The sequence below is a fragment of the Streptomyces sp. NPDC031497 genome, from assembly GCF_055580905.1.
Genome location: NZ_JBVIKO010000003.1, coordinates 1 through 56,717, shown reverse-complemented (window position 1 = coordinate 56,717; position 56,717 = coordinate 1). Strand labels below are relative to the sequence as shown.

The 56,717-nt window shown below is 70.7% G+C and carries 46 protein-coding genes and 1 pseudogene (1 of these 47 running past the window's edge); 21 read left to right on the top strand and 26 right to left on the bottom strand.

Annotated features, from left to right (window positions below; all coding sequences use genetic code 11):
* Both ACZ5K7_RS06280 and ACZ5K7_RS06275 read right to left on the bottom strand, forming a co-directional pair.
* Nucleotides 1-54, bottom strand: the start of a protein-coding gene (locus ACZ5K7_RS06280; protein WP_351692651.1) for an ABC transporter permease. It extends 780 nt beyond the left edge of the window; 54 of the gene's 834 nt are visible here — the first part of the coding sequence; its start codon is at nt 52-54; its stop codon lies beyond the left edge, outside the window.
* Entirely contained in the window at nt 51-1,058 is a 1,008-nt protein-coding gene (locus ACZ5K7_RS06275; RefSeq protein ID WP_468911087.1) for an ATP-binding cassette domain-containing protein, read from the bottom strand. The genes ACZ5K7_RS06280 and ACZ5K7_RS06275 overlap by 4 nt, the downstream gene beginning before the upstream one ends.
* Before the next feature lie 117 nt (nt 1,059-1,175).
* Between ACZ5K7_RS06275 and ACZ5K7_RS06270 the strand changes: the two genes are divergently transcribed.
* A complete protein-coding gene (locus ACZ5K7_RS06270) occupies nt 1,176-1,691 on the top strand; it encodes a GNAT family N-acetyltransferase (protein ID WP_468911084.1) in 516 nt (171 codons plus the stop codon).
* Between the two features lie 172 nt (nt 1,692-1,863).
* Here ACZ5K7_RS06270 and panB read toward each other — a convergent pair whose 3' ends face one another.
* A complete protein-coding gene (gene panB / locus ACZ5K7_RS06265) occupies nt 1,864-2,739 on the bottom strand; it encodes a 3-methyl-2-oxobutanoate hydroxymethyltransferase (protein WP_384486914.1) in 876 nt (291 codons plus the stop codon).
* Nucleotides 2,740-2,931: 192 nt separating this feature from the next.
* Between panB and ACZ5K7_RS06260 the strand changes: the two genes are divergently transcribed.
* From ACZ5K7_RS06260 to ACZ5K7_RS06235, 6 genes and pseudogenes are all read left to right on the top strand, one after another.
* The gene (locus ACZ5K7_RS06260; protein WP_351692663.1) at nt 2,932-4,530 is read left to right on the top strand and encodes an MFS transporter; all 1,599 of its coding nucleotides are present in this window, start codon (nt 2,932-2,934) and stop codon (nt 4,528-4,530) included.
* Between the two features lie 84 nt (nt 4,531-4,614).
* Nucleotides 4,615-5,304 carry a TetR/AcrR family transcriptional regulator gene (locus tag ACZ5K7_RS06255; protein ID WP_468911079.1) on the top strand — a complete coding sequence of 230 codons (690 nt, stop codon included), beginning with the start codon at nt 4,615-4,617 and terminating at the stop codon, nt 5,302-5,304.
* A gap of 202 nt (nt 5,305-5,506) precedes the next feature.
* Nucleotides 5,507-6,556, top strand: a complete 1,050-nt coding sequence (locus ACZ5K7_RS06250; RefSeq protein ID WP_351692669.1) for an endonuclease/exonuclease/phosphatase family protein — start codon at nt 5,507-5,509, stop codon at nt 6,554-6,556.
* Nucleotides 6,557-6,713: 157 nt separating this feature from the next.
* Nucleotides 6,714-7,934 carry an MFS transporter gene (locus ACZ5K7_RS06245; RefSeq protein ID WP_468911074.1) on the top strand — a complete coding sequence of 407 codons (1,221 nt, stop codon included), beginning with the start codon at nt 6,714-6,716 and terminating at the stop codon, nt 7,932-7,934.
* A gap of 506 nt (nt 7,935-8,440) precedes the next feature.
* A pseudogene (locus tag ACZ5K7_RS06240) lies at nt 8,441-8,716 on the top strand (Scr1 family TA system antitoxin-like transcriptional regulator); the annotation flags it as partial.
* Nucleotides 8,688-8,894 (top strand): DUF397 domain-containing protein, encoded by a 207-nt coding sequence (locus ACZ5K7_RS06235; protein ID WP_468911071.1) that lies wholly within the window; start codon nt 8,688-8,690, stop codon nt 8,892-8,894. The pseudogene ACZ5K7_RS06240 and the gene ACZ5K7_RS06235, both read left to right, overlap by 29 nt.
* A gap of 66 nt (nt 8,895-8,960) precedes the next feature.
* On the opposite strand, the gene ACZ5K7_RS06230 is transcribed toward ACZ5K7_RS06235, so the two are convergent.
* From ACZ5K7_RS06230 to ACZ5K7_RS06220, 3 genes are all read right to left on the bottom strand, one after another.
* On the bottom strand, nt 8,961-10,877 hold the full coding sequence (locus ACZ5K7_RS06230; RefSeq protein ID WP_351692886.1) for a S53 family peptidase: 1,917 nt from the start codon (nt 10,875-10,877) through the stop codon (nt 8,961-8,963).
* 324 nt (nt 10,878-11,201) lie between these two features.
* Nucleotides 11,202-11,825 (bottom strand): DUF305 domain-containing protein, encoded by a 624-nt coding sequence (locus ACZ5K7_RS06225; RefSeq protein WP_450971749.1) that lies wholly within the window; start codon nt 11,823-11,825, stop codon nt 11,202-11,204.
* On the bottom strand, nt 11,825-12,487 hold the full coding sequence (locus ACZ5K7_RS06220) for a DUF3105 domain-containing protein (protein WP_468911068.1): 663 nt from the start codon (nt 12,485-12,487) through the stop codon (nt 11,825-11,827). The genes ACZ5K7_RS06225 and ACZ5K7_RS06220 overlap by 1 nt, the downstream gene beginning before the upstream one ends.
* A gap of 457 nt (nt 12,488-12,944) precedes the next feature.
* On the opposite strand from ACZ5K7_RS06220, the gene ACZ5K7_RS06215 reads away from it, so the two are divergent.
* Both ACZ5K7_RS06215 and ACZ5K7_RS06210 read left to right on the top strand, forming a co-directional pair.
* On the top strand, nt 12,945-14,306 hold the full coding sequence (locus ACZ5K7_RS06215) for a glutamine synthetase family protein (protein WP_351692693.1): 1,362 nt from the start codon (nt 12,945-12,947) through the stop codon (nt 14,304-14,306).
* 235 nt (nt 14,307-14,541) lie between these two features.
* Nucleotides 14,542-15,975, top strand: coding sequence for a gluzincin family metallopeptidase (locus ACZ5K7_RS06210; RefSeq protein WP_468911064.1), 1,434 nt, complete (start codon nt 14,542-14,544; stop codon nt 15,973-15,975).
* Between the two features lie 21 nt (nt 15,976-15,996).
* Here ACZ5K7_RS06210 and ACZ5K7_RS06205 read toward each other — a convergent pair whose 3' ends face one another.
* From ACZ5K7_RS06205 to ACZ5K7_RS06185, 5 genes are all read right to left on the bottom strand, one after another.
* Nucleotides 15,997-16,821 carry an HAD family hydrolase gene (locus ACZ5K7_RS06205; protein ID WP_351692699.1) on the bottom strand — a complete coding sequence of 275 codons (825 nt, stop codon included), beginning with the start codon at nt 16,819-16,821 and terminating at the stop codon, nt 15,997-15,999.
* 74 nt (nt 16,822-16,895) lie between these two features.
* Nucleotides 16,896-17,918, bottom strand: coding sequence for a TolB family protein (locus tag ACZ5K7_RS06200; RefSeq protein WP_468911060.1), 1,023 nt, complete (start codon nt 17,916-17,918; stop codon nt 16,896-16,898).
* Nucleotides 17,915-19,183, bottom strand: a complete 1,269-nt coding sequence (locus tag ACZ5K7_RS06195) for an MFS transporter (RefSeq protein ID WP_351692704.1) — start codon at nt 19,181-19,183, stop codon at nt 17,915-17,917. The genes ACZ5K7_RS06200 and ACZ5K7_RS06195 overlap by 4 nt, the downstream gene beginning before the upstream one ends.
* Nucleotide 19,184: 1 nt before the next feature.
* Entirely contained in the window at nt 19,185-20,057 is an 873-nt protein-coding gene (locus tag ACZ5K7_RS06190) for an alkaline phosphatase family protein (RefSeq protein WP_351692889.1), read from the bottom strand.
* A gap of 311 nt (nt 20,058-20,368) precedes the next feature.
* Nucleotides 20,369-20,878: a pyridoxamine 5'-phosphate oxidase family protein gene (locus ACZ5K7_RS06185; protein ID WP_351692707.1), complete on the bottom strand. Its 510-nt coding sequence runs from the start codon at nt 20,876-20,878 to the stop codon at nt 20,369-20,371.
* A gap of 145 nt (nt 20,879-21,023) precedes the next feature.
* Between ACZ5K7_RS06185 and ACZ5K7_RS06180 the strand changes: the two genes are divergently transcribed.
* The gene (locus ACZ5K7_RS06180; RefSeq protein WP_468911056.1) at nt 21,024-24,038 is read left to right on the top strand and encodes a bifunctional [glutamine synthetase] adenylyltransferase/[glutamine synthetase]-adenylyl-L-tyrosine phosphorylase; all 3,015 of its coding nucleotides are present in this window, start codon (nt 21,024-21,026) and stop codon (nt 24,036-24,038) included.
* A gap of 154 nt (nt 24,039-24,192) precedes the next feature.
* Here ACZ5K7_RS06180 and ACZ5K7_RS06175 read toward each other — a convergent pair whose 3' ends face one another.
* Nucleotides 24,193-25,014, bottom strand: coding sequence for a phosphatase PAP2 family protein (locus ACZ5K7_RS06175; protein WP_351692713.1), 822 nt, complete (start codon nt 25,012-25,014; stop codon nt 24,193-24,195).
* Between the two features lie 82 nt (nt 25,015-25,096).
* Entirely contained in the window at nt 25,097-26,119 is a 1,023-nt protein-coding gene (locus tag ACZ5K7_RS06170; protein WP_468911052.1) for a LacI family DNA-binding transcriptional regulator, read from the bottom strand.
* A 394-nt stretch (nt 26,120-26,513) separates the two neighbouring features.
* Here ACZ5K7_RS06170 and ACZ5K7_RS06165 point away from each other — a divergent pair, with 394 nt between their 5' ends.
* The 5 genes from ACZ5K7_RS06165 to ACZ5K7_RS06145 all read left to right on the top strand — a co-directional run bounded on the left by ACZ5K7_RS06165 (nt 26,514) and on the right by ACZ5K7_RS06145 (nt 33,199).
* Nucleotides 26,514-27,788 carry an extracellular solute-binding protein gene (locus ACZ5K7_RS06165; protein WP_351692719.1) on the top strand — a complete coding sequence of 425 codons (1,275 nt, stop codon included), beginning with the start codon at nt 26,514-26,516 and terminating at the stop codon, nt 27,786-27,788.
* A gap of 103 nt (nt 27,789-27,891) precedes the next feature.
* Nucleotides 27,892-28,896, top strand: a complete 1,005-nt coding sequence (locus ACZ5K7_RS06160) for a carbohydrate ABC transporter permease (RefSeq protein ID WP_351692722.1) — start codon at nt 27,892-27,894, stop codon at nt 28,894-28,896.
* A gap of 13 nt (nt 28,897-28,909) precedes the next feature.
* Nucleotides 28,910-29,821, top strand: coding sequence for a sugar ABC transporter permease (locus ACZ5K7_RS06155; RefSeq protein WP_351692725.1), 912 nt, complete (start codon nt 28,910-28,912; stop codon nt 29,819-29,821).
* Nucleotides 29,822-30,013: 192 nt separating this feature from the next.
* On the top strand, nt 30,014-31,675 hold the full coding sequence (locus ACZ5K7_RS06150; protein ID WP_468911981.1) for a glycoside hydrolase family 13 protein: 1,662 nt from the start codon (nt 30,014-30,016) through the stop codon (nt 31,673-31,675).
* Nucleotides 31,676-31,825: 150 nt separating this feature from the next.
* Nucleotides 31,826-33,199, top strand: coding sequence for an alpha-amylase (locus ACZ5K7_RS06145; RefSeq protein WP_468911046.1), 1,374 nt, complete (start codon nt 31,826-31,828; stop codon nt 33,197-33,199).
* A 141-nt stretch (nt 33,200-33,340) separates the two neighbouring features.
* Here the strand turns inward: ACZ5K7_RS06145 and ACZ5K7_RS06140 are convergent, their stop codons facing one another.
* Complete coding sequence (locus tag ACZ5K7_RS06140; RefSeq protein WP_351692731.1) at nt 33,341-33,988, bottom strand: DUF4232 domain-containing protein; 648 nt, start codon at nt 33,986-33,988, stop codon at nt 33,341-33,343.
* Between the two features lie 260 nt (nt 33,989-34,248).
* A complete protein-coding gene (locus ACZ5K7_RS06135) occupies nt 34,249-34,827 on the bottom strand; it encodes a TetR/AcrR family transcriptional regulator (protein WP_468911042.1) in 579 nt (192 codons plus the stop codon).
* 119 nt (nt 34,828-34,946) lie between these two features.
* On the opposite strand from ACZ5K7_RS06135, the gene ACZ5K7_RS06130 reads away from it, so the two are divergent.
* Nucleotides 34,947-35,930, top strand: coding sequence for an aldo/keto reductase (locus ACZ5K7_RS06130; protein WP_468911978.1), 984 nt, complete (start codon nt 34,947-34,949; stop codon nt 35,928-35,930).
* A 117-nt stretch (nt 35,931-36,047) separates the two neighbouring features.
* Nucleotides 36,048-36,449, top strand: coding sequence for a VOC family protein (locus tag ACZ5K7_RS06125; protein ID WP_468911039.1), 402 nt, complete (start codon nt 36,048-36,050; stop codon nt 36,447-36,449).
* 44 nt (nt 36,450-36,493) lie between these two features.
* Here ACZ5K7_RS06125 and ACZ5K7_RS06120 read toward each other — a convergent pair whose 3' ends face one another.
* Nucleotides 36,494-36,643 carry a hypothetical protein gene (locus tag ACZ5K7_RS06120; RefSeq protein ID WP_468911036.1) on the bottom strand — a complete coding sequence of 50 codons (150 nt, stop codon included), beginning with the start codon at nt 36,641-36,643 and terminating at the stop codon, nt 36,494-36,496.
* Between the two features lie 199 nt (nt 36,644-36,842).
* Here ACZ5K7_RS06120 and pulA point away from each other — a divergent pair, with 199 nt between their 5' ends.
* The 3 genes from pulA to ACZ5K7_RS06105 all read left to right on the top strand — a co-directional run bounded on the left by pulA (nt 36,843) and on the right by ACZ5K7_RS06105 (nt 44,304).
* Entirely contained in the window at nt 36,843-42,209 is a 5,367-nt protein-coding gene (pulA, locus tag ACZ5K7_RS06115; RefSeq protein ID WP_468911033.1) for a pullulanase-type alpha-1,6-glucosidase, read from the top strand.
* A gap of 72 nt (nt 42,210-42,281) precedes the next feature.
* The gene (locus ACZ5K7_RS06110; RefSeq protein ID WP_351692737.1) at nt 42,282-43,904 is read left to right on the top strand and encodes a fused response regulator/phosphatase; all 1,623 of its coding nucleotides are present in this window, start codon (nt 42,282-42,284) and stop codon (nt 43,902-43,904) included.
* A 34-nt stretch (nt 43,905-43,938) separates the two neighbouring features.
* Nucleotides 43,939-44,304: a 5-carboxymethyl-2-hydroxymuconate Delta-isomerase gene (locus tag ACZ5K7_RS06105; RefSeq protein WP_351692740.1), complete on the top strand. Its 366-nt coding sequence runs from the start codon at nt 43,939-43,941 to the stop codon at nt 44,302-44,304.
* 116 nt (nt 44,305-44,420) lie between these two features.
* Here the strand turns inward: ACZ5K7_RS06105 and ACZ5K7_RS06100 are convergent, their stop codons facing one another.
* The 4 genes from ACZ5K7_RS06100 to ACZ5K7_RS06085 form a co-directional block, all read right to left on the bottom strand.
* Nucleotides 44,421-45,110 carry a TetR/AcrR family transcriptional regulator gene (locus ACZ5K7_RS06100; RefSeq protein WP_351692743.1) on the bottom strand — a complete coding sequence of 230 codons (690 nt, stop codon included), beginning with the start codon at nt 45,108-45,110 and terminating at the stop codon, nt 44,421-44,423.
* Nucleotides 45,111-45,166: 56 nt separating this feature from the next.
* On the bottom strand, nt 45,167-46,195 hold the full coding sequence (locus tag ACZ5K7_RS06095) for a PDR/VanB family oxidoreductase (RefSeq protein WP_468911028.1): 1,029 nt from the start codon (nt 46,193-46,195) through the stop codon (nt 45,167-45,169).
* On the bottom strand, nt 46,195-47,100 hold the full coding sequence (locus ACZ5K7_RS06090) for a metal-dependent hydrolase (protein ID WP_351692749.1): 906 nt from the start codon (nt 47,098-47,100) through the stop codon (nt 46,195-46,197). The genes ACZ5K7_RS06095 and ACZ5K7_RS06090 overlap by 1 nt, the downstream gene beginning before the upstream one ends.
* Nucleotides 47,101-47,192: 92 nt before the next feature.
* Complete coding sequence (locus ACZ5K7_RS06085) at nt 47,193-49,121, bottom strand: hypothetical protein (RefSeq protein ID WP_468911025.1); 1,929 nt, start codon at nt 49,119-49,121, stop codon at nt 47,193-47,195.
* Nucleotides 49,122-49,283: 162 nt separating this feature from the next.
* On the opposite strand from ACZ5K7_RS06085, the gene ACZ5K7_RS06080 reads away from it, so the two are divergent.
* Nucleotides 49,284-49,691: a hypothetical protein gene (locus ACZ5K7_RS06080; RefSeq protein ID WP_468911023.1), complete on the top strand. Its 408-nt coding sequence runs from the start codon at nt 49,284-49,286 to the stop codon at nt 49,689-49,691.
* A gap of 78 nt (nt 49,692-49,769) precedes the next feature.
* On the opposite strand, the gene ACZ5K7_RS06075 is transcribed toward ACZ5K7_RS06080, so the two are convergent.
* The 6 genes from ACZ5K7_RS06075 to ACZ5K7_RS06050 all read right to left on the bottom strand — a co-directional run bounded on the left by ACZ5K7_RS06075 (nt 49,770) and on the right by ACZ5K7_RS06050 (nt 56,502).
* Nucleotides 49,770-51,320, bottom strand: a complete 1,551-nt coding sequence (locus ACZ5K7_RS06075; protein WP_468911020.1) for a DUF1996 domain-containing protein — start codon at nt 51,318-51,320, stop codon at nt 49,770-49,772.
* 173 nt (nt 51,321-51,493) lie between these two features.
* Nucleotides 51,494-52,144, bottom strand: coding sequence for a response regulator transcription factor (locus ACZ5K7_RS06070; RefSeq protein WP_351692761.1), 651 nt, complete (start codon nt 52,142-52,144; stop codon nt 51,494-51,496).
* Nucleotides 52,129-53,394, bottom strand: a complete 1,266-nt coding sequence (locus ACZ5K7_RS06065; RefSeq protein WP_468911016.1) for a sensor histidine kinase — start codon at nt 53,392-53,394, stop codon at nt 52,129-52,131. Before ACZ5K7_RS06065 ends, ACZ5K7_RS06070 begins: the two co-directional genes overlap by 16 nt.
* A gap of 173 nt (nt 53,395-53,567) precedes the next feature.
* On the bottom strand, nt 53,568-54,578 hold the full coding sequence (locus ACZ5K7_RS06060) for an NAD-dependent epimerase/dehydratase family protein (RefSeq protein ID WP_468911013.1): 1,011 nt from the start codon (nt 54,576-54,578) through the stop codon (nt 53,568-53,570).
* 65 nt (nt 54,579-54,643) lie between these two features.
* Nucleotides 54,644-55,234 carry a winged helix-turn-helix domain-containing protein gene (locus ACZ5K7_RS06055; RefSeq protein WP_351692770.1) on the bottom strand — a complete coding sequence of 197 codons (591 nt, stop codon included), beginning with the start codon at nt 55,232-55,234 and terminating at the stop codon, nt 54,644-54,646.
* Between the two features lie 329 nt (nt 55,235-55,563).
* On the bottom strand, nt 55,564-56,502 hold the full coding sequence (locus tag ACZ5K7_RS06050; protein ID WP_468911009.1) for a DUF6891 domain-containing protein: 939 nt from the start codon (nt 56,500-56,502) through the stop codon (nt 55,564-55,566).
* Nucleotides 56,503-56,717 lie beyond the last annotated feature (215 nt).

Here is a 56,717-nt window from a genome sequence, read left to right as displayed (position 1 = left end):
GTCGGCGGCGGCCGGGGCGGTGGTGACGGCCGGGGTGGTGGTGACGGCGCTCATACGGTGACCTCCTCGCGGTCGTCGGCGGGCGTGGGGTCCTGCGGGGCACTGGCGCGGTGGCCGGTGAGGGACAGGAAGACCTCGTCCAGGCTGGGCAGTTCGGTGACGATGGAGCTGATGGTGATACCGCGGGCGGTGACGGCGCCGACCACGGCGGTCAGCTGCTCGTCGCTGAGGATCGGCACCAGCAGGGTGCCCCGCTCGGCGTCCACGGTCGTGTTGGCGAGCCCGGTGATCCCCAGCTCGTCGATCATGGCGGCGAGCGGCCGCACCTGCAGCGGGTCGACCGGCTTCACCCGCAGCGTCCGTCCGCCGACCTTGGCCTTCAGCTCCTCCACCTTGCCGCCGGCGATGACCTTCCCGCGGTCCACGACGGTCAGCTCGGAGGCGAGCTGCTCGGCCTCCTCCATGTACTGGGTGGTCAGCAGCACGGTCACGCCCTCGCCGACCATCGCCTTGACCTCCTCCCACACCTCGTTGCGGGTGCGCGGGTCGAGACCGGTGGTCGGCTCGTCCAGGAACAGCACCTGGGGGTGCCCGATCATCGAGGCGGCGAGGTCCAGCCGACGGCGCATGCCGCCGGAGTAGGTGCCTGCCGGGCGCTTGGCGGCGTCGGTCAGCGAGAACCGCTCCAGCAGCTGGTCGGCGCGGGCCCGGGCGTCCTTGCGGGACAGGTCGAGCAGCCGCCCGATCATGTAGAGGTTCTCCCAGCCCGGCAGCTTCTCGTCGACCGAGGCGTACTGCCCCGTCAGTCCGATCACCCGGCGCAGCTGGCGGGGCTGGCGCAGGACGTCGTAGCCGGCGACGGTCGCCTGCCCGGCGTCGGGCTTCAGCAGGGTGGACAGAATCCGGACGATGGTCGTCTTGCCGGCCCCGTTCGGCCCGAGGACACCCATCACGGTGCCCTCGCGGACGTCCAGATCAACCCCGTCGAGAGCCTTGGTGTCGCCGTAGTGCTTCACCAGCCCCCGTACGGTCACGGCAGTGTTGTCGATTCGCGTCATGGGAAGAACCGTGCCAGGCCCCACCGACAAACCGCCGACAGGCCGCCGACACCGGCGTACGTCCTGCCGACAATCCGCCTACGAGCCGCCGACACGGGGTGGCGTACCGTGCACGCCATGACCGCCCTCGCCGCGCGGAGCATCGGCACCGACCGCCTGGAGCTGCAGCCGCTGAGCGTCGGGCACGCCGGGGAGATGGCCGCGGTGCTGTCCGACCCTGCCCTGCACACCTTCACCGGCGGCACCCCGGACACCCCCGAGGCCCTGCGCTCGCGCTACCGGCGCCTCACCGCGGGCTCCCCCGACCCGGCCGTCTCCTGGCTGAACTGGGTGATCCGGCTCCGTGCCGAGTCGTGTCTGACGGGCACGGTGCAGGCGACGGTCGCCGGCCCGGTCGCCGAGATCGCGTGGGTGGTGGGGACCCCGTGGCAGGGCCGCGGCATCGCCACCGAGGCGGCCCGCGCCCTGGTCGCCTGGCTCACCCGGCAGCCCGTACACACCGTCATCGCCCACATTCACCCCGACCACAGCGCGTCCGCCGCGGTCGCCAGGGCCGCCGGCCTCACCCCCACCGACCTATTGCACGACGGCGAGATCCGCTGGCACCGGGAAACAACCCCGTCCCCCTGCTGACGACGCCCGACCGCAACCACGAACCCTCCCCGGCCGCCGCAACCATCGATGGAGCAACCACGACGGCGAGCAACCACCTCCGCGAGAGCGCGTGCCGGTTCAGGCGCAAAGGCCGGCCGGCCCGCCGACGGGGGAAGATCGGCGGGCCGGCCGTGGTGTTTCCGCAGTGGCTCTAGTGGACGGAGTGCTCCTCCAGCGGGAACGTTCCGCCGACGACGTCCTCGGCGTAGGCGCGGGCCGCGTCGCCCATGACCGCGCGCAGGTCCGCGTACTTCTTCACGAACTTCGGGACCCGGCCCGAGGTCAGGCCCAGCATGTCCGTCCAGACCAGGACCTGTGCGTCGGTCTCGGGACCGGCGCCGATGCCCACCGTCGGGATGTGCAGTACCCGGGTCACCTCGGCCGCCAGCTCCGCCGGGACCAGTTCGAGTACGACCGCGAACGCGCCCGCGTCCTGGACCGACTTGGCGTCGCGCAGCAGCTGCTGGGCCGCCTCCTCGCCGCGGCCCTGCACGCGGTAGCCCATGGCGTTGACGGACTGCGGGGTCAGGCCGATGTGCGCCATCACCGGGATGCCGGACTCGACGAGCAGCCGGATCTGGTCGTGCGAGCGCTCGCCGCCCTCCAGCTTGACCGCGCCGACACCGGCCTCCTTCACCAGCCGGGTCGCCGAGCGCAGCGCCTGCACCGGGCCCTCCTGGTAGGAGCCGAAGGGCAGGTCGCCGACGATGAGGGCGCGCTGGGTGCCGCGGACCACGGCCGCCGACAGCATCGTCATCTCGTCCAGGGTGACGGGCACCGTCGACTCGTACCCGAGGTGGCAGTTGCCCGCCGAGTCGCCGACCAGGAGCACCGGGATCCCGGACTCGTCGAAGACGGAGGCGGTCATCGCGTCGTACGCGGTGAGCATGGGCCACTTCTCGCCGCGCTCCTTGGCGAGGGCGATGTCGCGGACCGTGATGCGGCGCGTGCCCTTCCCCCCGTACAGCGTCCTGCTGCCGTCGGAGGGGCTGTTCTGCACAGGCTGGGCAGCCGAGAGCTGCGTCATGGCAACGGCTCCTTCAAATCATCTCGAGGCACCCTGACGGTGTCCCCGGATCGCATCCATGGTGGCACTTCGTGCCGTCCTCGGCCAGAGGACCGCCGTGTGATCCGTCGGTCACCCGCCTTGCGTAAGGCCTAGGTAAAGGAATTCAGATACGAGACGGGGCCGTATTGAAATGGGCCTAGGCTCGTCGTCATGACAACTCCTGCCGACCACGCTCCAACCGGTCCGCGCATACCCGAGGAGGTGCACCGGCGCCGCTGGGCGATCCTCGGCGTGCTCATGTTGAGCCTGCTGATCGTGGTGCTCGACAACTCGATCCTGAACGTCGCCGTCAAGACCATCTCCACCCCGGCCCCGACCGGCCTCGGCGCCACCCAGAGCCAGCTGGAGTGGGCGATCAACGCCTACACCCTGGTCTTCGCGGGCCTGCTGTTCACCGCCGGCCTCATCGGCGACCGGCTCGGCCGCAAGAAGGTGCTGATCGGCGGCCTCGTCGTGTTCGGCATCGGCTCCGCCCTGGCCGCCGAGTCCGGCTCCCCGGGCGAGCTGATCACCTACCGCGCCCTGATGGCCCTCGGCGCCGCCTTCGTGATGCCCGCCACCCTCGCCGTCCTGATGAACGTCTTCGAACGCCAGGAACAGCCCAAGGCCATCGGCATCTGGGCCGGCGGCGTCGGCCTCGCCATCGCGATCGGCCCGATCACCGGCGGTGTGCTGCTCGACCACTTCTGGTGGGGCTCGGTCTTCCTCGTGAACGTACCGATCGTGATCGTCGCGCTCGCGCTGATGGTGTGGCTGGTGCCCGACTCGCGCGACCCGCGTCCGGGCCGCCTCGACCCCGTCGGCGTGGTGCTCTCCGTCGTCGGTCTGGTCCTGCTGGTCTACGGCATCATCAAGGGCGGCGAGCTGGCCGACTTCACCGATGCCAAGGTGCTCGCCACCATCGCCGCAGGCGTCGTGGTCCTCGCCGGCTTCGTGATCTTCGAGATGCGCAGCGACCATCCGTCCCTGGACGTCACCTACTTCAAGAACAAGGTCTTCTCGGCCGCCATGGCCGCCATCGCGCTGGTCTTCTTCGCGCTGATGGGCGTGACCTTCTTCTCCGTCTTCTACACCCAGAGCGTGCGCGGCTACTCGCCGCTGCAGTCCGGTCTGCTGCTGCTCCCGCTGGCCGTCGCCCAGCTGATCTTCGCGCCGCGGGCCCGGCTGGTCGTGGAGCGGATCGGCAACAGGGCCACCACCACCGGAGGCCTGGTACTGATCGCGGCGATGCTGGGCATGTTCGCCACCTTCGAAGCCGACACCCCGATCTGGCTCCTCGAGGTCGTCTTCTTCCTGATGGGCACCGGCATGGCGCACATCATGACGCCGACGTCGGTCGTCATCATGCAGGCGCTGCCCCGGGAGAAGGCCGGTTCCGCCTCCGCGCTCAGCAACACCTTCCGCCAGGTCGGCGGCGCCCTCGGTATCGCCGTCCTCGGCTCGGTGCTGTCGACGTCGTACCGCAACAGCATCGAGGGCAAGCTCGGCGCACTGCCGCCCGGGCTGCGCGGGACCGCCGGCGAGTCCATCGAGGCCACGCTGGGTGTCGCCCAGAAGCTCGGGGCGCAGGGCAAGGCCCTGGTCACGCCCGCCAACGACGCCTTCCTGCACGCCATGCACATGACTGCCCTGTGCGGTGTGGGAGTAGCGTTGCTCGGCGCCGTGGTCACGGCCCTCTTCCTGCCGGGCAAGCCCCCGGCCGGTCAGCAGGGCGAGCGGGAACAGGAGTTGGTCGCCGCCGCGGAGTGAGCGGACGCACGATAAAGCGCGGATTCACGGGGGGAGGCTTGGGCTGCGGGAGAATTCCCGCAGCCAGTGAGAGGACGGTATGACGTGAGGCTTGCCGACAGTCGGCCGCGGTCCGTGGTTCCCGCCCGGGGCCGGCCCCGCAGTGAGGCGGTGGAGAGCGCCATCCTGGAAGGGGTCATGAAGCTCCTGGAGGACGGTGTTCCGCTCGCCGAGCTGTCCATCGAGCGGATCGCCCGGACCGCCGGCGTCGGCAAGGCCACCATCTACCGCCGGTGGAACGGCAAGGAGGAGCTCTTCGTCGACGTCATGCGCGCCGCCGAGCCCCCCGACCCCGAACTCCCCGGCACCTCCATGCGCGACGACCTCGTCGTCCTGCTCGAATCGCTGCGCCGACGCGGTCTGATGAACCGTTCGTCGGCGATCCTGCACAACGTCTACGCCCAGATGAAGAGCAGCCCGCGCATCTGGAACGCCTATCACGTCAACGTCGTCAACCCGCGGCGCGAACTCGGCAAGGAAGTGCTGCGCCGCGGCCAGCGCAACGGCGAACTCCGCGCCGACATCGACGTCGACCTGGCCAACGACATGTTCACCGGCCCGATGCTGCTCAGGGCCATCCTGCGCCCCGACGCGGAGCTCCCCGAGGGCCTGGCCGAACAGATCGTCGACTCGGTGCTGGCCGGCCTACGGCCCGTCAGTTCGCCCGACCCGGCCCCGGACCGGGAGTCGCAGCCGCAGCCGCAGCCGCAGCCTCAGCCTCAGCCGCAGCCGTAAGGGGCTGTCGTCGCCGTCGGCGGAATGTCCTCGTTTCGTCACAGTCCACCCTGACCCGGCGGTAACCGGAACCCCTTCGGCCGGTGTGTTCGTCCTCGTCTTCCGTACGGCCGTCATGTGACGGCGGGATCGGAGCCGATCATCCCCTAGGGTCGTATCCCGGGGGACGACGGTGTGCACGGCAGGTTGTGAGGCAGGCGGTATGGCGCAGCAGGCGTACATGACGGAGACGGACAACGGCGGCTCGGGACCCGAGCGTCGGGGAGACCGGTTCCGGCGCCTGGTGAACCGCCTGCTGGCCGGCTGGCGCGACGATCCACGCATCTGGCGCCGGGGCATCGTCCTCGCCGTCATCGCCCTGCTGCTCGCCGGCGTGATGCTGATGCACTCCCGCATCCCCAACGCCATCGGCAACCTCGGCAGCCTCACAGAGACGTTCCTGCCCTGGCTGGGTCTGCTGATCCCGGTGCTGGTGCTGCTCGGCTTCCTGCGCAAGTCGGCGACCGCGCTCATCGCCGTCCTGCTCCCGGCGATCGTCTGGCTGAACCTGTTCGGCGGGCTGCTCACCGACAAGTCCGGTACCGGCGGCGACTTCACGGTCGCCACGCACAACGTGAACGCCGAGAACCCCGACCCGACCGGCACCGCCGAGCGACTCGCCGCGTCCGGCGCCGACGTGGTGGCCCTGGAGGAGCTGAAGGCCTCGGCCGTACCGGCGTACGAGAAGGCGCTGGCGTCGACGTACAAATACCACGCGGTGGAGGGCACCGTGGGGCTGTGGAGCAAGTACCGGCTGACCGGCGTGAAGGCCGTCGACATCAAGCTCGGCTGGACGCGCGCGATGCGTGCCACGGTCGCCACGCCGGAGGGGGCCCTCGCGGTCTACGTCGCCCATCTCCCCTCGGTGCGGGTCAAGATGAACGCCGGGTTCACCGCCCGGCAGCGGGACACGAGCGCGGACGCGCTGGGCGAGGCCATCGCCGACGAGAGCCTGCCGCGGGTGATCCTCCTGGGCGACCTCAACGGCACGATGAACGACCGTTCCCTCAACGGCGTGACCTCGCAGATGCGCTCCACGCAGGGCGCCGCGGGCAGCGGGTTCGGGTTCAGCTGGCCGGCCGCGTTCCCGATGGCCCGTATCGACCAGATCATGGTCAAGGGCGTGGAACCGGAGAGCTCCTGGGCCCTGCCGAGGACCGGCAGCGACCACCTCCCGATCGCGGCCCGTGTGAACCTGACCACATCGGATTAGTAGAAGCCCCTGGTCAGGCTGGTGCGGTCGTCTTTGTAAGGACAATCGGACACCGCACTGTAACCTGCCGGAATACTGGGCCTGGGATGCTTTGTTCCGTAGCTGAACTTAAAGAGGTTCGCACGGAACCCCGCTCCCCGAAAGGCAAAGCCCTCTCATGCCCCTGGCCCTGCTCGCCCTGGCCGTCGGCGCTTTTGGTCTCGGCACCACCGAGTTCGTGATGATGGGCCTGCTGCCCGACGTCGCCGACGACCTGAACATATCGATCCCCACCGCCGGACACCTGGTCTCGGCGTACGCGCTCGGCGTCGTCATAGGCGCCCCGCTCCTCGCCGCGCTGACCGCGCGCATGCCCCGCCGCACGGTCCTCATCTCCCTGATGGCCCTGTTCGTGGCGGGCAACGCGCTGTCGGCCCTGGCCCCCACCTACGACTGGCTGCTCGCCGCCCGCTTCCTCAGCGGCCTGCCGCACGGCGCGTTCTTCGGCGTCGGCGCGGTGGTCGCCACCAACCTGGTGGCACCGGAGCGCAAGGCCCGCTCGGTCTCCCTGATGTTCATGGGCCTGACGGTCGCCAACATCGCGGGCGTCCCCGTCGCCACCCTCATGGGCCAGCACCTGGGCTGGCGGGCCACCTTCCTGGGCGTGAGCCTGATCGGCGTCGCCGCGATGGCCGCGGTCGCGCTGCTGATCCGAGGCGCCGACGCCCCGGCCCCGGTCTCCGGCCTGCGCGGCGAACTGACAGCCCTGCGCTCCCTGCCGGTCTGGCTGGCCCTCGCCACGACGGTCGTCGGCTTCGGCGCGCTCTTCTCCGCGTACAGCTACATCACGCCCATGCTGACGGACTCCGCCGGGTACGCCGACTCCGACGTGACCCTGCTGCTGGCGCTCTTCGGCGTCGGCGCCACCGCCGGCAACCTGATCGGCGGGCGCCTCGCCGACCACGCGATGCGCGGCACGCTCTTCGGCGGCCTGGCCTCCATGGTCGCGGTGCTGCTGCTCTTCCCCGTCCTGATGCACGCGCAGTGGAGCGCGGCCCTGGCGGTGACGCTGCTGGGCGTGGCCGCCTTCATCACCGGCTCCCCGCTCCAGCTGATGGTCATGGAACGCGCGGCGGCGGGCCCCTCCCTCGCCTCCTCCGCCAACCAGGCCGCCTTCAACCTCGCGAACGCGGGCGGCGCCTGGATCGGCGGCGTCGCCCTGGCGGCGGGTTTCGGCGCGACGTCCCCGGCGTTGGCGGGCGCGGCGCTCGCGGTCCTGGGCCTGGGCGTGGCGAGCGTGGCGTTCGCGGTGGACCGGCGGCGGGATGTCCCGTCGGCGGTCCGCGAGCGGGTGGTCGCCTCGCACGTCCCGGAGGCTACGGAGCCGGTGCATTCCTGACACTCCGACCGGACGCACTGGCCGAGGTGGCGGACCCGCGCGTTCGTCACCTCTTCAGCCGGACCGTCGTCGACCGGCCCCCTGTCGCCGCGGACGACGCCGCGGAACCCACCGTGGTCGAGGGAGGCACAGCGTGCCTCGGCCGAGAGGTCGCTGTGAGGCCGCTCGCTTCCTGTGATTGTCGTGCCTCCACGGCCCGCGTCAAGGGCGCTGCGTTCCGCTGCGCTCCACTCCGCGTCGCCTGACGGCGATCGGCCTGCGGCCGCCCCTTGACCCGGTCCGTTCCAGCACGGGGAAGAAGCGAGCGAGCGGCCCGAAGGAGCGGTGGCCCCGCCCGGCGCTGCCCCGCCGGGTGCGCTGCGAAGATGCCGTCGGCGCAGGGGCGCAGTCGCGTCTCGCATGCACGCCGGGAGGGCCAAGCGGCGAGCGGCCGGCGGCTGGGCCCTTGTGTGGCGATTGGCGGATTTGTGCCAGGCGCCTGGAGTGAATCCGTGGTCTGGGTGGCTCGTCCGGCGTCGCAGATCGTTCCGCGGAATTGCGGCGCGTATCCCCTCATGGCCGCGTCGATCACGATCATGGCCTTCCCGGACGCCCCACCACTGCTGTATGTCGAGGCGTCGTACAGCGGGGACACCATCGACGATCCGGCCCTCGTGAGTCAGTACCGCAAGGCATACGATCGGCTCAGGGCCGTGGCGCTGTCACCGGAGACGTCCCTGGCCATGATCGAGGCAGCGGCAGGGGATTACCGAAATGGCAAGCAGCCGAATCGACTTGAGTGACGCGCTCTGGTTCAAGAGCAGCTACAGCAACGGTGATGGTGGCGACTGCGTCGAGGTCGCCAGCGACTACCCCGGCCTCGTCCCCGTCCGCGACTCGAAGACGGCACCCCAAGGCCCCGCCCTCCTCCTCCCCGCCACCGCCTGGGCCCCCTTCATAGCCTCCCTCAAGTCGGCGTAACGCAAAGGGGCGTGGGGGCCTCCGAAGAGAAGGACCCCACGCCCCTTGGTCAAGCCGCGCAGCGGATCAGTGCTTGCGGTGCGCCTTGTACGACTCCACGTAGCCGGCCGCCGGGGTACCGACGCCGGTGACGTCGTCGTAGCCCTTGACCGCGGACAGGGAGCTGTCCTTGCCGAGGCTGCGGACCGAGGTCAGCAGGCCGTCGGTGGCGTCGTAGCCGTTGGCGAAGTCGACGCGGGCGACCGCGAGGTCCTTGCCGGTCGGCTTGTCCGTGACGTCGTGGTAGGCCTTCGTGCCGTACTTGGAGTAGATCAGCGGGTTGGCGAAGCCGATCGCCTTGCCGCCGCCCGCCTCCTGCGCGAGGGCCTGGACCGCCGCGATGACCGGAGCGGCCAGCGAGGTGCCGCCGATGCGGTACTCGCTGTACGCCTCGGTGCCGTCCGCCTGGGTCTGCGTCTGGCCGACCTTGAAGCCGGTGTTGGGGTCGGCGATCGCCGAGATGTCCGGGACCACGCGGTTGCCGGAGGCGCTGTTGGCCTTGGCGAGCGAGTTCGGGACGACACCCTTCTGGTAGGACGGCTCGTTCACCGTCTTGCTGGTGCCGCCGCCCGCGCCCGAGGTGAACGGGCCGGGGAAGCCGGTCCAGCTCTTCCCGTCGGCCGACAGCGAGGCCTTCTCGGTGCCCCAGCCGGTCTCCCACAGGTACTTGTCGCCCTTGCCGACGGCCAGCGAGGTCCCGCCGACCGCCGTCACCCAGGCGGAGTTGGCCGGGGTGTCGACCTGCTTCGTGTCGGTGTTGGCGACCTCGTCGCCGTTGTCACCGGAGGAGAAGTAGAAGCCGATGCCCTGCACCGCGCCCAGCTGGAAGACCTGGTCGTAGGCGGCCGCGAGGTCCGGGGTCTGGTTGGCCTCGATGTCGCCCCAGGAGTTGGAGACGATGTCGGCCAGGTGGTTGTCGACGATCTTGCTGAGGGAGTCCAGCAGATCGTTGTCGAAGCAGGACGCGGCGCCCACGTAGGTGACGTCGGCGTCCGGCGCGACCGCGTGCACGGCCTCGACGTCGAGGGTCTCCTCGCCGTACCAGCCGGAGGCGTCGCACTCGTCGGCGCCGGTGTTCGTGTAGTTCGAGGGCAGCACCTGGTGCAGCTGGCTCGTCTTCCACGCGGCGTCGCCGTGCGCCTTGGCGTAGGTGCCGGCGTCGTAGGCGATGGTCGGCGAGGCGAACGCGTCGGTGATCGCGACGCGCACGTGCTTGCCGGTGTACTTGCCGGCGCCGTAGGCGGCCCGCAGCTGCTTGCCGGTGTAGCCCTCGACGGCGTACGGGATCTTGGTGCCGTACGCGTCCGGCAGCGTGGTCGCGGTCTTCGAGCCGTAGTACGACGAGAACGGCCCGGAGTTCTTGAACACGCCGGCCGGGGGCGGCAGCGTGTCGTCGTGGGTCGCCTTGTGCGGCGCGTTGTCCAGACCGGTGACGGTCAGGATCGCGCTGCTCACGGCCGCCGGCACGGACGCGGTCTTCTGCGGCGCGCGGTAGGTCTTCGAGCCCTTGGCGTAGTTGTGCAGCTGGGTGCCGAACGCCTGCTCGACGGCGGAGACGTCGCCGGAGACGGATATGTAGTGCTGGGTGACCTCGGTGACCTTCAGGCCGGACGCGGTCAGCCAGGACTTGACGGCCTTCACCTGGGCCGCGGTGGCGCCGAAGCGGGCCTGCGCCTGCTTGGCGCTGAGGTACTTGCCGTAGTACGGCGAGCTGGGGTCGGACACGGCCTTCGCGTAGGCCGCGAGGCCGCTGGCGTTCCGGCCGGCCAGGTAGACCCGGGCCTTGACCTGGGCGCTGTTGGAGGTGGCGCCCTTGTCCGCCTTGGCCGTGGCCCACGTGGGCTTGGTGCCCTTCAGGGTGTCACGGGCCGGGCTGTCCGCGGCGTGCGCCGCGGGTATGCCGAGTGCGAGCGCGCCGGCGATCATCGGCAGTGTCGCTGCCATGCTCACGCTGGCCCGCACCTTGGCACGGTTCGATCTCATACTGCCCCCTGCTATGCGGTTCGACGCATGGAGTGGTCGGTCAGGCGTGATCATCAGGAGGCCAGCGGCGGAACGGCCCGTGAATGGATCACACGATGGGGGTCACTCTTGCGGTGAACTGTTCATGCCAGGGGAATGAAAAGGCCAAGGAAACCCCAAGTGGGCGTTGATTAGGGGTTTTTGACCGGATTTCGACGCCGTACCAAACGTTACGGATCGATTGCGATTGCCCGTAAGCCCTTGCGGTGCAGTTAAGTCGACAAATCCCCCACCCCGTACGTCAGTTCAGGCGCGCGGCTCGGCGCCCCGCTCCTTCAGCATCTGGGCCATCGTCGTCAGCTCCGACTGCTGCGCGTCCACCATGCCCTGGGCGAGGTTCTTCTCCACCGTGACGGTGCATTTGGCCACACAGCCCTCGGCCATGTGGATACCGCCCTTGTGATGGTCCGTCATCAGCTGCAGGTAGAAGATCTCCGCCTGCTTGCCGTTCAGCGTCCCCAGCTTCTTCAGCTCGGTGTTGGTCGCCATGCCCGGCATCAGCGCACCGTCCTTGCCGGAGGCCATGTCGCCCATGCCCATCCAGGTCATCGGCGGATCGGCCGACACCTTCGGCAGCCCCCACAGGTCCAGCCAGCCCAGCAGCATGCCGCGCTGGTTGGCCTGCGTCTGCGCGATGTCGTAGGCGAGGCGCCGTACGTCGGTGTCCTTCGTGCGGTCGCGCACGATGTACGACATCTCGACGGCCTGCTGGTGATGGACCGCCATGTCCCGCGCGAACCCGGCATCCGCCGAGTCGGCGCTCGGGACCGCACCGCCGCCGTCGTTGTCCTCGCCCGCGACCGCGTAGGTGATCGCGCCGGCCGCGACCAGCACCGCCACCGCGGAGCCCGCGATGAGCACCGACCGCATCACTGGCCCTTACCGCCCGTGCACGCGGCACCCGGCTCGGGTGTCTGCTTGCCCTGCACGAACTCCTCGAAGAACTTGCCCACGTTCGGGTCGTCGGCCCCGGTCACGGTGCGCTGGTGCGCCCACGCCGTCATCATGATCGGGTCCTTCTGCTTGTCGTCCGGGCTCATCAGCGTGTACGGCGTCTGCTTCACCTTCGCCGCGAGCGCGTCGACGTCGGCCTTCTTCGCCTTGCTGTTGTACGTCACCCAGACCGCGCCGTGCTCCAGCGCGTGCACGGCGTTCATGTTGTCGAGCGCCTCGGTGTAGACGTCGCCGTTGCAGTTCTGCCAGACCGGGTTGTGGTTGCCGCCCACCGGAGGCTCGGTCGGGTAGTGCACGGTCGTCGTCACGTGCGTCCGGCCCAGCGTGCCCTTCCAGGTGTTCACCCCGTCCTTGCCGGTCACGAAGTGCCCCGAGGTCTTCGCGTCGGCCGCCGAGGAGTCGTCACCGGACTGGTTCTTCACCAGCACCACACCGCCGACCACGAGGCCGGCGACGACCACCACGCTCGCGGCGATCGTGAGGATCCGGCCGCGACGCTCACGCGCCTGCTCGGCGCGCCGCATCTCCTCTATGCGTGCCTTGCGCTCGGCGCTGTTGCTCTTCTTCGCGGTACCCATGGGATGTGTCCTTCTGGGGGAAAGGGGCGTGGAAGGTGGGGCCCGCTGATCGTAATGGGGGAGATGGGACCGGTCGTAGGGAGGACACAGGAAAGACCTGGAAATGCCGGTGATTCGACAGGAAACCGATAATCCGAACGCGGGGGTGCGGATGGGTGGGGGTGGCCCGCGCCGGGCGCCGGACGTCGAGTGGGTCTGCATCTGATATTCATCTTCATGAGTCGGGTGTGACGTGCGTCGGAATCGGATCGGCCATTACGGATGTCGGTGCGAGCAGGCAAGATGGGCGCCAGGGCGGTACACCTGCCGTACGGGAGCCGTTCAGGCCGAGGACGCCGGGGCGATCATGGTCCGCAACGCGCATGAAATGCTGTTGTGGTGTGATGCTCAGGTGCCCGACCGCCTCCTGAGGGACCGGGAACAGGCGGCCTGACCAGCAAGGATGGGGAAGCGGAAGATGGACAAGCAGCAGGAGTTCGTGCTCCGGACCTTGGAGGAGCGGGACATCCGGTTCGTACGCCTGTGGTTCACGGACGTGCTGGGCTTCCTCAAGTCCGTCGCCGTGGCCCCGGCCGAGCTGGAACAGGCCTTCGACGAGGGCATCGGCTTCGACGGCTCCGCGATCGAGGGCTTCGCCCGGGTCTACGAGTCCGACATGATCGCCAAGCCGGACCCGTCCACCTTCCAGGTCCTCCCGTGGCGCGCGGAGACCCCCGGCACGGCCCGTATGTTCTGCGACATCCTGATGCCGGACGGCTCCCCGTCCTTCGCGGACCCGCGCTATGTCCTCAAGCGCGCCCTGGCCCGCACCTCCGACCTGGGCTTCACCTTCTACACCCACCCGGAGATCGAGTTCTTCCTCCTGAAGGACCGCCCGCTGGACGGCTCCCGCCCGATCCCCGCCGACAACTCGGGCTACTTCGACCACACCCCCACCAACGTGGGCATGGACTTCCGCCGCCAGGCGATCACCATGCTGGAGTCGATGGGCATCTCGGTCGAGTTCTCCCACCACGAGGGCGCGCCCGGCCAGCAGGAGATCGACCTGCGGTACGCGGACGCGCTCTCCACGGCGGACAACATCATGACGTTCCGCCTGGTCATGAAGCAGGTGGCGCTGGAGCAGGGCGTGCACGCGACCTTCATGCCGAAGCCCTTCTCCGAGCACCCCGGCTCGGGCATGCACACCCACCTCTCCCTCTTCGAGGGCGACCGGAACGCGTTCTACGAGTCGGGCGCGGAATTCCAGCTCTCCAAGGTCGGCCGCTCCTTCATCGCGGGCCTGCTGAAGCACGCCGCGGAGATCTCGGCGGTCACCAACCAGTGGGTGAACTCCTACAAGCGCATCTGGGGCGGCTCCGAGCGCACCGCCGGCGCCGGCGGCGAGGCCCCCTCCTACATCTGCTGGGGTCACAACAACCGCAGCGCGCTGGTCCGGGTCCCGATGTACAAGCCCGGCAAGACGGGCTCGGCGCGCGTCGAGGTCCGCTCCATCGACTCCGGAGCCAACCCGTACCTGGCCTACGCCCTCCTGCTGGCGGCCGGCCTCAAGGGCATCGAGGAGGGCTACGAACTCCCGCCGGGCGCCGAGGACGACGTCTGGGCCCTTTCCGACGCGGAGCGCCGCGCGATGGGCATCGAGCCTCTCCCGCAGAACCTCGGCGAGGCCCTCACCCTGATGGAACGCAGCGACCTGGTCGCCGAGACCCTCGGCGAACACGTCTTCGACTTCTTCCTGCGCAACAAGCGCCAGGAGTGGTACGAGTACCGCAGCGAGGTCACCGCGTTCGAGCTGCGGAAGAACCTGCCGGTGCTGTAAGGGCGGGTCGCCCCGATGCGGTAGGGCGGGTCACCGCCCTGGTCCGAGCCGGTGTCGACGGCCCCCGTGTGCTCTCGCGGCCACGGGGGCCGTCACTCGTTCGGCGGCTTCGGGCCGGGATGTTCGAATTGACACCGGGTTGCCGGGGCCTCGTACTGAACACGAGGGACTTCTGGCCAGTTTCCCTGTGGGGGATTCCACCAACCGTGATCCATCCCGCCTTCAGGGAGGCACCGTGACGGTGCAGCAACAGCAATCCACGATTCCGACGATCCTGGTGTACGAGGAGGACCCCGGATCCTTCGGGCACGTCAACATGCCCGTGCCGCATGCCGTTCCGCAGCTCGACACCCAGCCCTTCCCCGCCGCCATCGCCGAGACGGCCCCGCAGCCGGACAGCGCGGGACCGGGCACCGAGGCGTTCCGCTACTGGGTCGCGGCCGACGCGCTCAGCAGCGCCTGCCAGACCTGGGGCCCGCTCGTGCCGACCGGCACGCACTGGCACCCGAAGGTCGGCCGCGCCCTCACCGCCCACCTCGACGCCGGCAACGACCTCAACGCCTTCTACGACCGCAAGGGCCTGTGGTTCTTCCGGCGCACGGTGGCCGGCGTCACCGTCGCCTCGTGCGAGAGCGGCGACATCGTCAGGCACGAGGCCGGACACGCGATCCTCGACGCCCTGCGCCCCCAGCTGTTCAGCGCGTCGAGCGCGGAGGCGGCCGCCCTGCACGAGGCGTTCGGCGACATCAGCGCGCTGGTGTCGGCACTGCGGCAGGAGTCGCTGCGCAGCTCCGTCCTGGCCGAGACCCAGGGCGACCTCGAAGTGTCCTCGCGGGTGTCCCGGATGGCCGAGCAACTGGGCTGGGCGATCCGCCAGGGCCACCCGGGCGCGGTCGACCCCGACTGCCTGCGGAACATGTCGAACAGCTTCTTCTACCGCGACCCGGTGCTGCTGTCGCCGAACGGTCCCGCGAACATGCTGTCCAGCGAGCCGCACTCGTTCTCCCGGGTGTTCAGCGGCGCCTTCCTGAAGTGCGTCGCCGGGATCTTCCGGCAGCAGGACCTGCAGGACCAGGCCGGTCTGGGCCTCGCGGCCGAGATCGCCGGGCAGCTGCTGGTGGACGCAGTCGTCGCCGCGCCCGTGGTGTCCGCCTACTACGCGCAGGTCGCCGGCCACATGATCGCCGCCGACCAGCGCCGCAACGGCGGCCGCTACGGCCCGTTCCTGCGCTCGGCGTTCGTCCGGCACGGCATCCTCTCCCTGGAGGCCGCCACGTCGATCACCGAGTCGGAGGTGTCGCGCAGGGGCGTCGGCATGGCCGAGGCGATCCCGGGCGGCGGTGACGATGAGGGGCTGATGCCCGTCACCGTCCAGGGGACCATGTACGGCCTGAACCAGCCGATCACCCTGTCCGCCCCGGCGGAGGAACGACGGTTCGGTATCGCGGCCTCCGACCCCGCCGGCGGCTCACTGCGGCCCACCGACCCCGACCGGGTCGCCACGTCGTTCCTGGAGGACCTCTTCCGGCGCGGTCGCGTCGACGTCCCGGAGGCGCACCGCACCGCCTCGGCGTTCGTCGACGACAGCCCGTCGCGGGTCAAGACCCACGAGATCGCCGGGAACTCGACCGGCGAGGGCCTCGCCCTGGTCCGGCGCTGCTTCGACTGATCCACCGGGAGAGCCTCGGCGTCAGCCGAGGAAGCGCAGACGGCGGGCGGTCAGCCGCCCGTCGTCCTCGCGCCTGATGACATGCGTCGTACGCGGCGTCGGCTCCTCGCCCTCGAACACCGCCTCGCCGCGCGCCAGCAGGTCGTTGACGAACTTCTCGGCCGCGACCCGCTCGGCCTCTCCGTCCGGCTCCGTGTCGCCGAGCACGTCCGGCTCCTCGTCGGCCCGCACGCCGTCACCGGTGGTGTCCACCGGCCCGCGCAGGTCGACCGTGAACCCCGCCCGCCGCAGCGCCTCGGCGCCCCGCGCGGTCACCATGGCGAGCGCGAGCCGCTCGGAGACGACCTCCACGACGACCGCCTCGGTCGCGTCCACGGCCGTGTCCAGCTCCGGGCCGTCCGGGCCGGCGGGCGACTCGATCCGGGCCCGGAGCACCTGACGGTCCTCCGTGGCGGCCCGGGTGAACACCGGGTGGGCCGCCGTACGCATGCCCGCCTCCCGCGCGAACGCGCGCTCGCGGGCGTCCTCGCCCACGAAGACACAGTCGTCGGCCGTCCCGCCGGCGCTCGCGACGGCCCGGTCGAAGAGGGCGCGGCTGTCCTTCGCGCCCCAGTGCACGAGGGCCGCGTCGGTGAAACGGCCCGGGAACGCCTCGTGCAGCGCGGCCGCCACCCGGTCCGCGTCACCCTGGTGGGTCCCGGGGTTGGAGATGATGCCCTGGCGCAGCTCGCCGAGGTCGTCGAGCACGGCCAGGACACGCGGCAGGGGACGCAGCGCCAGGGAGCCGTCGGGGTTCAGCCGGGGTTCCGCCAGGGTCGCCCCGATGTCGAAGAAGATCACAGGCATGGGAAGTGCCTCCCCACGGCGGGCGCCTTCGAGTCGCAACCGCCCCGGAGAGGCCCCCACATTCACCCGGGCGGCTACGGACCGACGTACGCCGGTGACACCGCCGAGACGCTGATCCGGCGGGGCTTTCCCGTGCCGTCCGCCGGGATCTCGTACAGGTCCGCCCCGTAGTCGCCCGGCAGCGCGTACACGACCGTACGCGCGTCCTTCCAGACCGCCTGGTCGTCCACGCTTCGGGTCTCCGCCAGCGGGGTTTCGCGCATCGTCTTCAGGTTCAGGACGTACAGGCGCCAGGGGGCGTCCTTGGGGAGTCCCCGCACGCGCTTCTTGTAGGCGACGCGCGTGCCGTCGGGGGAGAGGGACGGGCACTCGACGTTCGGGTGGAGCGTGGTCACCGTGCGGGTGCGGAGGCTGCCGCGCACGAGGTGCGTCGCGCCCTTCGTCGCGAGCGTCGCGTAGAAGGTGTCGTCGTCCGAAGCGAAGGTCACGCCCCAGAAGTTGACGTCCGCCGACTGGTAGGTACGGCCGTCCTTGACGATCCGGAACGCCTCCAGGGACGGGATCAGTTCGCCGGTGCGGGTGTCGACGACCGCCGTACGCGTCGAGAAGTTCGTACCCGCGTACGAGTCGCCGCCCACGAACGCGGTCCACGCGGCGTAGTGGCCGGTGGGGGAGACCCGGGCCCGGGACGGGATGCCCGGGACGTCGTAGTGGGCGCGCGTGCGCAGCTTCGCGTCCAGGATCAACGCGCGGTAGGTGTCCGAGACCGGGCCGTGCACGGCCTGGAGGCATACGCCCGTGCCTGAAGCGGCGTAGAAGCGCAGGCATTTCACGCCGGAGGCCGTGCGCGGGCCGGCCGGGTCGGCCGCCGGGGTCGTCGTCAGCTCGTCCCGGTGCGGGCCCCAGGCCATGTTGCGGAAGACCATGGTGCCGGGGGTGGTGAGCGTCACCGTTCCGGAGGTGACCTTCGGGCCGCCCGCCTGGGTGTGGTCGCGGCGCTCCGCCCGCGCCGACGCGTGCAGGACGGAGGCCAGGGCTATCGCCCCCAGCGCGGCCAGGGCCGCGACGAGGATCAGGACGCGGGACCTCAGGGTCATACGGCAGCCTTCCGGAAGGGGCGGAGGGTCAGGGCGTACGCGGCGCACACCGCCAGGGCCACCGCCGACACGCTCAGCGCCGTACGGTCGCCCCACAGCGTCCAAGCCGCCCCGAACGCCAGTGAGCAGGCGAAACGCGCCCCCGCCTGGCCCGTCTGGACCAGCGCCAGACCCGACGAGCGCAGCGCCTCCGGCACGCTGTCCGACGCGGCCGCCATCAGGACCCCGTCGGTCGCCGCGTAGAACGTGCCGTGCAGGGCGAGGACCACGTACGGCAGCGCCGTGCCGTGCCAGGACGTGAGCAGCGACGCGTACGTCAGCAACAGGGCTCCGTGACCTGCCAGGAACACCCGCCAGCGGCCCCAGCGGTCCGCCAGCCGGCCCAGGGGGACGGCCAGGAGGAGGAACGCGGCCGCCGTGCCCAGGGGGAGCAGGGCGAACCAGCGGTCCGGGACGCCGAGCCGCCGCTGCAGCAGCAGGTACACGAACGAGTCGCTCACCGTGGCGAGGCCGAGGAGCAGGGCGCAGACGGTGATGCGGCGCAGGTCCCGATCGGACAGGAGGCCCACGGCCGCGCGCAGCGTGGGGCGCGCCGCCGCGTCGGCCGTACGAGAGCGTTCACCCGGGACGAACAGCACCAGGATCAGCACCCCGACCACCGCCACGCAGAAGCTCACGGTGAAGACCGCGTCGTAGCCGTCCACCGTGGCCCGCAGGATCAGGAACGCCGCCAGGGGGCCGAGCAGGGCGCCCGCCGTGTCCATGGCCCGGTGCACGCCGAAGGCGCGGCCCCGGGTCTCCGGGGTGCTGGCGAGGGAGATCAGGGCGTCGCGCGGAGCCGTGCGCAGGCCCTTGCCCGTGCGGTCCGCCGCGAGGACCAGGCCGATGGGGGTCAGGGTGTGGGCGATCAGCAGCAGGGGCTTGCACAGCGCCGAGAGCGCGTAGCCCGCGCCCGCCACCCACTTGTGCCGGCCGGCGCCGCGGTCGGCGAGGTGGCCGCCGGCCAGGCGTACGACCGCCGAGAAGCCGTTGTAGACGCCGTCCAGGAGCCCGAAGCCCAGCGGGGACAGGCCCAGGCCCGTCACCAGGTACAGCGGGAGGACCGCTGTCACCATCTCGGAGGACACGTCCGTGACCAGGCTGACCGTGCCGAGGGCGAGGACGGTGGGAGCGACCGCGGTGCGGTACCGCCCGGCTGTCACCGGCCGGGCGGTACCTTCCGCGGACGCCGCCGGAGTGCTCGCGCGGCTGTCCGCTACATACACGTCAGGACGCCCAGATCCCGGTGATGTCGTCGGCCGAGGCCGCGTTGCCCGCGTGCGCGCTCAGGCCCTGGGTGTCCTCCAGGGTGCGCAGCAGGTCGTAGTGGTTGTAGGTGGTGGAGGAGGCCGACCCCGCCTTGACCGGCTGTCCGTACAGGACCGTCGGGATGCGGTTGCCGGCCAGGCGGTTGTCCTCGTCCATGGTGACGACGAGGAGGCTGTTGTGGGTCTTGGCCCAGGTCGCGTACGCGCCCAGGTTGTTCTTCAGCCAGGTGTCGCCGGTGGACACCGAGCAGTCGTGCATGTCGCTGCACAGGTTGGGGGTGACGAAGGACAGCTGGGGGAGGTTGGTGTAGTCGGTGGGGAACTGGGCGAAGGTCTTCGCGGTCGACGTCGGTACGTTGCTGAAGCCGAACCACGGGTTGTGCTTGCGCGCGTAGTTGCCGCTGCTGCACGTGGTCGAGCCCTGGCTGGGCAGGGTCTCGTTGTAGCTGGCCCAGGTGCGGCCGGCCGCGAGCTGCTCGGAGGCCAGGTTCGCCGCCGAGGAGAAGCCCGCGGTGTAGCAGCCGTCGTCGGTGATGCCCTGGGTGGCGCCGGAGAACAGGGCGAAGTAGTTGGGCTGGCTCGGGTGGGTCTCGGCGTACATCTGGGTCAGGTTGGCGCCGCCGGTCGCCAGCGAGTTGATGTAGGGGGCGCTGGAGGAGCCGATGACCTGGCTGTAGGCGTGGTTCTCGAAGACCACGACGATCACGTGGTCCGGGGTCGGTACGGCACTCGCGGCGTGCGCGGACGTGCCGCCGAGCCCGGTCCACAGGCCGATCGCGGCCGCGGTGAAGGCGGTGGCGGAGGCCACCGTCGTACGGGCTCGGCGCAGCATGGCCGAACGTGCGGAACTGCCGGACACATCAACCTCCGGTGGTGGGGGAAGGGAGGGGCTGGTGGCGGTGCGGACAGAGCATGCACACGCCAATAATCCCCCCGTCCCACCGCATCCGACCAGACGGATGAAGAGCGGGTGAACGGCTCCCGCAGGACGCCTGAGCGCTCCGCTGGAAGTGCCGTGCCCGGCCGCCCGACCGCGGCACCGTCGTAGCCGGTCGCGCGGTTCCTCCCCCAGCCCTCGGCCGGGGTACCCTCAGCGCCCCTTCGGGGGCACGGCCGAACCGCGGCTGACCTCACCGGCCCTGCTCAGCCGGTCCACGTCCACTTCGTCTGGCTGAACGGCTCGCCCTTGCCGAAGCCGAGGACCTTGCGGGGCCGCACCGCGAAGACCAGCGCCCGGCCGGGCCCGTGCTGGAAGCAGCCGTCGGCCACCTCGTAGTGCCAGGCGGGGCCGTACTTCGCCTCCCAGGCCGCCGCCAGCTCGCGCAGCCGGCCGTCGTCGGTGACCCGCACCGCCTCGCCCTCGACGGTCAGGTCGTACCCCCGGGCCCAGCTGTTGCTGCCGGTGGTCAGGACGACGTGCGGGTTCCCGGCGAGGTTGCGCTCCTTGCGTTCGCCGGGGCCGGTGCCGAAGTGCAGGGCGCCGTCGTGCCACACCGCGAGCAGCGGGGTGACGTGCGGCCGCCCGTCCGGCCGTACCGTGGAGAGCCAGAACAGTTCGGCGCCGGTGAGCAGCTTCTCCGCCTCGGACCAGTCGTGGGCCCGGGTGCCGGGGCTGCTGTAGCGGGCGTCCAGCACACCCTCGGGTTCGCGCATGATGCCTCCTTCGGTTTCCTGCCGGTGCGGACCCGGTACAGACCACGATCCCGCCGGAAACTCATCGGCGCCCGTGGCAGGGTCTGCGGTTAGGCTCTGGCGTGGACGACCTTGATCCGGTTCTCGATCCCTGGGGAGGCCGCGGATGACGCCGGGGCGCAGGAGCAGTACCTTCACGCGACTGCTGCGGCACGGCTTCACCGATGCCTCGGCCGCCGAGCGGCTGCTGGACAGCCCCGAACTGGCGGCCGTACGCGACGACCCGGTCCTCCTGGAGGCACTGGGTGCCACCGCCGACCCGGACCTCGCCCTGCACGGCCTGGTACGGCTGCTGGAGGCCCAGCCCGGCCCCACCGACCGGGAGCTGCTCGACACCCTGATAGCGGCCAAGCCGCTCCGGGACCGCCTGCTGGGCGTCCTCGGCGCCTCCGCGGCCCTCGCCGACCATCTCGCCCGGCACCCGCGGGACTGGGAGGCCCTGGTCACCTACGAGCCCCGGGACCTGCACCCCGGGGTGGTGGAGTTCGAGCGCGGCCTGGCCGAGGCCGACGACCCGGTCGGCCTGAGGGTCGCCTACCGGCGCTGCCTGCTGTCCATCGCCGCCCGGGACGTGTGCGGCACCACCGACGTCGCCGAGACCGCCGCCGAGCTCGCCGACCTCGCCACCGCCACCCTGCGCGCCGCCCTCGCCCTGGCCGAGCGCGCCGCGCCCGAGGACGCCGCCGCCTGCCGGCTCGCGGTGATCGCCATGGGCAAGTGCGGCGGCCACGAGCTGAACTACGTCTCCGACGTCGACGTCATCTTCGTCGGCGAGGCCGCCACCGGCGCCGACGAGGCCAAGGCCCTGCGCTCCGCCACCAAGCTCGCCTCGCACATGATGCGGATCTGCTCCGAGACCACGGTGGAGGGCTCGATCTGGCCGGTCGACGCCAACCTCCGGCCCGAGGGCAGGAACGGCCCCCTCGTCCGTACGCTGAGCAGCCACCTCGCCTACTACCAGCGCTGGGCCAAGACCTGGGAGTTCCAGGCCCTGCTCAAGGCCCGCCCGGTCGCCGGCGACCGCGAACTGGGGCAGGAGTACATCGACGCCCTCGAACCGCTGGTCTGGAAGGCAGCCGAGCGCGAGAACTTCGTCACCGACGTGCAGCAGATGCGCCGCCGGGTGGTGGAGAACATCCCCGTCGCCGAGGTCGACCGCGAGCTGAAGCTCGGCCCCGGCGGCCTGCGCGACGTCGAATTCGCCGTCCAGCTCCTCCAGTTGGTGCACGGGCGGGCCGACGCCACCATCCGCTCCGGCACCACCCTCGTCGCCCTCCAGGCCCTCGCCGCCGGCGGCTACGTCGGCCGCGCCGACGCCACCCAGCTCGACGACGCCTACCGCTTCCTGCGCTCCATGGAGCACCGCATCCAGCTCTACCGGCTGCGCCGCACCCACCTGGTCCCCGAGGACCAGGCCGACCTGCGCCGCCTCGGCCGCTCCCTGGGCCTGCGCACCGACCCGGAGACCGAGCTGATCCGCGAGTGGAAGCGGCACACGGGTGTCGTACGACGCCTGCACGAAAAGCTCTTCTACCGCCCGCTGCTCGACGCGGTCGCCCAACTCGGCCCCGCCGAGGCCAGGCTGAGCCCGAAGGCGGCCCGGGAACGCCTGGAGGCGCTCGGCTACGCCGACCCGGCGGCCGCCCTGCGCCATCTGGAGGCCCTCGCCTCGGGCGTCACCCGCAAGGCCGCGATCCAGCGCACCCTGCTGCCCGTCCTGCTGGGCTGGTTCGCCGAGTCCGCCGACCCGGACGCGGGCCTGCTGAACTTCCGCAAGGTCTCCGACGCCCTCGGCAAGACCCCCTGGTACCTGCGGCTGCTGCGGGACGAGGGCGCCGCCGCCGAGAACCTCGCCCGGGTGCTGTCGGCCGGCCGGCTCGCCCCCGACCTGCTGATGCGCGCCCCCGAGGCGGTCGCCCTGCTCGGCGACGGCGACGGTGCCCGCGAGGGCGGCGGCCCCGGCGGCGGCCTCGAACCCCGCGAACACGCCCAGCTGGAAAGGGAGGTCCTCGCCGCCGTCGGCCGCGCCGACAACGCCGAGGACGGGGTCCGGGCCGCGCGCGGTGTCCGCCGCCGCGAGCTGTTCCGTACGGCCGCCGCCGACATCGTCGACTCCTACGGCACCGAGACCAATCCCGCCGAGGCCGATCAGGGGGCCCTGGTGGACCGGGTCGGCGGCGCGGTCTCCGACCTCACGGCGGCGACCCTGGCCGGCACGCTGCGGGCGGTGGTCCGCGACGGCTGGGGCGACACCCTGCCGACCCGGTTCACGATCATCGCGATGGGCCGGTTCGGCGGGCACGAGCTGGGCTACGGCTCCGACGCGGACGTGCTGTTCGTGCACGAGCCGCGGGAGGGCGTGGCCGAGCGGGAGGCCGCCGACGCGGCGAACAAGGTCGTCTCCGAGATGCGGCGGCTGCTCCAGATCCCCAGCGCCGACCCGCCGCTGCTGATCGACGCCGACCTGCGGCCCGAGGGCAAGTCCGGGCCGCTGGTGCGCACGCTCAATTCCTACGAGGCGTACTACCGCCGGTGGTCCCTGGTGTGGGAGTCGCAGGCCCTGCTGCGGGCCGAACCGGTGGCCGGGGACGAGGAGCTGGGGCGCCGTTTCATCGAGCTGATCGATCCGCTGCGGTATCCGGCGGAGGGCCTCGGCGAGGACGCGGTCCGCGAGATCCGGCGGCTGAAGGCCCGTATGGAGTCCGAGCGGCTGCCGCGCGGGGCCGATCCCAAGCTGCACACCAAGCTCGGGCCGGGCGGGCTGTCCGACGTCGAGTGGACGGTGCAGCTGCTCCAGCTGCGGCACGGGTGGGCCGAGCCGGGGCTGCGGACCACCCGGACCCGCGAGGCGCTGGCCGCGGCGTGCGCGGCGGGACTGCTGGGGTCCGAGGAGGCCTCGATACTGGACGAGGCGTGGGTGCTGGCCACGCGGGTGCGGAACGCGGTGATGCTGGTGCGGGGGCGGGCCGGCGACACGTTCCCTCCGGAGAGCCGGGAGTTGGCCGCGGTGGGCCGGTACCTGGGGTACGGGGACGGTCATGTGGGGGACATGCTGGATGCGTACCGGCGGACTGCGCGGCGGGCTCGGGTGGTCGTGGAGGAGCTTTTCTACGGGGCGTAGGAGTTTGATCCGGGCGGGTTCGGCTGTGTACCGGGTGCGGCGGCGTGGGGCTGGGCGCGGTGTTCGGAGCAGGTCCGAGCGGTGCCAGGGGGCGAAGAGCAGGGACCGTACCGGCGAAGCCCCCCGACGGAGTCGGCCCGAGCCGCCCACCGGGCTACGCCTGTCTCGGCAAGGTGTGCGGCAGCGTGCCGTACCACAGGCCTGCCAGGGTGAAGCCGAAGGTCAGGCAGAGCATGCCGCCCGCCGCGTCGAGCCAGAAGTGGTTGGCCGTGGCGACGATGACCAGCAGGGTCGCCGTCGGGTAGAGGAGGCCCAGGATGCGCGCCCAGGGTGCCGATGCCAGGGCGAAGATCGTCAGGCCGCACCACAGGGACCAGCCGATGTGCATGGACGGCATCGCGGCGTACTGGTTGGACATGTGTTTGAGGTCGCCGGAGGCCATCGAACCCCAGGTGTGGTGGAGCGTCACCGTGTCGATGAAGCCGTCGCCGCTCATCAGCCGCGGCGGGGCGAGCGGGAACAGGTAGTAGCCGAGGAGGGCCACGCCCGTCGTGGCGAAGAGGGCGAGGCGGGCCGCCGCGTAGCGGCCGGGATGGCTGCGGTAGAGCCACACCAGCACACCCAGCGTCACCACGAAGTGCAGTGTCGCGTAGTAGTAGTTCATCCCGACGATCAGCCAAGCAGCCGAGTTCACGGCGTGGTTGACCGAGTCCTCGACGGCGATCCCCAGGTGGTGCTCGGCGTTCCAGATCCAGTCCGCGTTGCGCAGCGCCTGCGCCTTCTGCTCCGGGACCGCGTTGCGGATGAGCGAGTAGGTCCAGTAACTCACCGCGATCAGCAGGACCTCGAACCAGAGCCGGGGCCGGCGCGGCGTGCGCAGCCGGCGCAGGATCCCCTGTTCTCCCTCGCCCGTGACGGTCCGCGGAAGGGTCTGTTGTGCGCGCCCTTCCGGCTCTGTCACGGTCGAGTCACTCATAGGAACAGAGTCTGCCAGAAAAGACATCCTCGACAGATCATCCCAAGGTTGGGTTCACCGTGCATGTTCTACGGCGGGGAGACTACTTCCCGGGTACCGCTGACGTAGAACCGCGTACCACCAGTTCCGGCATGAAGACGAACTCGCTGTGCGGAGCCGGCGTCCCCCCGATCTCCTCCAGCAGGGTGCGCACCGCGGCCTGCCCCATCGCCGGGACCGGCTTGCGGATCGTGGTGAGCGGCGGGTCGGTGAAGGCGATCAGCGGGGAGTCGTCGAAACCGACCACCGAGATGTCCTTGGGGACGTCGAGCCCCCGCTGCCGGGCCGCCCGTATCGCGCCGAGGGCCATCATGTCGCTGGCGCAGACGATCGCCGTGCAGTCGCGGTCGATCAGCGCGGTGGTCGCCGCCTGACCGCCCTCCAGGGTGTACAGGGAGTGCTGGACCAGCTCGGTCTCGATCGTCTCGGCCCGCAGCCCCAGCTGGTCCTGCATGGCCCGTACGAAGCCCTCGATCTTGCGCTGCACGGGCACGAAGCGCTTCGGGCCGAGGGCGAGGCCGATCCTCGTGTGCCCCAGGGACGCCAGATGCGTCACCGCCAGGGTCATCGCCGCCCGGTCGTCGGGCGAGATGAACGGCGCCTGCACCTTGGGCGAGAAACCGTCCACCAGGACGTACGGCACGCCCTGTGCCCGTAGCCGCTCATAGCGCTGCATGTCGGCGGTCGTGTCCGCGTGCAGGCCGGAGACGTAGATGATGCCCGCGACCCCGCGGTCCACCAGCATCTCGGTCAGCTCGTCCTCCGTGGAGCCGCCGGGGGTCTGGGTGGCGAGCACGGGGGTGTAGCCCTGCCGGGTCAGCGCCTGCCCGATGACCTGGGCCAGAGCCGGGAATATCGGGTTCTCCAACTCGGGGGTGATCAGCCCCACCAGGCCCTCGCTGCGCTGCCGCAGCCGTACCGGACGCTCATAGCCGAGCACGTCCAGCGCGGCGAGCACGGACTGGCGGGTGGTGGCGGCGACGCCCGGCTTGCCGTTGAGCACCCGGCTGACGGTCGCCTCGCTCACCCCCGCCTGCGCTGCGATGTCGGCAAGCCGTGTGGTCACGGCACTGGACTGTACCGGCCGTATGTCCCCTTGCACACCGATCGGGCGCCTGATGCGGCCTGGGGGGCGGCCCGGTGCGGGCTGCTGCGTCATCGCACTCCCTCGTGAAACGTGATGGCAAGAGCTTGCAGAGTCTTGCACAAGTGGCCGTCGTAGCGCTCTACCGCTGTAAACAAGCGGCACGCAAGCGTCTCACGGTGGTCGCCGACAGGTCACGCCCGGATAACTTCGGAGATCTCTTGCACTTTTTTGCTGCAAGGTCTTTCGTCGCGCTTACATCGCTGTTACGTTCCCTGACGCCCGGCCGCCGCAACGGCGCTGTCGGCACGACGGCGAGGACGGCGGACGGGGCCGCCCTCGCATCACTCGGGCTTTTCACCCTCAAGGAGAACTCATGCGGCGTGGCATAGCGGCCTCCGCGCTGGTGGCGTCCCTCGCCCTCACGGCGACGGCGTGCGGCGGGAGCGACAGCGACAGCAAGTCGGACGGCCCGGTCACCATCACCTGGTGGGACACTTCCAACGCCACCAATGAGGCACCGACGTACAAGGCCTTGGTCAAGGAGTTCGAAGCCGCGAACAAGGGCATCAAGGTCAACTACGTCGACGTCCAGTTCGACCAGGCGCAGAACAAGTTCGACACGGCGGCCCAGTCCGGCAAGGGCGCTCCCGACGTGCTGCGCTCCGAGGTCGGCTGGACCCCCGCCTTCGCCAAGGCCGGCTACTTCCTGCCGCTGGACGGCACCAGCGCGCTCGCGGACAAGGACAAGTTCCAGTCCAGCCTGATGACCCAGGCCCAGTACGAGGGCAAGACCTACGGCGTCCCGCTGGTCACCGACACCCTCGCGCTCGTCTACAACAAGGCCCTGCTGAAGAAGGCCGGCATCGCCGAGGCGCCCAAGACCTGGGACGAGGTGAAGACCGACGCCGCCAAGATTCAGGCCAAGGCCAAGGTCACCGGCTACTGGGGCCCCGAGGCCGCGTACTACACGCAGCCCTTCCTCTACGGCGAGGGCACCGACATGGTCGACGCCTCCGCCAAGAAGATCACCATCACCTCGGCGGCGGCCAAGAAGGGCTACCAGACCTGGCTGGACCTCTACTCCGGCAAGGGCCTGCAGAAGGCGGACACCACCGCCGACGCCTACGCCCACCGCCAGGACGCCTTCGTCAACGGCAAGGTCGCCATGACCATGGAGGGCCCCTGGGAGATCACCAACTTCTACAAGGGTTCCGCGTTCAGCGACAAGTCCAACCTCGGCATCACCACCGTCCCGGCCGGCTCCACCGGCAAGGCGGGCGCCCCGACCGGCGGCCACAACCTCTCCATCTACGCCGGCATCGACAAGGCCCACCAGGAGGCGGCCGAGAAGTTCGTCGCCTTCATGACCTCCGCCAAGTCCCAGACGGAGATCGCCCTGAAGAACTCCACCCTGCCGACCCGCTCCGACGCCTACACCGCCGAGGTCAAGGCCGACCCGGGCATCGCCGGCTACCAGGCCGTCCTCTCCTCCGCGCAGCCGCGCCCGGCGCTCGCCGAGTACTCCTCGCTGTGGGGTCCGGTCGGCACCGAGCTGACCAAGATCGCCGGTGGCAAGGAGTCCCTCGACAAGGGCCTGAGCACCGCCGAACTCGGGATCGAGAAGCTCGTCCCCGACTTCAGCAAGTAAGCCCCGAGTGGCCGTCGGATCCCCCTGGAACATGGGGGAAGGGATCCGGCGGCCACCGGCCTGTGCCCAGCCCGATCCCGGAAAACCCAGAAGGTGTCGAACCATGACAGTCGCCATCGACCGCGCGACCGGCAAGCGCCACGGCGACCGCGCGCCCCGCCCCGGGCTGGGCCAGCGGATCCGTACCAATTACCAGAAATACTGGTATGCCTACGCGATGATCGCCCCCGTGGCCGTCGTCCTCGGGGCGCTCGTCATCTACCCGTTGGTATACGGCTTCTACCTGACGCTGACGGACGCCAACAGCCTCAACACCGCCCGCACCATCGGCGTCAACCACATCGACGCCACCTACAAGTTCATCGGCCTGGACAACTACAAGGACATCCTGTTCGGCCCGACGTCCTACGACCGCTTCTGGTCGCACTTCGTCTGGACGATCGTCTGGACCGCGCTCTGCGTCACCCTGCACTACACGATCGGCCTGGGCCTGGCCCTGCTGCTCAACGAGAAGTTCCGCGGCCGCACCTTCTACCGCATGGTTCTGGTGCTGCCCTGGGCGGTGCCCACCTTCGTCACCGTCTTCGGCTGGCGGTTCATGCTCGCCGACGGCGGCATCATCAACGCGACCCTCCACTTCCTCCATCTGCCGCAACCCGACTGGCTGGAGGACACCTTCTGGCAGCGGGCCGCCGCCATCCTGGTCAACACCTGGTGCGGTGTGCCGTTCATGATGCTCTCGCTGCTCGGCGGCCTCCAGGCCATCGACGGCACGCTCTACGAGGCCGCCGAGATGGACGGTGCCGGCGCCTGGCAGCGCTTCCGGTACGTCACCCTGCCGGGGCTGCGGTCGGTCAGCTCCACGGTCGTCCTGCTCGGCATCATCTGGACGTTCAACCAGTTCGCCGTCATCTTCCTGCTCTTCGGCAACACCGCCCCCGACGCGCAGATCCTGGTCACCTGGGCCTACTTCCTCGGCTTCGGACAGCAGCCGCGTGACTTCGCCCAGTCCGCCGCCTACGGCATGCTGCTGCTGGCCGTCCTGATCGTCTTCACCTCCTTCTACCGCCGCTGGCTCAACCGCAACGACCAGCAGCTCGCGATCTGAGGCAGGAGTTCCCATGAGTACGACCACTGTCGAGACCTCCGCCCAGGTCGCCGAGGAGGCCCCTGTGACCAGCAGTCCGCGCCGTGTCCGCCGCCGGGACGAGCGCGGCCCGCTGGGCACCGCCGTCACCCACGGCATCCTGGGCGTCGCGAGCCTGATCGCGTTCTTCCCGGTGGGCTGGCTGATCTTCCTCTCCCTCGGCCCGGACAAGGACGACTACCTCCATCCGAGCGGCATCTGGCACAAGATGACGCTGGACAACTACTCCTTCGTCCTCCAGCACACCGGCTTCTGGGACTGGTTCAAGACGACGATGATCGTCGTCGGCGGCACCACGGTCATCGGGCTGATCCTCGCCTCGACCACCGGATACGCCGTCTCCCGCATGCGCTTCCCCGGCTACCGGAAGTTCATGTGGCTGCTGCTGGTCACCCAGATGTTCCCGATCGCCGTGCTGATCGTGCCGATGTACCAGATCCTGTCGAACCTCGGCCTCATCGACAGCTACCTCGGCCTGATCCTGGTCTACTGCACCACCGTCGTCCCCTACACGGCCTGGCTGCTCAAGGGCTACTTCGACACGATCCCCTTCGAGATCGACGAGGCCGGCCGGGTCGACGGGCTCTCGCCCTTCGGCACCTTCTTCCGGCTGATCCTGCCCCTTGCCAAGCCGGGCCTCGCGGTCGCCGCGTTCTACAACTTCCTCACCGCCTTCGGGGAGGTCGCCTTCGCCTCCACGTTCATGCTCAGCGACGACAAGTACACGTTCGCGGTGGGGCTGCAGAGCTTCATCAGCGAGCACGACGCGCAGCGCAACCTGATGACCGCGACGGCGGTGCTGATCGCGATACCCGTGGCCGTGTTCTTCTACCTCGTGCAGAAGAACCTGGTGACCGGGCTTACCGCGGGCGGCACGAAAGGCTGACGCCGGCCGCCGAAGAAGCCGCTTCGGCCGTCGCTCGGGTGCGGCGCCGTTGTGGCCGGTCGCGCAGTTCCCCGCGCCCCCTCGGGGCGCGCGGGTGGCGGCCGCGGTGTTCATCCGACCCCGCTTTCACCGCGGCCGCCTTGTCACCCACCCTCTGACCCGATGACCCAGTTACGACGCATCAAGGACGCCATGAGCCAGCAGCAATCCGCCGCACCGGCCACCGCCACGACCACCGTCGCCCGTCGCCGCGACTGGTGGCGGGACGCGGTGATCTACCAGGTCTATCCGCGCAGCTTCGCCGACAGCAACGGCGACGGGATGGGGGACCTGGAGGGCGTACGTTCCAGACTCCCGTATCTGCGTGACCTCGGTGTCGACGCCGTGTGGCTCAGCCCGTTCTACGCCTCCCCGCAGGCCGACGCCGGCTACGACGTCGCCGACTACCGGGCCGTGGACCCGATGTTCGGCAACCTGCTCGACGCGGACGCGCTGATCCGGGACGCCCATGAACTGAGCCTCAGGATCATCGTCGACCTGGTCCCGAACCACTCCTCCGACCAGCACGAGTGGTTCAAGCGGGCGCTGGCGGAGGGTCCCGGCTCGCCGTCGCGCGACCGCTACCACTTCCGTCCGGGCAAGGGGGAGCACGGCGAACTCCCGCCCAACGACTGGGAGTCCATCTTCGGCGGACCGGCCTGGACGAGGGTCGCGGACGGGGAGTGGTACCTGCACCTCTTCGCCCCCGAGCAGCCCGACTTCAACTGGGAACACCCCGCCGTCGGTGACGAGTTCCGCTCCATCCTGCGCTTCTGGCTGGACATGGGCGTGGACGGCTTCCGTATCGACGTGGCGCACGGCCTGGTGAAGGCGGACGGCCTGCCGGACGTCGGCGACGCCGACCAGCTCAAGCTGCTGGGCAACGATGTCACGCCGTTCTTCGACCAGGACGGCGTCCACGAGGTCTACCGGCAGTGGCGCCTGGTGCTGGACGAGTACGCGGGTGACCGCATCTTCGTCGCCGAGGCCTGGACGCCGACCGTGGAGCGCACCGCCAACTACGTCCGCCCGGACGAGCTGCACCAGGCCTTCAACTTCCAGTACCTGAGCACCGACTGGGACGCGAAGGAACTGCGTACCGTCATCGACCGCACCCTGGAGGCGATGCGCCCGGTCGGCGCCCCCGCCACCTGGGTCCTCTCCAACCACGACGTCACCCGGCACGCCACCCGGTTCGCCAACCCGCCCGGCCTCGGCACCCAGATCCGCACCGCCGGAGACCGGGAGCTGGGCCTGCGCAGGGCGCGGGCGGCCTCCCTCCTCATGCTCGCGCTGCCCGGATCGGCGTACATCTACCAGGGCGAGGAGCTGGGACTTCCGGACGTCGTCGATCTGCCCGACGAGGTCCGGCAGGACCCCGCGTACTTCCGCGGTGCCGGGCAGGACGGCTTCCGGGACGGCTGCCGGGTGCCGATCCCGTGGACGCGGGAGGGCTCGTCGTACGGCTTCGGCGGCGGGGGCAGCTGGCTGCCGCAGCCGGCGAGTTGGGGCGAGCTGAGCATCGAGGCGCAGACCGGGGTGGCCGGTTCCACCCTGGAGCTGTACCGCACCGCGCTGCGCGTCCGTCGTACACAGTCCGATCTGGGCGCGGGCGAGGCGGTGGAGTGGCTGCGTGCCCCGGAGGGCGTACTCGCCTTCCGGCGCGGGGAGTTCGTCTGCGTCGCGAACACCAGCGGGGAGTCGGTGACCACTCCGGCGTACGGCCGCGTGCTCCTGGCCAGCGGTGAGGTGACCGAGGCGGGCGGCGAGGCGAAGCTGCCGGCCGACACCACCGTGTGGTGGACGACCGCCTGACGGTCTGTCACTCGGTAATTTCTTGCGGCAACTTCTGAGGGCCCGCTACCCATCCGGGGAGCGGGCCCTTAACATCTGCGCAACCGCAAGGTTTCAGCAACCTTTCAGCAAGAGCCTTCAATGGCGCCTTCAAAGACGAAGGAACCCCACATGGCACCCAAGACCCTCTCCGCCGCGCTGGCGCTCGCCGCCTGCAGCATTGTCATGACCCCGTCCGTCGCGTCGGCCTCCCCGCCCGGCACCAAGGACGTCACCGCCGTCCTCTTCGAGTGGAAGTACGCCTCGGTCGCCAAGGAGTGCACCGCCACCCTGGGCCCCGCCGGCTACGGATACGTCCAGGTCTCCCCGCCCGCCGAGCACATACAGGGCTCGCAGTGGTGGACGTCGTACCAGCCGGTGTCGTACAAGATCGCCGGCCGGCTCGGCGACCGCACGGCCTTCCAGAACATGGTGAACACCTGTCACACGGCCGGTGTGAAGGTGGTCGTCGACACGGTGATCAACCACATGTCGGCGGGCAGCGGCACCGGCACCGGCGGCTCGTCGTACACGAAGTACGACTACCCCGGCCTGTACTCCTCCTACGACTTCGACGACTGCACCGCGCAGGTCTCGAACTACGCCGACCGCTGGAACGTCCAGCACTGCGAACTCGTCGGCCTCGCCGACCTGGACACCGGCGAGGAGTACGTCCGCAAGACCATCGCCGGCTACATGAACGACCTGCTCAGCCTCGGCGTCGACGGCTTCCGGATCGACGCGGCCAAGCACATCCCGGCCGAGGACCTGGCCAACATCAAGACCCGGCTGACCAACCCGTCGGTCTACTGGAAGCAGGAGGTCATCTACGGCAGCGGAGAGGCCGTCCAGCCGACCGAGTACACCGGCAACGGGGACGTCCAGGAGTTCCGCTACGCCTACGACCTCAAGCGCGTCTTCAACAACGAGAACCTCGCTTACCTGAAGAACTACGGCGAGGGCTGGGGGTACATGAGCAGCTCGGTCGCCGGCGTCTTCGTCGACAACCACGACACCGAGCGCAACGGCTCCACGCTGAACTACAAGGACGGCGCCAACTACACCCTGGCCAACGTCTTCATGCTCGCCTACCCCTACGGCGCCCCGGACATCAACTCCGGCTACGAGTGGACCGACGCCGACGCGGGGCCGCCCAACGGCGGTACCGTCAACGCCTGCTGGCAGGACGGCTGGAAGTGCCAGCACGCCTGGCCGGAGATCATCCGCATGGTCGCCTTCCGCAACGCGGTACGCGGCGAGTCGGTGACGAACTGGTGGGACGACGGAGCCGACGCGATCGCCTTCGGGCGGGGCGCCAAGGGCTACGTCGCCATCAACCACGAGTCGGGCTCGCTGACCCGGACCTACCAGACCTCGCTGCCGGCGGGGACGTACTGCAACGTGCAGGCGAACACCTCGGTGACGGTCAACGCCGGCGGCCAGCTCACCGCCACCCTGGCCCCGAACACCGCCCTGGCGGTCTACGCCGGGAAGTCCACCTGCTGATCGATCCGAGCGCCGACCCCGCCGTCCGGCCGCTGAGCGACCGCGCGTCCGACGTGACCGGCGCGGTCCTGCGCGTGGACGGCGGGGTGGCTCGGGATGCCGGCGTGGTCGCCGGCGCCCCGCCGGCCGTGGCGCGCGTGATCAGGGAGTGACGTTGATGTGCCGGGCCAGCGCGGTGACCGACAGGTCGCCGTGGTCGACCCACTGCGGGAAGGCCAGCGTCTTGTGCTGGGTGGCGGCGGGCGGGGTGATCTCCAGGTAGGAGGCGTGCACCGCACCCGAGGTGCCGGTGTTGGCGTGCGTCCAGGCGACGACGGCCTCGGCGCTCTGGCCGTCCTTGAGGACGAGGGTCTTCTTGCCCGGGTCCTTGGCGTACCAGGTGTTGCCCCAGTGCGTGTGGGTCGTGATCGCCTTGTGCGCGGAGTTCTCCAGGCCCAGGCCGGGGTAGCCGCGCAGCGCACAGGTCTTGCCGCTGAGGTTGCGCAGCCTGATGACGACCCCCTGGTGGTTCATTCCGCCGGCGAGTTGCTGGCCGAAGGTGGCCTTGAGCGCGGCGGCGGAGCAGGTCGGCGTCGACTTCGCGGCGCTCGGGCTCGCTGCCTCGGCGGTGCCCGCCCAGGCGAGCCCCAGGCCGGCGACGGCGGCCACGGCGAGCACCGTGCGGCCGATCCTGCGGTGGGTGCGGTGCTGGGCGGTGCCGGTCCGGTCGATGGTGTTCCGGTGATCGTTCACGGTGACGGTGCTCCACTCGTGCTCGGCGACGCGGTCGGCGGCGGTGTCCGTACCCACGCCCCGCGCCGTCCTCTGGTGACCTACACAAGGTTCGATGCGGGCTACAGCCGATTTGTTCGCCGGAACCGGAAAAAAATCTCCCCCAGCCGTTCGCGGGGTGCCTGTCCCTTCGGAGCCCGGCCTGTGCGCCAGGAGGGGGCTTCTTGTACGCGAAGATCTCCCGCACCCGGCGGCGGTGAGCGCGTCGAGCTGCCGCTCCGGTTTCTGCCCGCCGGTCGGCACCCAGGCTTACCCGATCGAGTGATCCGCTGCTTGCTCTATCCGCGTGGTGTGGTGATCTGCCGTACTGCGTGGACGACGGCGGCGCGGTGCTGGATCAGTCGCTGCGCCGGCCACGGGGCGCTTCCGTCGGTCGGGCTCATGCCGCCTGTGAGGCTGAACCAGGTCTGGGTCAGCGCCAGCACGAAAGCCACCAGGTCCTCCGGGCCGAGCTCCGGATCGACTCGGCCCTGCTCCTGGGCCGCCGCAACGGCTGCGGTCTTCGCGGTGTAGGTGGCGGCCTCCTGGTCGGTGGCGCCGGGGCGCTCCAGCAGTTTCCAGAAGAGCAGTCGCATCAGGTGGGGGTGGGCGACCAGGTCGTCGAAGATCTGTCCCGCGACTTCGGGGAGGTCCTCGGCGTCGAAGGGCACGGTTTCCGTGCCCACGGCCAGCACCCGCTCGATCACCGCGTCGAACAGCTGCTCCTTGTTGCCGAAGTAGGCGTAGATCCTTTGTTTGTTCGCATTGGCCGCCTCGGCGATGCGGTCCACCCGGGCGCCGGCCAGGCCGTGCGCGGCGAACTCGGCGGAGGCGGCGTCCAGAAGGCGTGCCTTGGTCGCGGCGGAGTCTCGGGGCATGCCGCCACCCTAGCAAGTAACCATCCAGTTGGTTTGACACCTGCGAAGGCGTGCCCCACCATAAAAACCATCCAGTTGGTTGCCGTGGCTGGGTGACCTCGATTCAAGGAAGATCAATGATGGAAATCCGCACGCTCGGCAGCCAGGGCCTCACCGTCTCCGCCCAGGGACTCGGCCTCATGGGGATGAGTGCCTTCTACGGCGGCACCGATGAGGCCGAATCGCTGGCCACCATCGACCATGCCCTGGAACTGGGTGTGACCCTGTTCGACACTGCCGAGATCTACGGCCCCTTCACCAACGAGCAGCTCCTCGGCAAGGCGCTCGCCGGCCGCCGCGAGCAGGCCGTGATCGCCACCAAGACCGGAATCGAGATCGGCGACGACGGTGCGGTGACCGGCCTCAACGGACGCCCCGAGTACATCCGCCGCGCCCTGGACCGCTCCCTGCACCACCTGAACACCGACTACGTCGATCTCTACTACCTGCACAGGGTCGACCCGCAGGTGCCGATCGAGGACACCGTCGGCGCCCTGGGCGAGCTGGTGGACGCCGGCAAGGTCCGCCACATCGGCCTGTCCGAAGCCTCGCCAAGGACCATCCGCCGCGCCCACCGCATCCACCCGCTGAGCGCGGTCCAGACCGAGTACTCGCTCTTCGAGCGCGGCATCGAGCAGGACGGGGTCATGGCCACTCTGAACGAGCTGGGGATCGGCCTGGTCGCCTACGCGCCGCTGGGGCGCGGCTTCCTGTCCGGCGCGATTTCCAGCCCGGACGATTTCGCCGCCGACGACTACCGCCGCATCGACCCCCGCTTCCAGGGCGAGAACTTCCAGCGCAACCTGGCCGTGGTCAACGAGGTCCGCCGGATCGCCGCAGCCAAGAAGGTCACCCCCTCCCAGCTGGCCCTCGCCTGGGTCCTGCGCCAGGGCGCGGTCGCCATCCCCGGCACCAAGCGCCGCCGCTACCTGGAAGAGAACAGCGCCGCTGCCGCCGTAACCATCACTGCGCAGGAGATGGCCGCCATCGATGCGGTCGCCCCGCACGGGATCGTCGCCGGCGACCGCTACACCCCCGACCAGATGCAGTTTCTCAACGGGTGAGTACGGGGCCTCCCGGCATGCGGCCCGCCACGGCTCGGCCTCCCGGGAGGCCGAGATGCAGCAATCCAACCAGTCCTGGGCGCTTGCGTAGGCGGCGTCCTCGGTCTCCGGAAAGAGATGAGCACAATGATCGACCATGTCTTCCTGACGGTGAGCGACAGGGAACGCTCAGTCGAGTTCTACAGCCGGGCGCTGAAGCCGCTGGGCATGCGCCACGTGTTCGACTTCGACGGCTCAACCGCCCCGGAGTGGGTCGGCGACCTCGCAGGGTTCGGCACCGACACGGCCTTCACGTTCTGGCTGCGCGAAGGCGACAGCCAGGGACACGCCACGCACGTCGGCTTCACCGCACCCTCGAGAGAGGTCGTCGACGCGGCGTACGCGGCGGCCATGGCGGCGGGGGCGACCGACAACGGCGCACCCGGGGAGCGCCCCTACTTCGTTCCCGGATACTACGCGGCCAACGTTCTCGACCCCGATGGGTACAGCCTGGAGTTCACCTACCACGGGCAGCCCTGACCTGGGGGTTTTCCCCATAGGCGGCGCCTGAACGCCGTTTCAGTTCAGGAGACAGACACATCGCCCTTGGCGGTGGTGTCCGCCTGCGCGGGCGAGGGCGGGAGGGCGATCACGCCGGTCAGTGCGAGGGCGCCCGCGGCCGGCGCGCCCGCCGGGCGGCGGAGGTCACCCGGGGGGCGGTGTCTGGTGGTCATGTGCGGCTCCGAAAGGCTCGGAAAGGGCGGGGGCAGGCTTCAACAACCCGTGAGAGTGCGGAAGTTGGGATCCCGCGTCAATACACTTCGTGAAAGTTCTTGCTGTGAATTGCAAGCCTCTTGCTGTAAGCCTTTCGGCGGCGGTACGGTCGCGCGGGGTCGGACCCAAGAGAGCCGCAATCGCTAGGAGTTCACACCGGTGATACATGTCAGACGGGTCGCGGCCGTCGCCGTCGCCGCCCTCGCCGCCGCGCTCGTGCAGCCCCTCGCCGCACACGCCGCCGCCCCGCCCGCACCGCCCTCCGACGCGAAGCTCGCCGCCGAGCCCGCCCGGCACGACGACACCCGCGAGCAGTTCTACTTCGTCATGCCGGACCGTTTCGCCAACGGCGACACCGGCAACGACCAGGGCGGCCTCACCGGCTCCCGCCTCTCCACCGGGTACGACCCCACCGACAAGGGCTTCTACCAGGGCGGTGACCTCAAGGGCCTGACCAAGCGGCTCGACTACATCAAGGGGCTCGGCACCACCGCCCTGTGGATGGCCCCCATCTTCAAGAACAAGCCGGTGCAGGGCACGGGCAGCAACGCCTCGGCCGGCTACCACGGTTACTGGATCACCGACTTCACCCAGGTCGACCCGCACTTCGGGACCAACAAGGACCTGGAGACCCTGATCTCCAAGGCGCACGCCAAGGGGATGAAGGTCTTCTTCGACGTCATCACCAACCACACCGCCGACGTCGTCGACTACGAGGAGAAGTCGTACGACTACCTCTCCAAGGGCGCCTTCCCCTACCTGACCAAGGACGGGCAGCCCTTCGACGACGCCGACTACGCGGCCGGCGGCGAGAAGTTCCCGGCCGTCTCCGCCGCCTCCTTCCCGCGCACGCCGACCGTGGCCGACGACAGCAAGGTGCCGTCCTGGCTCAACGACCCGACGATGTACCACAACCGGGGCGACTCGACCTTCGCCGGCGAGTCCGCGACCTACGGCGACTTCTCGGGCCTGGACGACCTGTGGACCGAGCGTCCCGAGGTCGTCAGCGGGATGGAGAAGATCTACCAGCGGTGGGTGCGGGACTACGACATCGACGGCTTCCGGATCGACACCGTCAAGAACGTCAACATGGAGTTCTGGACCCAGTGGGCGACCGCGCTCGACACGTACGCGGCGCGGCACGGCCGTAAGAACTTCTTCATGTTCGGTGAGACCTACTCCGCCGACACCTCGGTCACCTCTCCGTACGTCACCCAGGGGCGGTTGGACGCGACCCTGGACTTCCCCTTCCAGGACGCGGCCCGCGCCTACGCCTCCCAGGGCGGCAGCGCGCGGAAGCTGGCGAGCGTCTTCGGCGACGACTACAAGTACACGACCGACAAGGCCAACGCCTACGAGCAGGTCACCTTCCTCGGCAACCACGACATGGGCCGGATCGGGTACTTCCTGGAGCAGGACAACCCGAAGGCCACGGACGCCCAGCTCCTGGCCAAGGACCGGCTCGCCAACGAGGTGATGTTCCTCAGCCGGGGCAACCCGGTCGTCTACTACGGCGACGAGCAGGGCTTCACCGGCTCGGGCGGGGACAAGGACGCCCGGCAGACGATGTTCGCGTCGAAGGTCGCCGACTATCTGGACGACGACGAGATCGGTACGGACCGGACCGCCGCCAGCGACTCGTACGACACAAGTGCGCCGCTCTACAAGCAGATCAGTGCTCTCGGCAAGCTCCGCAAGGACAACCCGGCCCTCGCCGACGGTGTCCAGACCGAGCGCTACGCCGCCGACGGCGCCGGCGTCTACGCGTTCACCCGGACGGACGCCAGGACCGGCCAGGAGTACGTCGTCGCCTTCAACAACGCCGACACGGCCAAGACGGCGACCTTCACCACCGGCTCCGCCGACATGCGCTACCGCGCGCTCTACGGCACCGACGGCACCCTGACCTCCGACGGCGCGGACCGGCTGACCGTCACCGTCCCGGCCGGATCCGCCGTCGTCTACAAGGCCACCGGCCCCCTCGACAAGCCCGCCACCAGCCCGGAGATCACCCTCATCGCCCCGGCCGCCGGCGCCACCGGCACCGTCGACCTCACCGCGAACGTCACCGGCGGTCAGCTCGACCGGGTCGTCTTCGCCGCCCAGGTCGGCAACGGCAGGTGGACCACCCTCGGCTCCGCCGACCACGCCCCCTACAAGGTCACCCAGACCCTCGCCGAGGACCTCCCGGCCGGCACCGCCCTGCGCTACAAGGCGGTCGTCGTCGACTCGGCGGGCCACCGCGCCGCCGCCACGGCCGAGAGCAGCTCCGGCACGCCGGCCGCCCCGGAGACCCCCACCGCCTCCTCCCGCGACTACGCGATCGTCCACTACCGGCGCACCGACGGCGACTACGCCGACTGGGGCCTGTACGCCTGGGGCGACATCGCCGACGGCGAGGCGACCACCTGGCCCGCCGGTCACCCGTTCGTCGGCCGCGACGCGTACGGCGCCTTCGCCTACGTCAAGCTGAAGTCCGGCGCCTCGAACGTCGGCTTCCTCGTCGTCGACAAGAACGGCGACAAGGACGTCTCCGCCGACCGCTCCATCGACGTCACCAAGACGGGCGAGGTCTGGATCGAGCAGGGGAAGGCGGACGTACTGACGAAGCGACCCGAGTACCCCGCCCAGGACACCACCAAGGCGGTCGTCCACTACCACCGCGCCGACGGGAACTACGACGGCTGGGGCCTGCACGTCTGGACGGGCGCCGCGAACCCCACCGACTGGTCGAGCCCCCTGAAGCCGGTGCGGACCGACGCCTATGGCGCGGTCTTCGAGGTACCGCTCGCCGAGGGTGCCACCAGCCTCAGCTACATCATCCACAACGGCGACGAGAAGGATCTCTCCGCCGACCAGTCCCTGGACCTCACCTCCAGCGGCCACGAGGTGTGGCTGCTGAACGGCCAGGAGAAGTACCTGCTCCCGCAGCCCGCCGGCAGCGCGGCCGCCCTCGACCTGACCACCTCCAAGGCGATCTGGATCGACCGGTCCACGGTCGCCTGGGACGGCGCCGACGGCGCCGCCTCCACCCAGCTCCTCTACTCCCACGACGGTTCCATCACCGTCAAGGACGGGACGCTGACCAGCGACGACGAGCGGTGGCTGCGGCTGACGAAGACCACCCTCACCGACGCCCAGAAGGCCGAGTTCCCGCACCTGAAGGACTACACCGCCTGGTCGGTCGACCCGCGCGACCGGAGCCGGGTGCGCGAGGCGCTCGACGGACAGCTGGTCGCCTCTCAACGGGCCGCGAACGGCGCGGTGCTGGCCGCGACGGGCGTACAGATCGCCGGGGTGCTCGACGACGTGTACGCCAAGGCGACGACGGCGAGTCTCGGTCCGGTCTTCCACCGCGGAAAGCCGACCCTCTCCGTCTGGGCGCCGACCGCGCAGAGCATCGCCCTCGAACTCGACGGCTCGCTGAAGACGATGCACCGCGACCCCGCCACCGGCGTCTGGTCCGTCACCGGCCCCGCGTCCTGGAAGAGCAAGCCCTACCGGTACGTCGTGAAGGTCTGGGCGCCCAGCGTCCGGAAGCTGGTGACCAACAAGGTCACCGACCCCTACTCGGTCGCGCTCACCGCGAACTCCGAGCGCAGTCTCGTCGTCGACCTGGCCGACAAGTCCCTCACCCCGGGCGGCTGGTCGACGTACACCAAGCCCAAGGCCGTCCCGCTGAAGGACGCCCAGATCCAGGAGCTGCACATCCGGGACTACTCGGTGGCGGACTCCACGGTCCCGGCCGGGGACCGGGGCACGTACCTGGCCTTCACCGACCAGGGCAGCGACGGCTCGAAGCACCTGCGCGCACTCGCGAAGTCCGGGACGTCGTACGTCCATCTCCTCCCGGCCTTCGACTTCGCCACCGTGCCCGAGAAGAAGGCGGACCAGGCGAGCCCCGACTGCGATCTCGCCTCCTACCCGGCCGACTCCGCCCGGCAGCAGGAGTGCGTCGCCGCGACCGCCGCCAAGGACGCCTACAACTGGGGGTACGACCCCTACCACTTCACGGTCCCCGAGGGGTCGTACGCCACCGACCCCGACGGCACCGCCCGCACGGTCCAGTTCCGGCGGATGGTCAAGTCGCTGAACGAGGACGGCCTGCGGGTCGTCATGGACGTCGTCTACAACCACACCGCGGCGAGCGGACAGGCGGACACGTCCGTCCTCGACAAGATCGTGCCCGGTTACTACCAGCGGCTGCTCGCCGACGGCTCGGTCGCGAACAGCACCTGCTGCGCCAACACCGCGCCCGAGAACGCCATGATGGGCAAGCTGGTGGTCGACTCGATCGTCACCTGGGCCAAGGAGTACAAGGTCGACGGCTTCCGCTTCGACCTGATGGGCCACCACCCGAAGGCCAACATCCTGGCGGTCCGGAAGGCACTCGACGCGCTGACCCCGAAGAAGGACGGCGTCGACGGCAAGAAGATCATCCTGTACGGCGAGGGCTGGAACTTCGGCGAGGTCGCCGACGACGCCCGGTTCGTCCAGGCCACGCAGGCCAACATGGCCGGCACCGGCATCGCCACCTTCTCCGACCGCGCCCGGGACGCCGTACGCGGCGGCAGCCCCTTCGACGCCGACCCCGGCGTCCAGGGCTTCGCGTCCGGGCTCTACACCGACCCCAACGCGTCCACGGCCAACGGCACTCCGGCCGAGCAGAAGGCCCGGCTGCTGCACTACCAGGACCTGATCAAGGTCGGCCTGAGCGGCAACCTCGCCAGGTACCGGTTCACCGACACCGACGGCAAGGAGGTCACCGGCGCCGAGATCGACTACAACGGCTCGCCCGCCGGTTACGCGGACGCGCCCGGCGACGCCCTCGCCTACGTCGACGCGCATGACAACGAGTCGCTGTTCGACGCGCTGACCTACAAGCTGCCGGCCACCACCAGCGCCTCCGACCGGGCCAGGATGCAGGTCCTGGCGATGGCCACGGCCGCCCTGTCACAGGGCCCGTCGCTCTCCCAGGCGGGCACGGACCTGCTCCGCTCCAAGTCCCTGGACCGCAACTCCTTCGACAGCGGCGACTGGTTCAACGCCATCCACTGGAACTGCTCCGACGGCAACGGCTTCGGCCGCGGGCTGCCGACGGCCGCCGACAACGCCTCCAAGTGGCCGTACGCCAAGCCGTTGCTGAGTTCGGTGCGCGTCGGCTGCGCGGAGATCGACGGAGCCTCGGCCGCCTACCGCGATCTGCTGAGAATCCGTACGACCGACAACGTGTTCTCGCTGGACACGGCTGGACAGGTGCAGTCGAAGCTCTCGTTCCCGCTGTCCGGTAAGGACGAGACGCCCGGCGTGATCACCATGGAAATCGGAGACCTGGTCGTCGTGTTCAACGCGACGCCGGAGCGGCAGGAGCAGCGGGTGAGCGCGGTGGCCGGTACCGGTTACCGGCTGCACCCGGTGCAGGCGGCCGGCGCGGATTCCGTCGTCAAGTCCGCATCGTACGACCGGGAAGCGGGTACGTTCATCGTTCCGGGACGCACCGTGGCGGTGTTCTCCCGGACCGCATGACATCCGCACTACTTTGGTGGGGCAGGCCCAGAACCGGGTGCTGCCCCACCGGCGTTGTCCAGGGGCTGGTAAATGGACGTCAACGGCAAGCTGACAGACACCACCGTGCTGATCGTGGACGACGAGGCCGCGAGCCGGTACGCGATGGGCACCGTGCTGCGCCGGGCCGGTCACGAGGTCGTCGCGGTCGGCCGCGGCCAGGAGGCGCTCAGCGAACTCGACGTACGGCTGCGCAAGGGCCGGCTGCCCGACGTGGCCCTCATCGATGTGCACCTGCCGGACATGAGCGGCTTCGAGCTGTGCCGCCGGCTCAAGGAGCGGCCGCACATGGGCGGCCTGCCCGTGGTGCACTTCTCCGCGCTCTCCGCCGTCCCGGCGGACCGCTGCCCGGGGCTCGAGATGGGCGCCGAGGCATATCTGACCGTGCCCGCCGAGCCTGAGGACATCGAGGCGGCGGTCCGGACCGCGGTCCGCGCCGCCCGGCTGCGCGCCGACGACCAGGCGCTGGTGCGACGGCTCAGGCAGCTGTCGGAGACGATCGTCACCATCCAGTCGGCGCGCTCGCTGCACGAACTGGCCGACGCGGCGGCGGACGGCGCCGCACGGCTGCTCGGCTGCCCCGCCGCCGTCTTCGTCCTCGACCGGGACGGCGAGCTGTACCGCGGCCTGAGCCGGGAGCGCACCTCCCTCGCCCTGCCCGACGAGGGCGCCCACCAGGACGTCGCCGGGCTGCTGCGGCGGCTCACCCGAGGGCAGTCCGGGGTCCAGATCACCACCGTGCCGTCCCCGCTGTGGCCCGCCGGGTTCTTCCGGCCCGGGGTGCAGCACGACGCCCGGCTGGCGGTGGTCCTCACCCAGGACGGCAAGGCGCCGGTCTGTCTGGCCACGCCCACCCGCGGGCTGCGCCGGGTCAGCCCCGACGGCGAGGCACTGCTGGCCCAACTGGCGCAGGCCACCGCGCTGGCCGCCGAGCCCCTGCTCATGTACCAGGTGGAGCGGCATGTCGCGCTCACCCTCCAGCACAGCTTCCTGCCCCGCCCGCACCAGCTGCCCGAGCTGCCGGGCGTCGACATAGCGGTGCGATACGAACCCGCCTCCCGGGAGACGGAGATCGGCGGCGACTTCTACGCCGCGCTGCGGGTCGGCGACGGCGTGCTCACCGCGGTGGGGGACGTCGTCGGGCACTCGCTGGACGCGGCCACCGTCATGGTCGAACTGCGGCACGCGCTGCGCGCCTACTGCCTCGCGGAGAGCGACCCGGCCGCGCTCGCCGAACGGCTCGACCGGCTGCTCCAGCACTACCACGCCGAGGTCACGGCCACCGTCTGCCTGGCCCTGATCGATCCGCGGACCGGGCGCACCCGCATCGCCAACGCCGGTCACATCCCGCCGCTGATACTGGGTGACGATGGCAGCGCCGAGTACGTGAAGGCCTCCGGTCCGCTGCTCGGCGTGGGCCTGCCGCACCCGCCGCCCACCGAGCTGGTCCTCGAACCCACCGACCGGCTCCTCATGGTCACCGACGGCCTGATCGAGACCCGGGGCACCGACCTCACGGTCTCGATGGAACAACTCCGTGCCGCCGCCGTCGGCGCCCTGCCCGGCCTGGAGGCCCTGTGCGACACCCTCCTGGCCTGCTTCGGCCGCGACCGGGAGGACGATGTCGCCCTGCTGGCACTGAGCCTGGCGGACTAGGCTGGGCGCCAGTTCACGCTGACCAGGAGGGCCCATGCCGCAGATCACCGTCGACTACTCGCACCCGGTGGAAGACGCCTTCGACTTCGAGGGCTTCGCACGGGAACTGCACGAGGCGACCGTCGAGATCGCCGCGGCGAAGCCGGAGGCGTGCAAGACCCTGTTCCGGCCCACCGAGTACTGCGCGTTCGGATACGAGGACCCCCGGGCGGGTGGCCACGCCATCGTGCATGTGACCTTCGGGCTCCTCGCCGGGCGCAGCGACGAGACGAAGGAGAGGCTGACACAGGCCACGCTGGAGCTGCTCCGCAAGCACATCGAACCGGAGGACGGGGTCGTCCTGCACGCGTCCGCGGAGGTGCGGGACCTGGACGCGTCGTACCGGAAGTACGAGGGCTAGGTCTGGTTCCGCCGCCCTGGGTCGTCGTTCGGCTGTCGCGCGGTCCGTGGCTGGTCGCGCCCCGCGGCGGAGCCGCATGTCGATGCAGCCCCGCGCCCCTTACGGGGCGCTGCGGCTCAGCCCGCCAGCGCGAGCAGCCGGACCGCCAGGTCCGCGAACGGGCCGTCGCCCGGTTCGTCCTTGACCATCCGCTTCAGCAGGGTGCTCATCTCCTCGTCCTGGGCAGCGCTGACGGCGGCCAGCGCCGCGAAGTCGTGGACGAGCTGGACCTCCAGTTCGGCGCGGGGGATGCGCCGGCCGTCCAGCCAGATCAGCGCCGTCGACTCGGCGAGGGAGATCCAGGAGCGGACGACCAGTTCCAGGCGGGCCGGCGCCTCGGTGACGTCGAGGTGCGAGAGGATCTGCTCGTAGGCGGCCTGCCGCACGGAGTCGATGAGCGCGTTGGTCGCGGACGAGCCGACCGCCGGGCCGCCGCGCATCAACGCGGCGAAACCGGGCCCGTGTTCGTCGACGAAGTCGAAGAAGCGCCGCATCACCCGCAGCAGCCGCGACCCGAGCGGGCCTTCCTGCGGCTCTGCGAAGCGCCCCGCGAGATCCTCCGAAGCACGCTTCAACGCGGCCTCGTACAGGCTGAGTTTGCCGGGGAAGTAGTGGTAGACGAGTGGCCGCGAGATGCCAGCGGCCGACGCTATCTCGTCTATCGAGACCTCGTCGGGTGATCGACGGCTGAACAGTTCGAGGGCGACGCCGATCAACTGCTGCCGCCGCTCCTCGACTCCCAATCTGCGGCGTACCCCGGTACTCATACGAACACCTTACCGATCGGATCCGGCCTCCAACGGACCTGACCCGTCCTGGGCGTTCACAGATCCAGCACAAGTCTCCCCCCGCGCGCCCGGGATACGCAGATCAGCATCGAGTCGGCACGCTCCGTGTCCGTCAGCAGCTCGTCCCGGTGCTCCACCTCGCCGGCCAGCACCCGCTGCCGGCAGGTCCCGCAGAACCCCTGTGCGCAGGAGTACGCCGTGTCGGGCAGTTCCGCCCGCACCGCGGCCAGCACGGTCGAGTCGGCCGGCACCGTCAACGTCCGCCCGCTGCGCCGCAGTTCCAGCTCGAACTCCTTGTTGCCCGCGCTGCCGGTGCCTGGGGCGAAGCGTTCGAGGCGGACGGCGGGGAACCGCTCCTCCACCGCCGCCATCAGCCCCTGCGGGCCGCAGCAGTACACCAGCGCGCCCTCGGGGACCGTCAGCGCGTCGAGGTCCGGGCGGCCGTCCTCGTCCTCCGCGACGACCGTGACCCGGTCGTCCCCGGCCAGCTCCGCCAGGAACGGCATCGACGCCCGGCTGCGTCCGCAGTACAGCAGCCGCCACTCCGCACCCGTCGGCACGGCCCGCACCATCGACAGGATCGGGGTGATGCCGATGCCCCCGGCGACGAAGACATAGGAGTCGGCCCCGACGAGCGGGAAGCGGTTGCGCGGCCCGCGCACCTCCAGCTCCATTCCCTCGGCCACCTGCTCGTGGACCTCCCGGGAACCGCCCCGCCCGTCCGCGACCAGCCGCGTGGCGATCGTGTACGAGGAGGTGTCCGCCGGGTCCCCGCACAGCGAGTACTGCCGGACCAGCCCCGACGGCAGCACCACGTCGAGATGCGCCCCCGGCTCCCAGCCCGGCAACCGCCCGCCTTCCAGGCGTAGTTGGACGACCCCGTCCGCGACCGTCGTGCGCGAGGCGACCCGCAGCCGCAGCGCCCGGGAGCGGGGCTGTCCGGAGGTCGGCGGATCCAGGGCCGGCATCGGCCACAGCGGGGAGACCTCTATGCGGCGTCTCATGGCGCGCTTGACGAGCAGTGCGGCGCCCGCGAGGGCGACGACGGTCCGCAGCCTCGGCATCACTTCGCCCCCTGCCCGGCGTGCTCCGCGGCCCGCGCGGCGGGGGAGGAGGCGAGGTAGGCGACCGCCTGGGCGGTGGAGCCCTCCTGGGAGGGGTGGTAGCCGCGGCCCAGGTACCTCGGTATGGACCTGAGCATGTCGCCGGCGGCGGGCAGGGTGCCGCGCCGGCCGGCGAGATAGAAGTCCTTCAGCCGGGCCCGGCCTTCGAGGAGCGTCGGGTCGTTCGCCATGAAGAAACGGGCGCCGCGCTGCCACAGGAACACGATCGCCGCGAACGCCGTCGCCCAGGTCCGCACCCGCCGCCGGTAGCCGCCGTCGACGTGCTGGAACAGGTCGAAGGCGACCGACCGGTGCTCGACCTCCTCGGCGCCGTGCCAGCGCAGCAGGTCCAGCATGGTCGGGTCGGCGCCGCGCCGGTCCAGTTCGTCGGCGTTGAGCACCCAGTCGCCGAGGAAGGCGGTGTAGTGCTCGATGGCCGCGATCAGCGCGACCCGTTCAAGGAGCCACCAGCGGCGCGCCCGGCCCGGCGGCAGGGTCCGGTCGCCGAGCAGCTTCTCGAAGAACCAGTCGACCTGCGCGGTGTACGGCGCCGGGTCGAGCCCCAGCTCCTTGAGGTGGGGCAGCACCTCGTCATGGGCCTGGGAGTGCATCGCCTCCTGCCCGATGAACCCGACGACGTCCGCGCGCAGCCGTTCGTCGCGGATCAGGGGCAGCACCTGCTTGTAGACGTGCACGAACCAGCGCTCGCCGGCGGGCAGCAGCAGATGCAGCACGTTGATGGTGTGCGTGGCGAGCGGATCGCCGGGCACCCAGTGCAGCGGGGTGTCCTGCCAGGCGAAGGACACGTTGCGGGCCGTGAGCGCGATGTGTTCGGACGCCACCGGTTGCGGCTGCTTGTTGGACATGGCGTCAATGTACTGACGGGTAGGGCAGCGTGAGAAGACCCGTGGCGGAGCTTGTTTACGGAAGTGTCAGCAAGGTTCGGTGTGTGGGGAGCTCACCGTAGCCCGCTGATCTCGCTCCCGTCCTCCAGTGTCCCCGTCAGGTCGGCCTGCGCCCCTTGTTTCGCCTTGGCCGCCAGCAGCGTCCCCCGGGCCGACGCGGTGACCCCGCCGGTCGCCCGGATCGACGCCGTGTCGCGGCTGCCCGCGGCCAGCAGGTACCACTGCCCGGCCCCGGACTTCCACAACACCCCGGCCAGCACCTGCGGATCACGCGGACCGCACGCCGTCACGCCGGACCCCTTCGCCGCCACCGCCCCGTACCGGCCGCCCGGAGTCCGGAACTGGGCCAGCGACACCGCGCCGTCGCCCCGCCAGGTCTCCGCACGCGTGCACACCCACGACGCGGTGCCGCCGGCATCGGGCAGCGGCTGCTCCGCGAACGCCCAGGCGTTGACGCTGCGCACCCCCGCGGACCGCTCCGCGGACAGCGAGCAGGCGAACGGCGCCCAGTCGCTCAGCGGCTTCGCGCCCGAGGCCTCGTCGGTGTACCCGGGCCGGCCCGAGGTGAGGCGGGCCGGCACCAGTTCGCCCAGGTCGGTCGAGAGGTGCGAACCCTGCGCGTCGGTCAGCTGGAGCACGTTCCAGGACGTGCACGCACCCTGCTGGAGGGCGGGACTGGCCAGCGGACCGGTCACCCCGTCGGTCAGCCCGAGGTCCATCGCCCCCGCGGTCGGTTTCACCAGGTCCCGCTCGGCCGCCCTGGTCACCCAGGGAGCCGTCAGATAGCGGACGTTGCCGTCGGAGCGGCCCAGTACCATCGCCTCCGCCTCGACGCCGGTCGCGCCGTCGACGCGGGCGAAGTCCAGGGCCGCGCCCTGGGTGCCGTCCTTCGGCTCGGCGTACCGGGCGATGCGCAGACCGTCGTAGAAGATCACGACCCGGGCGCTGTCGACGACGCCCGCGTACAGCAGCTGGGGCGGTCCTGCCGGGCCCCCGGTCTGGGTGCCGGGGGTCGCCGAGACGCGGACGGTCTTGCCGGGGCGCGCCCAGACGGCGAGGGCGCGGCGCAGCAGCGCGGTGTCGCCGGTGAGGGCGCCGCGCGCGGGCCAGGCGGAGAAGTCGGTGCGGGCGGCGGTCTTCCAGGCGGTGGCCGGGGCCCTCGTCACCTGGGCCGGGTCCAGGGCGGCCTGGGCGGCCGGGTTCTGCGCGTACACCGGCGCCGCCGCGCCGTCGGCGCCCCAGCCGCCACCCGGGAGGGCGACCAGCGCCCCGCACACCGCGAGCGCGGCCGCGGCGGCCAGCGCGGCCTTGGTGTGCCGGCGGCGCCGCATCAGATCGGTGGGCCGGGCCTGCAGGGAACAGGGGTCGAACTCGGGGGAGTCGAGCAGCGGGTACTCGGCCGGCACGCCGTTCGCGTCGGCGAGCGCGTTGTCCGGCTGCTCCACCCCGGCGGCCCGGAGGACCTTGCGGACGTCGCCGTCGGGGAGCTGCTCGAAACCGCGCAGGGCATAGGCGGCGCGGGCCGGCCCGGACAGGGCGGCGAGGCGCTGGTCCAGGGCGAGTTCGTCGGCGCCGCCGGAACGCGGGAAGAGCCTGAGGCCCCACACCTGGGGGAGCAGCGGCGGCAGCTGGGCCCGCTTGGGCCACGCGGTCAGCCTGAGCGGCAGGCCTGCCTCCAGTGCCGTACGCACCACTTCGAGGCGGACCAGGGCGTACCCGGGGTCGGTGTTCCGGCCGGTGGACTGGGCCGGGATCACCGGGGCCTGCTTACGGCCGCGCGGCAGCGCCCGCTGGACCAGGGAGTGCGCGGTCAGGACGCGGCGGCCCCGGGGCAGGCCCGGCGGCAGCACCAGATAGGCGAGCCGGACCAGCCGTGGGTAGTGCTCGACGAGCGCGGCCTCGGCCTGCTCGACGTCGACGGCCGGACCCAGGGCTCCGGCGGAGGCTGCTGCGTGACGCTGGGCTACATCCTGTGACTGCACGTCCTGAAGAACGAGCGACCCGTTGGTAGGTCACCGCCACCCGGGTGACCACGGCATCCTGGACCCCTGTTTGATTTGAGCGCCCCGCGCCCCACGGCCGTATCGAAGGGGAGGGCCCCGAAGCCATTCCCGGGGCCGGCAGCAACGCGACCGGAGGAACAGATGAGGTTGACCCGACCGATGCTCGCCGTGGCCGGCGCGGCGGCCGTACTGGCGCTGGCGGGCTGTGGATCCGGTGACAGCAGCGCGGAGGCGAAGATCCCGGTGACCGCCACCGGCAGCCTGGAGAGCCTGGCCGCCAAGGTGAAGTGCACCCCGGACATGCAGATCGACTCCGACGAGGTCCGCCAGGCCATCTGCAAGACCGCGGCCGGCAAGTTCGTCTTCGCCACCTTCGCCACCGACCGCGGCCAGCGCGAGTGGATCAACGACGCCAAGGACTACGGCGGTTTCTACCTCGTCGGCCGCAAGTGGGTCGCCGTCGGCGACGACAAGGTGGTCAAGGCGCTCCGGACCAAGCTGGGCGGCGAAGAGGAGATCGGGACCGACCACAGCAAGCACACCAGCTGAACCCCCCGGCACACACGAGAAGGCGGGCGGTGGGATCTCCCACCGCCCGCCTTCTCGCTATCGGCTGCTAGCTGTTGCTCACTGGCACTTGCGGCCGGAGTTGATGCAGTTGGCGATCTTCGCCGCCAGGTTGTTCTTGGTGACGCTGATGAAGTCGTCGTGGTCGGTCGACGGCTTGTGCAGCTGCTCCGGGAAACCGTCCACGGCGTAGGCGTTCTTCACCGTGCCGTCCGCCTGGATGGTGGGGGGCGTGATCTTGTAGACCAGGCTCATCGTCAGCTGCGGAATGGCCTTGAAGCCGTTCCCGCAGACACCGCTCGCCGGGTCCGCGAAGGCCACGTGCGTACGGTGGTTGGCGCTGTCGATGTTGACGCCGTCCCAGCAGCTCTGGAAGGCGAAGATGCGGACCACGTTGCTGCCCTGCGGGCAGATCGGGTACTGCTCGGTCAGCTGGACCTTGTTCTCGAAGCCGGTGCAGCTCCAGTGCGCGTTGGCGTTGGCCAGACCGTTGGTCGTGGTCTTGGCGTCACCGGTGATGATGCGCAGGAACTGCGGCATCGCGACGACCTTGCTGGCCGGGCTGCCGACGTACTTGATCTGCGCCGACTGCGGGGTCAGGATCTTGCCGACGTTGCCTTCCTTGCCACCGCCGTCCGCGTTCTGGTCGAAGTCCTGCGAGCCGTCCTGGACACGCACGACCGGCCAGTAGTACGACGACAGGTCGCTCTGGTTCTGGCAGGAGCTCGGCGCCGCCAGCATCGAGTCGTTGGTGGCGAACGCGTTGACCTTCTGGTTGCCGACGTAGTCGTGCAGGTGGTGCGCGCCGTTGGTCACGCCGGGCGCCACGATGACGTTGTCTGTGTTGTGGTTCTTGTTCGCGTTCACACCGCAGCGGGTGGTGAAGCTACCGGTCGAGGCGGTGCGCTGCTTCGCCGGCTTGGCCAGGACGTTCGGCGCGACCTTCGTGATGTCCACGAAGTCGGCCGCGACCGGGCCGTTGCCCGCCTGCCCGCCGATGTTGGCCGGGGCGCTGGCGCTGGCACTCGGGGCGGCCGTGGCCTGGCCGTTGTTCCCGTTGTTGTTCTGCCCGCCGTTGTTCTGGCCGTTGTTGTTGTTCTGACCACCGTTGTTGTTGCCACCGCCGGCGGTGGTCTGGTTGGCGGTCTGCGTGGTGCAGGCGGCGAGCTGGGCCAGCGAGCTGTCGAACTGTCCGCCGACCCGGGTGATGTCGATCCGGATCCGGTCGATCGTGGCCGCCCGCTTCTCCTTCAGGGGGCCGACGATCGCGTTCTGCACGAAGTTCGCGTCGTTCGCCTGGGCCTGACGGGTGGAGGCGAGGCGGGCGTAGGCCTCGGTGATCTGCTTGTCGAGTTTCGCCAGTTCCGCCGCCACCCCCATCTTGGCCTTGGCGGGCACGTTCGTCAGCTTCTGGCCGACGTCCGGGCAGGAGATGGTCGCCACCGTCGCGGAGGCGGCCTTCGTGTAGTTCTGCGCCGAGTTGTTCGACTCGTGAGCCGAAGCGTTCATCTGCGCATACAGCAGCCCGCCCCCGCCGAGTGCGACAGCCGCCGATGCGGCTATGACCTTGACGGTCAGCGGCGAGCGGCGTTTGCGTATGTTGCGTCCCATGGAACTCCTCAGACCTTCCTTGCGGGGCGGCATCGAGGCGCCCGACAGGAGTGAAGCGGCGTCCTTTCATACGCAGCCCGTCTCAGGCGTGTTCAGGCGTCTCACAAATTCATCAGAGAGTTGTTACGCACTTGGGGCACAACTGCCGTTTGAGCAGGGAGATTTCTGGAAAATCAGCGGTCGCGGTCCAGATACGCGAGCACCGCCAGGACGCGCCGATTGTCGTCGTCCGACACCTCAAGTCCCAGTTTGGTGAAGATGTTGGAGGTGTGCTTCGCGATGGCCCGTTCCGTGACGACGAGCTGCCCGGCGATCGCCGCGTTCGAGCGGCCCTGCGCCATCAGCTCCAGCACCTCCTGCTCGCGCGGTGTCAAGCCGGCGAGCGGCCGGTCGCCGGAACGCCGGGACAACAGCTGCTGGATCACCTGCGGGTCCATGGCCGTACCGCCCGCCGCGACCCGCCGTACGGCGTCCACGAACTGCTCCGCGTCGAACACCCGGTCCTTCAGCAGATACCCCACCCCGCCGCTGCCGTCGGCCAGCAGCTCCCGCGCGTACAGCTGCTCCACGTGCTGGGACAGGACCAGCACCGGCAGCCCCGGCCGGTTCCGCCGGGCCGTGAGCGCGCACTGCAGCCCCTCGTCGGTGTGCGTGGGCGGCAGCCGTACGTCCACCACCGCCACGTCCGGCTCCAGTTCGGCCAGCGCCCGGGTGAGTTCGGGGCCGGTCTCGACGGCGGCCGCGATCTCGAAGTCGTAGGCCTCCAGCAGCCGGACCAGCCCGTCGCGCAACAGGAACAGGTCTTCGGCTAGGACAACGCGCACGGAATCTCCATGGTGACCATGGTGGGGCCGCCCGCGGGGCTGCTGACGGCCAGGACGCCGTCGAATGTACCGAGCCGCCGCTCGACCCCGGCGAGCCCCGACCCGGCGCCGATCACCGCGCCGCCCCGGCCGTGGTCGGTGACCGAGATCCGCAGCATGCCCTCACGGTGATGCAGGTCCACCCAGATCCGGTCGGCGCCGGCGTGCTTGACCGCGTTGGTCAGCACCTCGCTCACCGCGAAGTACGCGGCCGACTCCACCGGCGCGTCCGCCCGGCCCGGCAGGTCCACGGTCACCTCCGTGGGCACCGGCAGCCGCAGCGCCAGCGCCCGTACCGCGTCCCCGAGGCCGCGCTCGGCCAGCACCGGCGGATGAATGCCCCGCACCAGGTCGCGCAGTTCCCCCAGGGCCTCCACCGACGCCCGCCGGGCCTGTGCGAGCAACTGCCTCGCCTTCTCGGGATCCTTGTCCAGGAGCATCTCGATGGTCCCCAGGTCCATGCCCATGGCGACCAGCCGGGCCTGGGCCCCGTCGTGCAGATCCCGTTCGATCCGGCGCAGTTCGGCCGCCGAGGTGTCCACCGCGTCCTTCCGGGTCTCGGTCAACACCCGTACCCGCTCCACGAGTTGACCCTGCCCGGTGTCGAGGACAGCGCGGGTGAGCTTGAAGTGGACGGTCAGCAGGGCCGGGGCGTAGCGGAAAGCGGCGACGAGGATGACGGCACCGAGCCCGGCGGCGGCGAACGCGGTGGCCTGCCCGCTGACCGGCACGAAGCCGTACCAGTAGCCGTCCCCCAGCACCCGCCACAGCCCGGCGGCCACCGCGAACCCCTCCAACGGGTAGAACACGAGCACCGCCGGCAGCAGCGCCGTCACGAACCCGGCCGTCATGTCCACGAGCAGCCACAGCACGTCCCGCCCGACCTGCGGGTCCTGGAGCAGCGCGAGGGTGCGGGTCCAGGGGTTGGCGTTCGCCGGCACCGGCCGGTACGCCGACGGGATCCGCACCCCGCACCACTCGTCGGCGAGCCGCCGCCGCACGTCCGCCACGTCCCGCACGCCGCCGAGGATCCAGGGGGTCGTGAGGATGCCGAGGCCGCTCGGGATCAGCGCGACGGAGACCGCGGTCAGGACGAAGCAGAGGATCGAGATCGCCGGCATCACCAGCGCCAGCACCAGCCCCCGCACGGCGGCCAGCAGCACCTCACGCGTCCGGTCGCGGAAGCCACCGCTGTTCGTGTTCGTCGTCATGCGGCCAGTCTGGCCGACCGACTCTCCACGGGTCACTGGCCCGAAGCCCCATGTGAGGGGGTGGTGCCAGATACACCCCGAGGACTGCAGCGCCCCGTCAGGGGCGCGGGGCTATGTCCGACATACGGCTCCGCCGCGTGGGCGCGACAAGCCGCCACCGACCCGCGGCTTGATCACGACCCTCCTGCCGGAAGGCCGAGCACCCTCGCCTCCACCGCCGGGTCCAGCCCCACGGTCGTACGGCCCGGTCGGAGCGGCGCCTCGCCTCCGGCCTCCTCAAGCCACCCCCAGGTGTCCGCCACGGTCTCCTCGGCCGGCCTGCAGACCAGCCCCGCCGCCACCGCCCGCGACACGTCCATGCGATGCATGGCGTCGTGCGACTCGCTCCCCGGCGGCACCCACACCGGCAGCTGGACCCACGGCTCGATCCCGGCGGCGAGGATCACCTCGGGGTCGGTCCAGCGGAGCTCCGCGGCCGAGCCCGTGACCCGGCGGCAGGCCTCCAGCAGCGCGCCCATCGTGGTGTGGCCGGGCGGCCCGGCCAGGTTGTACGGCCCGGACAGGCCCTGCTCGACCGCGCCCAGGGTCCACTCGGCGAGATCACGGGCGTCCACGAACTGGACGGGCAGGTCGTGCGGGCCCGGTGCCAGCACCGGGCCGCCCCGGGCGATCCGGTGCAGCCACCAGGGCAGCCGGCCGACGTTCTCGTACGGCCCGAGGATCATCCCGGCCCGCACCAGCACCGAGCCGTCCGCGCCGAAGGACTCCACGGCGGCCAGCTCACCGCCCCGCTTGTCCCGCGTGTAGTCGGTCGGCCCGGCGTCGGCCGCGGCCCCCGTCACCACTGCCGTGTCCTCGGTGAAACCGGCCGGGCGCGGCCAGTCGTACACCGACAAGCTCGACACGTACGCGTACCGTCCGGCGCGGTCCCGCAGCAGCCGTGCCGTCTCCCGCACCGCGCGGGGCGCGGCCGACCAGGTGTCGACGACCGCGTCCCATTCGGTGCCGTCGGCGAGGGCGGCGAGACCCCCGGGCGCGGTGCGGTCGCCGTGCAGCGCCCGCACACCCGGCGGGGGCGGTTGCTGTCCCCGGTGGAAGACGGTCACCTCCCAGCCACGCCCCTGCGCCGCCGTCACGACGGCCCGCCCCACGAACTCGGAACCACCCAGTACGAGAAGTCTCATGCCGGTGATCTTGCCCGGAGCGGACGCCGGACGGAACGGGACTCTGCCGAGGGCAGAGCGACTCGTCAGCGGCCGGTCGGCGGGGTGTACTTGTAGCCGACCCGGCGGACCGTCTGGATCGCGCCCCGGTGCTCGGCGCCGAGCTTGCGGCGCAGTCGGGCGACATGGACGTCGACCGTGCGGCCGTCGCCGACATGGCCGTAGCCCCAGACCGTGGTGACCAGCTGGTCGCGGGTGTGCACCCGGTTCGGGTGCGCGACCAGGTGGGCGAGGAGCTCGAACTCCAGGTAGGTGAGGTCGAGTTCACGCCCGTCGACCTGGGCGGTGCGCTGCCCGGCGTCGACGGTGACGAGCGGCCGGGTGCCGCTCGCGGCCCGCTCGGCCGGCTCGTCCGCCTGCTCCTGCGCGTCCGGCACCGCGACGGGCAGGAACGGCGGCCGCTGGTCCGCCGGCACCAGCACCAGGTAGCCGATCATCGGCGGCTGGCCGGGCAGGGCGGGCAGGGTGTGCTGCGGGGCGGGCAGCCAGGTGGCGCCCGGCGGCAGGAAGTCCGCCATGTCCACCACCTCGTCCCGGTCGACGGCACGCAGCCGGTGCCGGGCGGCGGAGGAGGAGGCGAGGGCGGAGGCGGGGGAGAGAGAACGAGTGGTCGCCATGAGACGTCAGCTCTTTCGCGCGAGGAGTTCGTCGGTCGGGACGACGGCCGCGATTCGTGGTCGGGCGCGCCGGGGACGTTCTGCGTTTCGCGCTGGCCGAAGGCCGGGGTGTACGGCTTTAGAGGGCCCGCGCGTTCATCGCGCGGCAACACACCCGGTCGAAGTCGTGGTGCTGACGGGAAGGCCAGAAGGGCTCGAGGTCATGGCGACCCGTCGCGGTGTACTTCTGGTAGCTGGCCATGCGCCCATTGAAGCAGACACAGCCCGGAAACAGGACCCTCCTCTCACTGCTTGGACGCGTCCCTGGCGGGATCCTGATCCTGCCCACCTCATCCCACCAGGCGTTTGTGCCAGGTCAGCGGGGTGAGCTCGATCGCCTTGTCCGGATTGCCGTCCCACACTGCGGACAGCCCGGCGGCGGTCAGGGCGGCGACCACCACGCGGCCGACGGCCGTGGTGGTCCCGGCCGAGCCGTCGAAGCCGCCGTAGTAGAGGCTGAGGCCGTGGCCCTCGGCGGCGGAGCGGGTGCCCTGGTGGTGGAAGAAGACGAAGCCCCGGGCGCCGCCCGCGTCCTCGGCCTCGGCGCCGATCTCGGCCATGCCGCAGGAGCGGCAGCAGGCGAAGTCCTCGCGGGCGACGACGCCTTCGCGCTCCAGGGCCGTGAACGCCCGCGTCAGCCGGTCCGGGTCGGTGAGCCCGGCCCACGCCCGCTGCTCCGCCACCCGCGCCACCCAGAGCCGCTCCACGATCTCGCGCGCCTGGGCCGGGGAGACCGGCCCGGCGCCCTCCCGGCCGTCGTCCGCCATCAGGTCCACGGTCTCCTGGACGAGCCGGTCGATCCCCAGGTAGCCGTCCCGGAGCAGGGCGTGCACCAGCTCCTCGGCGCTGGCCGCCACCTCGGCCGCGAGCGCGGGTGTCTCCTCGCGCGGCAGCACCGGGACCGGCTCCCAGGCCACGCCCGCGTCCCAGCCGTCGTCCTCCCGCGCCCAGCCGGCCAGCAGCTCCGCCACCCGGTCCGGGTCCGTGAGGTCCGTACCGGAGAACTCGTCCGCGCCACGCCGGTGTTCGAGACGGAAGTCGCCGCCCGCCTCGTGCCACACCTGCGCGAACACCCTCGGCAGGTCCGGGACGCGCTGGACGATCAGGAAGCGGTTCCCGGCCGCGCCGAGCCCGCGCACCGCCTGCCGCAGTTCGTCCGCCGAACTCCACAGATACCTCTGCCCGTTCTCCGTCCGGGCGTTGACGGCGAGCACCTCGTCGATCTCCATGCGCCCACCATGGCACGCGCCACTGACAACGCCGCGGGGGGGGGGGGCGGGGAGGGGGGGGGGGCCCGCGGGGGGGGGGGGGGGGGGGGGGGGGGGGGGTGTGCTGGGGGGGGGGGAGGGGGGGGGGGGGGGGGGGGGGAGAAGCCAAAAAAAACAAACCACCCCCCCCCCCCACAGGGGACTGTTCTTTTTTTGTGTGGAGCGTCTGGCCTCGC

Excerpts from the sequence above, each read along its gene's own strand:
- ACZ5K7_RS06080 (WP_468911023.1), top strand. The coding sequence starts at position 49,284 with ATGAGGTTGACCCGACCGATGCTCGCCGTGGCCGGCGCGGCGGCCGTA.
- ACZ5K7_RS06130 (WP_468911978.1), top strand. The coding sequence starts at position 34,947 with ATGGAAATCCGCACGCTCGGCAGCCAGGGCCTCACCGTCTCCGCCCAG.
- ACZ5K7_RS06145 (WP_468911046.1), top strand. The coding sequence starts at position 31,826 with ATGGCACCCAAGACCCTCTCCGCCGCGCTGGCGCTCGCCGCCTGCAGC.
- ACZ5K7_RS06190 (WP_351692889.1), bottom strand. The coding sequence starts at position 20,057 with ATGCTGCGCCGAGCCCGTACGACGGTGGCCTCCGCCACCGCCTTCACC.
- ACZ5K7_RS06200 (WP_468911060.1), bottom strand. The coding sequence starts at position 17,918 with ATGACCCTGAGGTCCCGCGTCCTGATCCTCGTCGCGGCCCTGGCCGCG.
- ACZ5K7_RS06150 (WP_468911981.1), top strand. The coding sequence starts at position 30,014 with ATGAGCCAGCAGCAATCCGCCGCACCGGCCACCGCCACGACCACCGTC.
- ACZ5K7_RS06180 (WP_468911056.1), top strand. The coding sequence starts at position 21,024 with ATGACGCCGGGGCGCAGGAGCAGTACCTTCACGCGACTGCTGCGGCAC.
- ACZ5K7_RS06050 (WP_468911009.1), bottom strand. The coding sequence starts at position 56,502 with ATGGAGATCGACGAGGTGCTCGCCGTCAACGCCCGGACGGAGAACGGG.
- ACZ5K7_RS06125 (WP_468911039.1), top strand. The coding sequence starts at position 36,048 with ATGAGCACAATGATCGACCATGTCTTCCTGACGGTGAGCGACAGGGAA.
- ACZ5K7_RS06205 (WP_351692699.1), bottom strand. The coding sequence starts at position 16,821 with ATGCCTGTGATCTTCTTCGACATCGGGGCGACCCTGGCGGAACCCCGG.
- ACZ5K7_RS06225 (WP_450971749.1), bottom strand. The coding sequence starts at position 11,825 with ATGCGGTCGGTGCTCATCGCGGGCTCCGCGGTGGCGGTGCTGGTCGCG.
- ACZ5K7_RS06110 (WP_351692737.1), top strand. The coding sequence starts at position 42,282 with ATGGACGTCAACGGCAAGCTGACAGACACCACCGTGCTGATCGTGGAC.
- ACZ5K7_RS06100 (WP_351692743.1), bottom strand. The coding sequence starts at position 45,110 with ATGAGTACCGGGGTACGCCGCAGATTGGGAGTCGAGGAGCGGCGGCAG.
- ACZ5K7_RS06165 (WP_351692719.1), top strand. The coding sequence starts at position 26,514 with ATGCGGCGTGGCATAGCGGCCTCCGCGCTGGTGGCGTCCCTCGCCCTC.
- ACZ5K7_RS06215 (WP_351692693.1), top strand. The coding sequence starts at position 12,945 with ATGGACAAGCAGCAGGAGTTCGTGCTCCGGACCTTGGAGGAGCGGGAC.
- ACZ5K7_RS06105 (WP_351692740.1), top strand. The coding sequence starts at position 43,939 with ATGCCGCAGATCACCGTCGACTACTCGCACCCGGTGGAAGACGCCTTC.
- ACZ5K7_RS06250 (WP_351692669.1), top strand. The coding sequence starts at position 5,507 with ATGGCGCAGCAGGCGTACATGACGGAGACGGACAACGGCGGCTCGGGA.
- ACZ5K7_RS06260 (WP_351692663.1), top strand. The coding sequence starts at position 2,932 with ATGACAACTCCTGCCGACCACGCTCCAACCGGTCCGCGCATACCCGAG.
- ACZ5K7_RS06060 (WP_468911013.1), bottom strand. The coding sequence starts at position 54,578 with ATGAGACTTCTCGTACTGGGTGGTTCCGAGTTCGTGGGGCGGGCCGTC.
- ACZ5K7_RS06055 (WP_351692770.1), bottom strand. The coding sequence starts at position 55,234 with ATGGCGACCACTCGTTCTCTCTCCCCCGCCTCCGCCCTCGCCTCCTCC.
- ACZ5K7_RS06245 (WP_468911074.1), top strand. The coding sequence starts at position 6,714 with ATGCCCCTGGCCCTGCTCGCCCTGGCCGTCGGCGCTTTTGGTCTCGGC.
- ACZ5K7_RS06160 (WP_351692722.1), top strand. The coding sequence starts at position 27,892 with ATGACAGTCGCCATCGACCGCGCGACCGGCAAGCGCCACGGCGACCGC.
- ACZ5K7_RS06120 (WP_468911036.1), bottom strand. The coding sequence starts at position 36,643 with ATGACCACCAGACACCGCCCCCCGGGTGACCTCCGCCGCCCGGCGGGC.
- panB (WP_384486914.1), bottom strand. The coding sequence starts at position 2,739 with ATGACGCAGCTCTCGGCTGCCCAGCCTGTGCAGAACAGCCCCTCCGAC.
- ACZ5K7_RS06065 (WP_468911016.1), bottom strand. The coding sequence starts at position 53,394 with ATGACGACGAACACGAACAGCGGTGGCTTCCGCGACCGGACGCGTGAG.
- ACZ5K7_RS06230 (WP_351692886.1), bottom strand. The coding sequence starts at position 10,877 with ATGGCAGCGACACTGCCGATGATCGCCGGCGCGCTCGCACTCGGCATA.
- ACZ5K7_RS06235 (WP_468911071.1), top strand. The coding sequence starts at position 8,688 with ATGGCAAGCAGCCGAATCGACTTGAGTGACGCGCTCTGGTTCAAGAGC.
- ACZ5K7_RS06220 (WP_468911068.1), bottom strand. The coding sequence starts at position 12,487 with ATGGGTACCGCGAAGAAGAGCAACAGCGCCGAGCGCAAGGCACGCATA.
- ACZ5K7_RS06135 (WP_468911042.1), bottom strand. The coding sequence starts at position 34,827 with ATGCCCCGAGACTCCGCCGCGACCAAGGCACGCCTTCTGGACGCCGCC.
- ACZ5K7_RS06155 (WP_351692725.1), top strand. The coding sequence starts at position 28,910 with ATGAGTACGACCACTGTCGAGACCTCCGCCCAGGTCGCCGAGGAGGCC.
- ACZ5K7_RS06185 (WP_351692707.1), bottom strand. The coding sequence starts at position 20,878 with ATGCGCGAACCCGAGGGTGTGCTGGACGCCCGCTACAGCAGCCCCGGC.
- ACZ5K7_RS06075 (WP_468911020.1), bottom strand. The coding sequence starts at position 51,320 with ATGGGACGCAACATACGCAAACGCCGCTCGCCGCTGACCGTCAAGGTC.
- ACZ5K7_RS06090 (WP_351692749.1), bottom strand. The coding sequence starts at position 47,100 with ATGTCCAACAAGCAGCCGCAACCGGTGGCGTCCGAACACATCGCGCTC.
- ACZ5K7_RS06270 (WP_468911084.1), top strand. The coding sequence starts at position 1,176 with ATGACCGCCCTCGCCGCGCGGAGCATCGGCACCGACCGCCTGGAGCTG.
- ACZ5K7_RS06095 (WP_468911028.1), bottom strand. The coding sequence starts at position 46,195 with ATGCCGAGGCTGCGGACCGTCGTCGCCCTCGCGGGCGCCGCACTGCTC.
- ACZ5K7_RS06275 (WP_468911087.1), bottom strand. The coding sequence starts at position 1,058 with ATGACGCGAATCGACAACACTGCCGTGACCGTACGGGGGCTGGTGAAG.
- ACZ5K7_RS06175 (WP_351692713.1), bottom strand. The coding sequence starts at position 25,014 with ATGAGTGACTCGACCGTGACAGAGCCGGAAGGGCGCGCACAACAGACC.